Origin of the sequence: Planococcus ruber (assembly GCF_022819085.1) — a bacterium.
In the GTDB taxonomy this organism is placed as follows: domain Bacteria; phylum Bacillota; class Bacilli; order Bacillales_A; family Planococcaceae; genus Planococcus; species Planococcus ruber.
The window spans coordinates 717,322-772,390 of sequence record NZ_JALHAG010000001.1 but is presented as its reverse complement, the minus strand read 5'-3'; the positions used below and the strand labels follow the sequence as shown (position 1 = coordinate 772,390).

General features: G+C 45.4%; 64 protein-coding genes. 15 read left to right on the top strand and 49 right to left on the bottom strand.

What is annotated here, in order from left to right:
* Positions 1-58: 58 nt before the first annotated feature.
* The 10 genes from MTR82_RS03920 to MTR82_RS03875 form a co-directional block, all read right to left on the bottom strand.
* Positions 59-409 (bottom strand): hypothetical protein, encoded by a 351-nt coding sequence (locus MTR82_RS03920; protein WP_246807832.1) that lies wholly within the window; start codon positions 407-409, stop codon positions 59-61.
* Between the two features lie 134 nt (positions 410-543).
* Positions 544-1,143, bottom strand: a complete 600-nt coding sequence (locus MTR82_RS03915; protein ID WP_246807831.1) for a DUF2812 domain-containing protein — start codon at positions 1,141-1,143, stop codon at positions 544-546.
* Positions 1,130-1,453: a PadR family transcriptional regulator gene (locus MTR82_RS03910; protein ID WP_052649958.1), complete on the bottom strand. Its 324-nt coding sequence runs from the start codon at positions 1,451-1,453 to the stop codon at positions 1,130-1,132. Before MTR82_RS03910 ends, MTR82_RS03915 begins: the two co-directional genes overlap by 14 nt.
* Positions 1,454-1,570: 117 nt before the next feature.
* On the bottom strand, positions 1,571-2,173 hold the full coding sequence (locus MTR82_RS03905; protein ID WP_246807830.1) for a flavin reductase family protein: 603 nt from the start codon (positions 2,171-2,173) through the stop codon (positions 1,571-1,573).
* 33 nt (positions 2,174-2,206) lie between these two features.
* Complete coding sequence (locus tag MTR82_RS03900) at positions 2,207-3,451, bottom strand: MFS transporter (RefSeq protein WP_246807829.1); 1,245 nt, start codon at positions 3,449-3,451, stop codon at positions 2,207-2,209.
* Between the two features lie 46 nt (positions 3,452-3,497).
* Positions 3,498-5,000: a sodium:solute symporter family protein gene (locus MTR82_RS03895; protein WP_246807828.1), complete on the bottom strand. Its 1,503-nt coding sequence runs from the start codon at positions 4,998-5,000 to the stop codon at positions 3,498-3,500.
* Positions 4,993-5,253, bottom strand: coding sequence for a hypothetical protein (locus MTR82_RS03890; RefSeq protein ID WP_246807827.1), 261 nt, complete (start codon positions 5,251-5,253; stop codon positions 4,993-4,995). The genes MTR82_RS03895 and MTR82_RS03890 overlap by 8 nt, the downstream gene beginning before the upstream one ends.
* Before the next feature lie 58 nt (positions 5,254-5,311).
* Positions 5,312-5,914, bottom strand: coding sequence for a 3-isopropylmalate dehydratase small subunit (gene leuD / locus MTR82_RS03885; protein WP_246807826.1), 603 nt, complete (start codon positions 5,912-5,914; stop codon positions 5,312-5,314).
* A 3-nt stretch (positions 5,915-5,917) separates the two neighbouring features.
* Positions 5,918-7,336: a 3-isopropylmalate dehydratase large subunit gene (gene leuC / locus MTR82_RS03880; protein WP_246807825.1), complete on the bottom strand. Its 1,419-nt coding sequence runs from the start codon at positions 7,334-7,336 to the stop codon at positions 5,918-5,920.
* A 19-nt stretch (positions 7,337-7,355) separates the two neighbouring features.
* Positions 7,356-8,621, bottom strand: coding sequence for a CaiB/BaiF CoA transferase family protein (locus MTR82_RS03875; protein ID WP_246807824.1), 1,266 nt, complete (start codon positions 8,619-8,621; stop codon positions 7,356-7,358).
* Positions 8,622-8,920: 299 nt separating this feature from the next.
* Between MTR82_RS03875 and MTR82_RS03870 the strand changes: the two genes are divergently transcribed.
* Both MTR82_RS03870 and MTR82_RS03865 read left to right on the top strand, forming a co-directional pair.
* On the top strand, positions 8,921-9,598 hold the full coding sequence (locus MTR82_RS03870) for a GntR family transcriptional regulator (RefSeq protein ID WP_052649945.1): 678 nt from the start codon (positions 8,921-8,923) through the stop codon (positions 9,596-9,598).
* The gene (locus MTR82_RS03865; RefSeq protein ID WP_246807823.1) at positions 9,591-10,466 is read left to right on the top strand and encodes a hydroxymethylglutaryl-CoA lyase; all 876 of its coding nucleotides are present in this window, start codon (positions 9,591-9,593) and stop codon (positions 10,464-10,466) included. The genes MTR82_RS03870 and MTR82_RS03865 overlap by 8 nt, the downstream gene beginning before the upstream one ends.
* A gap of 73 nt (positions 10,467-10,539) precedes the next feature.
* Here the strand turns inward: MTR82_RS03865 and MTR82_RS03860 are convergent, their stop codons facing one another.
* From MTR82_RS03860 to MTR82_RS03850, 3 genes are all read right to left on the bottom strand, one after another.
* Positions 10,540-11,514, bottom strand: a complete 975-nt coding sequence (locus tag MTR82_RS03860; RefSeq protein WP_246807821.1) for a 2-hydroxyacid dehydrogenase — start codon at positions 11,512-11,514, stop codon at positions 10,540-10,542.
* Positions 11,515-11,548: 34 nt separating this feature from the next.
* Positions 11,549-11,851 carry a TIGR04104 family putative zinc finger protein gene (locus MTR82_RS03855; protein WP_246807820.1) on the bottom strand — a complete coding sequence of 101 codons (303 nt, stop codon included), beginning with the start codon at positions 11,849-11,851 and terminating at the stop codon, positions 11,549-11,551.
* Between the two features lie 66 nt (positions 11,852-11,917).
* Positions 11,918-12,946, bottom strand: a complete 1,029-nt coding sequence (locus MTR82_RS03850; RefSeq protein ID WP_246807818.1) for an aldose epimerase family protein — start codon at positions 12,944-12,946, stop codon at positions 11,918-11,920.
* Between the two features lie 141 nt (positions 12,947-13,087).
* Here MTR82_RS03850 and MTR82_RS03845 point away from each other — a divergent pair, with 141 nt between their 5' ends.
* Complete coding sequence (locus MTR82_RS03845) at positions 13,088-13,483, top strand: SRPBCC domain-containing protein (RefSeq protein ID WP_246807816.1); 396 nt, start codon at positions 13,088-13,090, stop codon at positions 13,481-13,483.
* 175 nt (positions 13,484-13,658) lie between these two features.
* Positions 13,659-13,844: a hypothetical protein gene (locus MTR82_RS03840; protein WP_052649934.1), complete on the top strand. Its 186-nt coding sequence runs from the start codon at positions 13,659-13,661 to the stop codon at positions 13,842-13,844.
* A 66-nt stretch (positions 13,845-13,910) separates the two neighbouring features.
* Here MTR82_RS03840 and MTR82_RS03835 read toward each other — a convergent pair whose 3' ends face one another.
* On the bottom strand, positions 13,911-14,687 hold the full coding sequence (locus MTR82_RS03835) for a membrane lipoprotein lipid attachment site-containing protein (RefSeq protein WP_246807814.1): 777 nt from the start codon (positions 14,685-14,687) through the stop codon (positions 13,911-13,913).
* Positions 14,688-14,766: 79 nt separating this feature from the next.
* On the bottom strand, positions 14,767-15,750 hold the full coding sequence (locus MTR82_RS03830; protein WP_246807813.1) for a M23 family metallopeptidase: 984 nt from the start codon (positions 15,748-15,750) through the stop codon (positions 14,767-14,769).
* 182 nt (positions 15,751-15,932) lie between these two features.
* On the opposite strand from MTR82_RS03830, the gene MTR82_RS03825 reads away from it, so the two are divergent.
* Positions 15,933-16,223, top strand: coding sequence for a hypothetical protein (locus MTR82_RS03825; protein ID WP_246807812.1), 291 nt, complete (start codon positions 15,933-15,935; stop codon positions 16,221-16,223).
* Positions 16,224-16,337: 114 nt separating this feature from the next.
* Here MTR82_RS03825 and MTR82_RS03820 read toward each other — a convergent pair whose 3' ends face one another.
* The 8 genes from MTR82_RS03820 to MTR82_RS17065 all read right to left on the bottom strand — a co-directional run bounded on the left by MTR82_RS03820 (position 16,338) and on the right by MTR82_RS17065 (position 21,566).
* Complete coding sequence (locus MTR82_RS03820) at positions 16,338-16,799, bottom strand: GNAT family N-acetyltransferase (RefSeq protein WP_246807811.1); 462 nt, start codon at positions 16,797-16,799, stop codon at positions 16,338-16,340.
* Between the two features lie 213 nt (positions 16,800-17,012).
* Entirely contained in the window at positions 17,013-17,165 is a 153-nt protein-coding gene (locus MTR82_RS03815; RefSeq protein ID WP_246807809.1) for an RNA polymerase sigma factor, read from the bottom strand.
* A gap of 315 nt (positions 17,166-17,480) precedes the next feature.
* On the bottom strand, positions 17,481-17,888 hold the full coding sequence (locus MTR82_RS03810; RefSeq protein WP_341801983.1) for a cytidine deaminase: 408 nt from the start codon (positions 17,886-17,888) through the stop codon (positions 17,481-17,483).
* A gap of 351 nt (positions 17,889-18,239) precedes the next feature.
* Entirely contained in the window at positions 18,240-18,407 is a 168-nt protein-coding gene (locus MTR82_RS17175) for a helix-turn-helix domain-containing protein (protein WP_425023667.1), read from the bottom strand.
* Positions 18,408-18,750: 343 nt separating this feature from the next.
* A complete protein-coding gene (locus MTR82_RS03805; protein ID WP_246807806.1) occupies positions 18,751-20,769 on the bottom strand; it encodes an alpha/beta fold hydrolase in 2,019 nt (672 codons plus the stop codon).
* A 297-nt stretch (positions 20,770-21,066) separates the two neighbouring features.
* Complete coding sequence (locus MTR82_RS17075) at positions 21,067-21,246, bottom strand: glycerol-3-phosphate responsive antiterminator (protein WP_267882922.1); 180 nt, start codon at positions 21,244-21,246, stop codon at positions 21,067-21,069.
* Between the two features lie 40 nt (positions 21,247-21,286).
* Complete coding sequence (locus MTR82_RS17070) at positions 21,287-21,358, bottom strand: hypothetical protein (RefSeq protein WP_279577009.1); 72 nt, start codon at positions 21,356-21,358, stop codon at positions 21,287-21,289.
* Between the two features lie 25 nt (positions 21,359-21,383).
* Positions 21,384-21,566, bottom strand: coding sequence for a glycerol-3-phosphate responsive antiterminator (locus tag MTR82_RS17065; RefSeq protein ID WP_279576964.1), 183 nt, complete (start codon positions 21,564-21,566; stop codon positions 21,384-21,386).
* Positions 21,567-21,829: 263 nt separating this feature from the next.
* Between MTR82_RS17065 and MTR82_RS17060 the strand changes: the two genes are divergently transcribed.
* Positions 21,830-22,027 (top strand): MepB family protein, encoded by a 198-nt coding sequence (locus MTR82_RS17060; protein WP_251476569.1) that lies wholly within the window; start codon positions 21,830-21,832, stop codon positions 22,025-22,027.
* Here the strand turns inward: MTR82_RS17060 and MTR82_RS03795 are convergent.
* The 5 genes from MTR82_RS03795 to MTR82_RS03775 form a co-directional block, all read right to left on the bottom strand.
* A complete protein-coding gene (locus MTR82_RS03795) occupies positions 21,979-22,764 on the bottom strand; it encodes a nucleotidyltransferase domain-containing protein (RefSeq protein ID WP_246807805.1) in 786 nt (261 codons plus the stop codon). The two genes, MTR82_RS17060 and MTR82_RS03795, sit on opposite strands and share 49 nt — an antisense overlap.
* Positions 22,765-23,474: 710 nt before the next feature.
* The gene (locus MTR82_RS03790; RefSeq protein ID WP_246807804.1) at positions 23,475-23,846 is read right to left on the bottom strand and encodes a hypothetical protein; all 372 of its coding nucleotides are present in this window, start codon (positions 23,844-23,846) and stop codon (positions 23,475-23,477) included.
* Between the two features lie 34 nt (positions 23,847-23,880).
* The gene (locus MTR82_RS03785) at positions 23,881-24,348 is read right to left on the bottom strand and encodes a hypothetical protein (protein WP_246807803.1); all 468 of its coding nucleotides are present in this window, start codon (positions 24,346-24,348) and stop codon (positions 23,881-23,883) included.
* Between the two features lie 13 nt (positions 24,349-24,361).
* Positions 24,362-24,706, bottom strand: coding sequence for a hypothetical protein (locus MTR82_RS03780; protein ID WP_246807802.1), 345 nt, complete (start codon positions 24,704-24,706; stop codon positions 24,362-24,364).
* Positions 24,707-24,835: 129 nt separating this feature from the next.
* Positions 24,836-25,231 (bottom strand): hypothetical protein, encoded by a 396-nt coding sequence (locus MTR82_RS03775; protein WP_246807801.1) that lies wholly within the window; start codon positions 25,229-25,231, stop codon positions 24,836-24,838.
* A 122-nt stretch (positions 25,232-25,353) separates the two neighbouring features.
* Between MTR82_RS03775 and MTR82_RS03770 the strand changes: the two genes are divergently transcribed.
* On the top strand, positions 25,354-25,650 hold the full coding sequence (locus MTR82_RS03770) for a hypothetical protein (protein WP_246807800.1): 297 nt from the start codon (positions 25,354-25,356) through the stop codon (positions 25,648-25,650).
* 53 nt (positions 25,651-25,703) lie between these two features.
* On the opposite strand, the gene MTR82_RS03765 is transcribed toward MTR82_RS03770, so the two are convergent.
* Positions 25,704-26,222 (bottom strand): hypothetical protein, encoded by a 519-nt coding sequence (locus MTR82_RS03765; RefSeq protein ID WP_246807799.1) that lies wholly within the window; start codon positions 26,220-26,222, stop codon positions 25,704-25,706.
* Between the two features lie 60 nt (positions 26,223-26,282).
* A complete protein-coding gene (locus MTR82_RS03760) occupies positions 26,283-26,582 on the bottom strand; it encodes a hypothetical protein (RefSeq protein WP_246807798.1) in 300 nt (99 codons plus the stop codon).
* A 386-nt stretch (positions 26,583-26,968) separates the two neighbouring features.
* Between MTR82_RS03760 and MTR82_RS03755 the strand changes: the two genes are divergently transcribed.
* Both MTR82_RS03755 and MTR82_RS03750 read left to right on the top strand, forming a co-directional pair.
* Entirely contained in the window at positions 26,969-27,358 is a 390-nt protein-coding gene (locus MTR82_RS03755) for an RDD family protein (RefSeq protein WP_246807797.1), read from the top strand.
* Position 27,359: 1 nt separating this feature from the next.
* Positions 27,360-27,542 carry a hypothetical protein gene (locus MTR82_RS03750; protein ID WP_246807796.1) on the top strand — a complete coding sequence of 61 codons (183 nt, stop codon included), beginning with the start codon at positions 27,360-27,362 and terminating at the stop codon, positions 27,540-27,542.
* 263 nt (positions 27,543-27,805) lie between these two features.
* Here MTR82_RS03750 and MTR82_RS03745 read toward each other — a convergent pair whose 3' ends face one another.
* On the bottom strand, positions 27,806-28,288 hold the full coding sequence (locus MTR82_RS03745; protein WP_246807795.1) for a WapI family immunity protein: 483 nt from the start codon (positions 28,286-28,288) through the stop codon (positions 27,806-27,808).
* Positions 28,289-28,493: 205 nt separating this feature from the next.
* Here MTR82_RS03745 and MTR82_RS03740 point away from each other — a divergent pair, with 205 nt between their 5' ends.
* Positions 28,494-28,970 carry a hypothetical protein gene (locus tag MTR82_RS03740; protein ID WP_246807794.1) on the top strand — a complete coding sequence of 159 codons (477 nt, stop codon included), beginning with the start codon at positions 28,494-28,496 and terminating at the stop codon, positions 28,968-28,970.
* Positions 28,971-29,056: 86 nt separating this feature from the next.
* Here the strand turns inward: MTR82_RS03740 and MTR82_RS03735 are convergent, their stop codons facing one another.
* The 5 genes from MTR82_RS03735 to MTR82_RS03715 all read right to left on the bottom strand — a co-directional run bounded on the left by MTR82_RS03735 (position 29,057) and on the right by MTR82_RS03715 (position 32,843).
* Complete coding sequence (locus tag MTR82_RS03735) at positions 29,057-29,425, bottom strand: hypothetical protein (RefSeq protein WP_246807793.1); 369 nt, start codon at positions 29,423-29,425, stop codon at positions 29,057-29,059.
* Between the two features lie 9 nt (positions 29,426-29,434).
* Entirely contained in the window at positions 29,435-29,932 is a 498-nt protein-coding gene (locus tag MTR82_RS03730) for a hypothetical protein (protein WP_246807792.1), read from the bottom strand.
* Between the two features lie 29 nt (positions 29,933-29,961).
* Positions 29,962-31,026 carry a DmpA family aminopeptidase gene (locus tag MTR82_RS03725; RefSeq protein WP_246807789.1) on the bottom strand — a complete coding sequence of 355 codons (1,065 nt, stop codon included), beginning with the start codon at positions 31,024-31,026 and terminating at the stop codon, positions 29,962-29,964.
* A 186-nt stretch (positions 31,027-31,212) separates the two neighbouring features.
* Positions 31,213-32,052 (bottom strand): alpha/beta fold hydrolase, encoded by an 840-nt coding sequence (locus MTR82_RS03720; RefSeq protein ID WP_246807788.1) that lies wholly within the window; start codon positions 32,050-32,052, stop codon positions 31,213-31,215.
* 248 nt (positions 32,053-32,300) lie between these two features.
* Positions 32,301-32,843 carry a dihydrofolate reductase family protein gene (locus tag MTR82_RS03715; protein WP_246807786.1) on the bottom strand — a complete coding sequence of 181 codons (543 nt, stop codon included), beginning with the start codon at positions 32,841-32,843 and terminating at the stop codon, positions 32,301-32,303.
* A 217-nt stretch (positions 32,844-33,060) separates the two neighbouring features.
* Between MTR82_RS03715 and MTR82_RS03710 the strand changes: the two genes are divergently transcribed.
* Entirely contained in the window at positions 33,061-34,272 is a 1,212-nt protein-coding gene (locus MTR82_RS03710) for an RtcB family protein (protein ID WP_246807784.1), read from the top strand.
* A gap of 159 nt (positions 34,273-34,431) precedes the next feature.
* Here the strand turns inward: MTR82_RS03710 and MTR82_RS03705 are convergent, their stop codons facing one another.
* The 7 genes from MTR82_RS03705 to MTR82_RS03675 form a co-directional block, all read right to left on the bottom strand.
* Complete coding sequence (locus MTR82_RS03705; protein WP_246807782.1) at positions 34,432-35,049, bottom strand: hypothetical protein; 618 nt, start codon at positions 35,047-35,049, stop codon at positions 34,432-34,434.
* Between the two features lie 98 nt (positions 35,050-35,147).
* Complete coding sequence (locus tag MTR82_RS03700) at positions 35,148-36,116, bottom strand: alpha/beta hydrolase (protein WP_246807780.1); 969 nt, start codon at positions 36,114-36,116, stop codon at positions 35,148-35,150.
* A 116-nt stretch (positions 36,117-36,232) separates the two neighbouring features.
* Positions 36,233-37,471 carry a sensor histidine kinase gene (locus tag MTR82_RS03695; RefSeq protein WP_246807779.1) on the bottom strand — a complete coding sequence of 413 codons (1,239 nt, stop codon included), beginning with the start codon at positions 37,469-37,471 and terminating at the stop codon, positions 36,233-36,235.
* Positions 37,468-38,157 (bottom strand): response regulator transcription factor, encoded by a 690-nt coding sequence (locus MTR82_RS03690; RefSeq protein WP_246807778.1) that lies wholly within the window; start codon positions 38,155-38,157, stop codon positions 37,468-37,470. Before MTR82_RS03690 ends, MTR82_RS03695 begins: the two co-directional genes overlap by 4 nt.
* 223 nt (positions 38,158-38,380) lie before the next feature.
* On the bottom strand, positions 38,381-40,969 hold the full coding sequence (locus tag MTR82_RS03685; protein WP_246807777.1) for a polynucleotide kinase-phosphatase: 2,589 nt from the start codon (positions 40,967-40,969) through the stop codon (positions 38,381-38,383).
* On the bottom strand, positions 40,966-42,318 hold the full coding sequence (locus MTR82_RS03680) for a 3' terminal RNA ribose 2'-O-methyltransferase Hen1 (protein WP_235197573.1): 1,353 nt from the start codon (positions 42,316-42,318) through the stop codon (positions 40,966-40,968). Before MTR82_RS03680 ends, MTR82_RS03685 begins: the two co-directional genes overlap by 4 nt.
* 206 nt (positions 42,319-42,524) lie before the next feature.
* Positions 42,525-44,459, bottom strand: a complete 1,935-nt coding sequence (locus tag MTR82_RS03675) for a fructose-1,6-bisphosphatase (RefSeq protein ID WP_246807776.1) — start codon at positions 44,457-44,459, stop codon at positions 42,525-42,527.
* Between the two features lie 381 nt (positions 44,460-44,840).
* On the opposite strand from MTR82_RS03675, the gene MTR82_RS03670 reads away from it, so the two are divergent.
* The 3 genes from MTR82_RS03670 (at position 44,841) to MTR82_RS03660 (ending at position 48,329) form a co-directional block, all read left to right on the top strand.
* Entirely contained in the window at positions 44,841-47,261 is a 2,421-nt protein-coding gene (locus MTR82_RS03670; RefSeq protein WP_246807775.1) for a PAS domain S-box protein, read from the top strand.
* A gap of 346 nt (positions 47,262-47,607) precedes the next feature.
* On the top strand, positions 47,608-47,841 hold the full coding sequence (locus tag MTR82_RS03665) for a hypothetical protein (RefSeq protein ID WP_246807774.1): 234 nt from the start codon (positions 47,608-47,610) through the stop codon (positions 47,839-47,841).
* Positions 47,842-48,020: 179 nt separating this feature from the next.
* Positions 48,021-48,329: a hypothetical protein gene (locus MTR82_RS03660; protein ID WP_246807773.1), complete on the top strand. Its 309-nt coding sequence runs from the start codon at positions 48,021-48,023 to the stop codon at positions 48,327-48,329.
* 65 nt (positions 48,330-48,394) lie between these two features.
* Here MTR82_RS03660 and MTR82_RS03655 read toward each other — a convergent pair whose 3' ends face one another.
* From MTR82_RS03655 to MTR82_RS03640, 4 genes are all read right to left on the bottom strand, one after another.
* Positions 48,395-50,815 carry a heavy metal translocating P-type ATPase gene (locus tag MTR82_RS03655; protein ID WP_246807772.1) on the bottom strand — a complete coding sequence of 807 codons (2,421 nt, stop codon included), beginning with the start codon at positions 50,813-50,815 and terminating at the stop codon, positions 48,395-48,397.
* A gap of 71 nt (positions 50,816-50,886) precedes the next feature.
* Entirely contained in the window at positions 50,887-51,090 is a 204-nt protein-coding gene (gene copZ / locus MTR82_RS03650) for a copper chaperone CopZ (protein ID WP_246807771.1), read from the bottom strand.
* 74 nt (positions 51,091-51,164) lie between these two features.
* On the bottom strand, positions 51,165-51,452 hold the full coding sequence (locus MTR82_RS03645; protein WP_052649850.1) for a metal-sensitive transcriptional regulator: 288 nt from the start codon (positions 51,450-51,452) through the stop codon (positions 51,165-51,167).
* Positions 51,453-51,536: 84 nt separating this feature from the next.
* Positions 51,537-52,088, bottom strand: a complete 552-nt coding sequence (locus MTR82_RS03640) for a YdhK family protein (RefSeq protein WP_246807769.1) — start codon at positions 52,086-52,088, stop codon at positions 51,537-51,539.
* A gap of 211 nt (positions 52,089-52,299) precedes the next feature.
* On the opposite strand from MTR82_RS03640, the gene MTR82_RS03635 reads away from it, so the two are divergent.
* Complete coding sequence (locus tag MTR82_RS03635) at positions 52,300-52,992, top strand: CPBP family intramembrane glutamic endopeptidase (RefSeq protein ID WP_246807768.1); 693 nt, start codon at positions 52,300-52,302, stop codon at positions 52,990-52,992.
* A 44-nt stretch (positions 52,993-53,036) separates the two neighbouring features.
* Here MTR82_RS03635 and MTR82_RS03630 read toward each other — a convergent pair whose 3' ends face one another.
* Together MTR82_RS03630 and MTR82_RS03625 are read right to left on the bottom strand one after the other, a co-directional pair.
* A complete protein-coding gene (locus MTR82_RS03630) occupies positions 53,037-53,774 on the bottom strand; it encodes a MerR family transcriptional regulator (RefSeq protein WP_246807766.1) in 738 nt (245 codons plus the stop codon).
* Positions 53,775-53,813: 39 nt separating this feature from the next.
* Entirely contained in the window at positions 53,814-55,040 is a 1,227-nt protein-coding gene (locus MTR82_RS03625) for an MFS transporter (RefSeq protein ID WP_246807764.1), read from the bottom strand.
* Positions 55,041-55,069: the final 29 nt, after the last annotated feature.

The following is a 55,069-nucleotide window of genomic DNA, read 5'->3' as shown; positions in this document are numbered from 1 at the left end:
ATCACAGTTAGACAATTCAAATAACTACCCGGCCGAGAATATTTTCAGCAACGCCGGATCATTCTTTCTCGCGCGTTTCTGTTTTCAAATCTTGATACAGCGAACCCAGCAGATTGAGTGCAAACACCGGAATTAAGAAATCTCTATCGCTTGCGAAACTTGGGCTCAAATAATGGTCGAATACAATTGTCCCGGTCAATACCAAAAGGAAGAGCGCGCTTAGGATCATGAAAACAGACTTGCTTATCGATATGTAATTTTTTCGCAGCTGGACAATCAGGTATACGGCCGCGAAAGCCACTAACAGCAAGCGTGTCGCTACTAAAAATTCGTATCCCCAGTAAAATGTAAGGAGCAAAAACCCTAGAAGCAAGATATCCAATATAATCGAAACTGCGTTTTGTATCATGGGAATCTCCTTTTCCTGCCTTTTCTTTCATTATAGAGCATTTTACAGAATTCTCCTTTTTTATTTTATTGATTCCACATCAATAAAAAAAGAGGAAAGCCAAGCTTTCCTCCTCGCATCCAAATCGATTGAATTTACGTCGTCTTATCCAATTCTTTCGCTTTTTTGTGGTATTTCGAATATACCAGGATAAACGCGATCCCCCAGCCCAGCAGCAGCCAGGGCATCCCGAATCTCATCAAGGCAAAAGGCGTTTCGAAAAGAAAAGCGGACAGAAATTCGCTTCCTTCCTTCTCCCATAGCCCCGGAGTCAAATAGGCGCCTTTTAAACTCTTCGAATAGGAGCCGTTGTTCAAAACCGAAAAGGCGATGACCAAGAGAACGAAGCCAATCGAACCGTAATACTCGAGCAGCCGGCGCAGATACGCTTTTTGCGATGCGTGGTCTGAAAACAGTTCGTCTCTTCCATCAGCCGGCTTCAGCCAGTAGTGCAGCCAATTGCCGCCAAGGTGCTGCCAGCCGTAGTCTTCATACAACTCGATGTAGCGTTTTTTGGCATCGCTTGTCCGAAACGTCGGGTAGTCAATGCGGATGACTTGTTCTGCAGAAGCCGTTTTTTCGAAATCGTAGATTCCCCAGGCGCTGACGTGCTTGCACAACCATCCTTTTTTCACCATGCCGTTCAACCAATCTTCTTCTTTTTGGATATCCATGAATAATTTAAACTTTTTCATGATGCGGTCTCCCTTCATAAAGAGAAAGAATATGCTGCAGCCGTGCTTGTTCAATCGCCAAAATCTCCATGCCTTCATCCGTAATCCGGTAGACTTTTCGCCTCGAGTCTTCCCCAGGCAAAAGTTCGATCAATTGGTATTTCAACAGATTTTCAATTGCCCCGTACAACGTGCCAGCCGCAATTCGGACCTGCCCATTGCTCATCTCTTCCACTTCTTGCATAATGGCATATCCGTGAAGGGGTTCTCTGACGGCCAATAAAATATAATGCATCGTTTCCGTTAACGGAAGCAGTTTATGCCTTTTCATTTTCCCATCTCCTATACAGTTCAACTATATAGTTCCATTATATACAGTCTAACTATATAGGTCAACTGTATATAAAAAAGACCCTCGAAAAGAGGGCCTCCTGCAAGCGAAAATCTTTTATTTTTCCCTTGGCAAACTGAAAAATCCATACATTTCGCTGTATTGATGCGCGATGCGGCCGAGCGGCTTCAATTTGTCGAGGTCGACTTTGTAATTGCCGAGGTAGTATTCGTCCTTGATGTGATAGTGGACGACTTTTCCGAGGATGAGATGGTCGCTGCCGAGTTCGATGATGCGGTCGAGTTCCAGCTCGAACGAAATCGGTGCTTCCCCGACGCGCGGAACGGAAACCGACGTGCTCGCAACCGGCGTCACGCCAGCCGCTGCAAACTCATCCACATCCTTCGGAAAGTTTTTGGCGCTTTCGTGCATTTCATTGGCGAGGTCCATATTGACGATGTTGATGACGTATTGCTTTTGCTGCCGGATATTCTCAAGCGTATCTTTGACCGTGCCCAGGCGTTCGCCGACTCCCGGCCCGATGGAGATGCACAGCATCGGCGGGTTTCTTGAGGCCACGGTAAAAAAGCTGAACGGTGCGAGGTTCAGCTCCCCTTCTGCATCCATACTGGAAACCCAGGCAATCGGCCGCGGAACGACCGAACCTGACATCAGTTTATAGGCTTGCTGCGTATCAATTTTTCGTAAGTCGATATCCATTTGAATTCCTCCCAGACCAATCTTTCGTTGCAATCAATTATCTAGCCGCATTTCTTTTTTAACAATGGACATGGCGGTTATTAATAACGCTACCACTACTGCCAGCATTCCTGCAAGAAACAGCCAGCCGAATGTAAAAGTCCCTGTTTTATCAACGATATAGCCAAATAGTGGCGGTCCGACGATGACCCCCCATGAGCCGAGTGTCAGACTGAAGCCGCTCGCAATTCCCGCGCGCTCGATCGGCACCAGTTCTGTCGCCGCGTTCATCCAGATGCCATTAAAGCCGGAAATGCAGAAACCAAACAGAATTGTAATCGGCACCATCACCCAAAACGGGGTGCCGACCGGAAGCTGGCTGATCGCGATGGACATGAGAATTGATATAGCGGCGATAATGACCAAGACGATGATTCGCTTCCCTTTAAAAAGATTATCACTGATCATTCCCCAAGCAACCCGGCCAAACGACCCGCTGACTTCTGAAATGACCAGCAGCATTCCCGCAAGGACCAGCGAAATTCCGAGATGTTCATAAGCGAACAAGACAATATACGTGTTTAAAATGAGCTGGCTGCCGCTTAATCCCATTGCTGCAATGCTGACGAGCAGAAGCGGCTTCTCTTTGAACATTTGAAGGATTGAAGCAAATAGCCTTGCCGGCTTCTCACTAGTTACCCCATTTTTTTCAGGAGGATCGTGATAGAAACGGTAGGCAAGCAGTCCAGTGAAGATCAATAATCCACAGGCCATGAGTAAAACTGGCCGCCAGCCCCAAGCAACCGCTGCTGGCAGCATCAGTAGCGCTGCAAGTGCCGAGCCAAGGGTGACGCCCATCTGTTTAATCCCCATCGCTGTTCCCCGCTTTTCTGAAAACCAGTGAAGAATGCCTTTATTCGATGTCGGATGCATCGTTCCATAGCCCATTCCGCCGAGCACCACCATGAACAGTACAATCGCATACAGTGAAGTAACTGTCATCAGGATAAAAGATAAGCCGAGGCACAGGGACAAAAGAAAGAGCAGCTTTTTTGAACCGATCCGGTCGACGATAAAGCCGGCCGGAATCGATACGAAAGACTGCCCTAAAAATAATGCTGCCGGAAGCATGCCAATCTGCGCTTTTGTTAAACTCAGGTCTTCTCCGATCAGCACTCCGAGCGGCGCAAGGCTTCTGCCGACGAAAGCCACCATGATTTGGGCAATCAGCAGCCAGGTCAGCATGCGCCACGGGTTGATATTCACTATTGAGTTATTTTGTAAAATGGTTTTATCCATGTAAGTTCATCTCTTTTACTGACATAAAGCAAGCGGCTGCCCTGTTTTATGCCAAGTCGATTTTCTTCAGTTCTTCTTTTTCCTCTTCTGTCGCTTCAACTGTTACTAGATACGATCCAACGACTGCAATCAAAAAGTTCGCTGCCAGGCCGATGACGCCGCCATGGACGCCAAATACCGTTTTGTGTCCGGTCCAAGTCAGGACGCCCGCAATCACTGCCCCTGCAAGCATTCCCCAGAATACCGGCTGCGCAGCCATGCGTTTCCAGTAAAGCCCTAAGACAAATGCCGGGAATACTTGAACGAGCAATTCGAATTTCAGGACAAAAATTTCATACAGGGTCGCCGGCGGATACCAGGCAATCCATAAAAGCACACCGACAGCCAGGACGCCGGTCACTTTTCCGACCATCACTTTTTTGCGCTCCGGGGCGTTCGGATTGATGAAGCGGCTGTAGATATCATTGGAAACAATCGATGAAAAGCTCAGCAGCACAGAATCGGCTGTTGATACAATAGCGGCAACAATCGCCCCGAAGAAGATGATCATCACCCAATAGAAGAAGCCGTTGATGCCGGCAATTTCATTGGCCATCAGCCCGACTAATTGTTCCGACCCAGCTTCGTTCAAATTCGGAATCAGTGCAATCCCTAAAATCCCGATGACAAATACCAATCCTGTCGTAATCGGCGGCATCCAAGCCATGCGTGAGAATGAACGCTTCAATGTACGCTCACTTTCTGCCGCGAAGATCCGCTGGACCGCATGCGGATAAATGGCAGCGCCAAATCCGACCAGGAGAATCATACTTAGCCAGTTGACGGAAGTCATCATTTCCGGCACCCCGAGCTTCGCCGGTTCCGTATTCGCTATAAATTCCGTGGCGGAAGTGAAGTTCCCTCCGACAAGGTAGAGCGCGCCCCCGAGGAACACCACAATCCCGACCATCAGCACCAAACCTTGCATGACATCTGTGAAAGCAACCGCTTTCATGCCGCCGAGCCATTCATAGATCAGCATGACAAGGACGAAAGCAATAACAGCCACTTGATAAGGAATCGTGCCTCCAGTTAAACTTGAAGCCGCTTGGCCAATGGCCACCAGCTGTTCAAGCAAGTAGTTGCCAAGCCCCCATAGCATCAGCAGAACTGCCAGAATCGTTACCGCTTTCGATTTGAAACGGTAAGTGATCCAGTCAGCCGGTGTGATGAAGTTGAGTTTTTTCGATACGACATAAAGCCGCGGTGCAAACAATAAATAAACACCGATAATAATCGTCATAAACGTAATGGACTGCAGCCAGGCAAAACCGGTGCGATAAGCCGTTGGCGCATAGCCGATAATTGTATTTCCGCTATATTGCGTTGCGTACAAAGTGAAGAACAATGCAACGAATCCAAGATTTTTCCCAGCCAGGTAATAGTTGCTCATGTTGTCATGAAGCGTCTTATCGCCTCGGCCGGAGAAATACCCGATGACCAGCATAATGACGGCATAGGCAGATAAAATCAGAACTCCATCTATGCCCGCAAAGGTTAAATCAGTCATTCAGCTCCCCCCTTTTCTCTGCCTCTTCGGCGTCTTCCACAATATTCCACTGCTTCAGTGTCGCCCAGCTCAAGTAGCCGCATAAAAGCAGTGAAAATCCAATAATGATCCATGCCCAGTACGGAATCCCCAAAATCAGGGGTTCATATGATCCAGCCGGCATATACCAAGGGACATTGCCCAGCACGATCAAGACCAATACAATCCAGATCCATTTTTTGCGGATCGGCTCTTTGATTGATTTATTGTCCATATAAAAGCTCCTTTTTGTAAATGCTGTTATTTTTGCTGCTCAGTAGACCGGCCGCTTGTCACCTTGAATAATAAATTTTATGAGTGCGTTCAAAATCAGCGATTTGGGTTTCAAATTGGATAGTCGCTGAGATTTCGTCCAAACCTTTCAGTAGCATTTCACGCCTGTATTCATCCACTTCGAATTCTCTCTCATAGCCTTGGCTGTCCATGATCCGCTGCTGCTCCAGATTTATGGTCAGCTTATAGCCTGGATTTTCAGCTGTCTTGCTGAAAAGCCCTTCTACCTCTTCTGCTGGCAGCTGCAGCGGAAGAATCCCATTCTTAAAGCAATTGTTATAGAAGATATCTGCAAATGACGGCGCAATGATCACACGAAAACCAAAATCCTCGATCGCCCACGGAGCATGTTCACGGGAAGAACCGCAGCCGAAATTTTCACGCGTCAAGAGAACACTCGCGTTACGGTAGGGTTCCTGGTTCAATAGAAACTCCGGATTTTCCTGTTCTTCACTCGTGTAGCGCCAGTCATAAAACAGGAACTCTCCATAGCCGCTCCTTTCAATGCGCTTCAGGAATTGCTTCGGAATGATGGCATCGGTGTCAATATTGGCACGGTCAAGCGGAGCCACTATGCCTTGATGGGTTTTAAAAGCTTCCATAGGTTACACACCCTCCCCGATTTTGATCGGCCATTGCCGGACGTCCACAAAACGGCCCTCGATCGCCGCAGCTGCCGCCATCGATGGACTGACCAAATGCGACTTTGAATCTCTTCCCTGGCGCCCTTCAAAATTGCGGTTCGATGTCGACGCGACGCGGTCGCCGGGCTTTGCGATATCCGGGTTCATTCCGAGGCACATGCTGCACCCTGCTTCGCGCCATTCAAATCCAGCATCGGTAAAGATTTTCGCAAGCCCTTCCGATTCCGCCTGCTGCTTCACAAACTGGGAACCCGGAACCACCAGCGCTCGAACCTCCTCTGCCACTTGGTAGCCGTTCACGACTTTCGCCGCTTCTCTGAGATCCTGGATTCGGCCGTTCGTACAGGAGCCGATAAAGACCGTATTGATTTCGATGTCTTTGATCGCCGTTCCTGGAGCCAGGTCCATATAAGCAAGGGCGCTTTCCACCATTCGGCGTTTTTCTTCCGGCACATCCTCCGGCCCTGGAACCGCGGCATTCACGCTTGCTACTAGCCCTGGATTGGTTCCCCAAGTGACTTGCGGCTCAATCACCGAACAATTAAAGTCGACGATCCGGTCAAACTGGGCATCTTTATCGCTCTTAAGTTCTCTCCAGTCTTCCAGTGCCTCCTGCCATTCTTCGCCTTTAGGCGCGTATTCTTTCCCTTCCAAATACTTGAAAGTCGTTTCGTCCGGTGCTATCAGCCCGGCTCTGGCCCCAATTTCAATGGACATATTGCAGACCGTCATCCGTTCTTCCATCGTTAAGTTGCGAATCGCTTCTCCCCGATATTCCAGCACATAGCCCGTAGCAAAATCATGTCCGTACTGCCCAATCAATGCGAGGATCAAATCTTTCGCTGTCACCCCGATCGGCAGTTCTCCGTTAAAATTGACGGCCATTGTCTTCGATTTGTATTGCTTCAATGTCTGGGTCGCAAGCACATGCTCGACTTCGCTCGTACCGATGCCAAAAGCAAGCGTTCCGAAAGCCCCGTGGGTCGCCGTATGGCTGTCTCCGCAGACTATGGTCTGGCCTGGCTGCGTCAAGCCCAGCTCCGGTGCGATGATATGGACAATCCCTTGTTTTGTGCTAAAGAGATCGAAAAGTTCGATGCCGAAATCCTGGCAGTTTTTCCGCAAGGCTTCCACTTGTTTTGCGGCAATTTTATCTTCAAATGGAAGGCTGCGGTCTGTCGTTGGAATTGCATGGTCCATTGTTGCCAGCGTCCGGTCGGGCCGGCGCACTTGGCGGTTTGCGAGACGCAAGCCATCAAAGGCCTGCGGCGATGTCACTTCATGAATCAGGTGAAGATCGATGTAAATGATGTCCGGCTGATCTTCCTGCTCCACCACGATATGGCGGTCCCAAATTTTCTCGTAAAGCGTTTTGCCCATAACGGCTCCCTTCTTTCACTTAAATGATTTGGTTATCCTTTAATTCTTTCAATTTATCTTCATCGAAATTCAGGAGTTTTCCGTAAACGGCTGCATTGTCTTTGCCAATGGTTTCTGCCCCGACATGCTGGACTTTCCCCGGCGTCCGGCTGAGCTTCGGAACGACGCCCGGCATTGGGAATTCACCGAGAACCGGGTGCTCTGTTTTGATGATCATGTCCCGTGCTGCATAATGCGGATCTTCGACGATGTCTTTAGCCGAATAAATGCGGCCAGATGGCACACCTTTTTCACTAAGCAGTTCAAGCACCTCTGCTGTATCCTGCGTCTTCGTCCAATCTTCGATCAATTGATCCAATTCCGTCATGTGTTCGCTTCGCGCGTGATGCGTGCGGTAGCGCGGGTCTTCGAATAGCTCCGGACGCCCCATCGCTTCACATAGACGTTTGAAGACGCCGTCTGCATTGGCCCCGATGACGATATACGTTCCTTCTTTCGTCAAATAAATATTCGAAGGGGCAACGCCTGGCAAGATATTGCCCATGCGTTCACGCACATAGCCGGCTAAAAGATAATCCGGCACCGTACTTTCCATGACCGAGAAAACCGATTCGTAAATGGCTGTGTCAACCATTTGCCCTTTTCCGGAAAAATGGCGCTCATTCAAAGCGGTCAGCGTTCCGATCGTCGCAAACAGCGCAGCAAGTGTATCACCGATTGATACACCGATTCGCGAAGGGGCACGGTCTGGGAAGCCCGTCACGTGGCGTATGCCGCCCATCGCTTCCCCGACGCTCCCGAATCCTGCCCGTTTGCGGTATGGACCCGTTTGGCCATAGCCGGAAGTTCTGGTCATAATAATTTTCGGATTGATTTCGGATAGTGTTTCATAGGAGAGATTCCACTTTTCCATCGTTCCTGGCCGGAAATTTTCGATGATGATATCTGCTTCCTTGACCAATTCCTTAAAAATCTCCTGCCCTTCTTCTGTCCGGAGATTCAACGTCACAGATTTCTTGTTGCGGGATTGGATCGGCCACCATAGCCCTTCCCCATCTTTTTGCTGGCCCCATTGCCTCATTGGGTCCGCTTTGTCCGGTGCTTCAATCTTAATAATTTCAGCACCGAAATCGCCGAGCATCCGGCCAGTGAAAGGTCCGGCCAGCAGCGTCCCTAGCTCAAGGACGCGAATCCCTTCTAATGGTGTTCTTTCCTGCTGTTCATCCAAAGTGGCGGTTCCCAGATTCGCATTTTCATACACGGCTTCTTCGTTTTCAATTTTCATTTATTGCACCTCCAGGTTTATTTCAATAAGTGGAAACGCTTTCTCAATTATTTAGAAAGCAGAACATTTTTTAATTGCCTGTACCTTCTATAAATCGAAGACCCTTGAAATTTAATTTTTCAAACAATTAGCAATTGATAAAAAAATATCACACTGTATACAATGAGTCAACACGTTTTCTGATATTTATTAAGAATTCCTCTAATTCCATTGAATTTATAACCAATTTTTAAAATTTAAAATAATTCATTTGATTTAAAATATCCTATTGTATACAATAAGTTCGAGGTGAAGGAATTATGAATCCATATAACGCCATCAAAAATGCCATTATTATTGGCGAATATGAGCCTGGAACACGCTTGACGGAAGAAGCTTTAGCCGAATCGCTTCAAGTAAGCCGCACCCCGATCCGTGATGCCATCAAACAATTGGAGTCCGACGGCCTGATTATTCCCTATAAACGAAGAGGCTATATCGTCAAGGAATTTTCCATTAAGGATATTCGTCAAATCTATAATCTCCGCGCATTGCTCGAAAGCCACGGGGCCAGCGAAGCTGCACTGAACCGCACCGATGAGGAACTTGAACGGATGCGCGAAAAAAATACAGCTTATGAACAAGCCATCACCAAACTTGAGCGATCCGATATTGAAACCATTAAGAATATCCAGCAAGCGAATCAGGATTTCCATGAAGAAATCTTCAAAGCTGCCAAAAATGAACACTTGAGAGCCCATATTGCCAAGCTTGTCGTGGTGCCTATTATTTTCCGTTCATTTTATTGGTATAACGAACGGCAATTACTGCGTTCATTGGAAGTCCATAAAACGATTCTAAAAGCCATTGAAAACCAGGAGCCGGAACGGGCAAAAATCGCGATGCAGGAACATATTTACCAGGGACGCGATGACGTTCTCATCCAATTGAACAAACCGCAAATCCATCTATGGAAAGGGGAAGCAATAAATGATTGAAATCTGTGAAGTCGGGCCCCGTGATGGCCTGCAAAATGAAAAAAAGCCGATCAGCACCGACCAGAAAGTGGAAATGATTACGCGCCTCATTGATGCGGGCATCAAGAAAATCGAAGCGGTATCTTTTGTAAATCCGAAAGTCGTCCCGCAAATGGCCGATGCGGAGGAAGTGATGAAACGGGTTCCTCGTGTAGATGGCGTGAAGTATGCAGGCTTGATCCTCAATTATTCCGGTATGGAACGGGCAATGAAAACCGATGTAGACATCTTTCATATCGTCACCACTACGAGCGACGCGTTCAATTTGAAGAACGCCCGGAAAACCGTCGATCAAAATGTCGCCGAGCATATTACAGTGATCCAGGAAGCAGTCGCTGCGAAAAAGCCTGTCACCGGTGTTCTCGGAACAGCATTTGGCTGCCCCTATTCAGGAGAAGTGCCAGTCGACCGTGTACTCGAAATTTCTGAAGCCTTCGTGAAAGCTGGCGCTTCCGAAATTGTTCTGGCGGATACGACAGGGCTTGCCAATCCCGTTCAGGTCGCAGAAGTCGTCAATCGCTTCCAACGCCATTACGGAGACGACATCAAACTCGGCCTCCATTTCCATAACACCCGCGGGCTCGGGCTCGCAAATGTCCTAGCAGGCTACCAGGCTGGAATCCGCCGCTTCGATTCGTCCATCGCAGGGCTTGGCGGCTGTCCATTCGCCCCAAAAGCGGTCGGCAACGTCTGTACGGAAGACATGGTCAATATGTTTGCTGGCATGGGCGTCGACACCGGCACCGACCTTCAAAAGCTGATTGAAACTGCACTTTGGATGGAAGAACAGATGGAGAAGCGGTTGGATGGCATGGTGATGAAAGTCTAGCCATTATTTACATGCATTAAAAAAGCCAGCTGCAAGAGGATTTGACCCCTGCAGCTGGCTTTTCACTTTAATTTTAAGTCTTCAACTCTTTCATCACATTCTCCGGAACTTTCCCAGTTACACCCGCTACTAAATTCTCGGCCGCCTTCATGACCATCGCTTCGCGGGTTTTCGCAGTCGCTGAGCCGATGTGCGGAAGCGCAGTCACTTGCTTCATCTTCAAAAGCGGATTATCGGAATCGACCGGCTCCTTTTCAAAGACGTCGAGCGCCGCTCCCGCAATCTCACCGGACTTCAACGCTTCGATCAAAGCAGACTCATCGACCACTGCCCCTCTTGCCGCATTGATCAAGTAAGCGGAAGATTTCATGCGCCGGAATTGGTCCCGGCTTAGCATGTGGCGGGTCGAATCGGTGAGCGGAACGATCAAGACAACAAAATCGGATTTCGAAAGCAGTTCGTCCAGCTCACTGTATCGCATGCCGTATTTTTCGTCAAGGTCAGGCTTCGGCGTTGTCGCGTGGTAAAGGACGTTCATCTCAAAGCCGAAGACTGCTCGCCGTGCGATCTTTTCGCCAATGCGCCCCATCCCGACAATACCCAGCGTTGCATGGTGCACATCCGTGCCGAAAAGCTCCTCCGCTTTTGTGTCTTTATTCCACTGCCCTTGTTTTACGTAGTTATTCAACTCCGGCACTCTTCTCGCGGCAGACAAGATCAGCGCGAGAACCAAATCGGCTACGGTTTCATCCAAAACAAATGGCGTATGGGTGCCGATGACGGCAAATTCCTTCATGGCATCCAGATCAAATGAGTCGTAGCCGACCGCCGTGTTGCTGATAACTTTCAAATTCGGCAGCTGCGAAAGAAAGTCCCGCGTCACAGCGGCGTTCTGCACAAGCAAGCCGTCCACCTTATTTGCTTCCTCGAGCAGAATATGGTTCGGAATCTTCTCAGGATTCTTCCAGATTTTATAGTCGCAATGCTTCGCTATGTAAGCTTCCACTTCCGGCGAAACCGGTCTGGCAATAAAAACTTTCGGCTTCATTCGGCTTCCTCCCCTCTAAATTCCAGTGCAAGACTCACCATAACGGTTCGTCTTTGCTGGTCAACTCCATCTTAAATGGGTAAAACACCAGCGTTGCCGCAAATAGAACAGCTGCCAGCATGATATACACCGGAATGCTTAAATCAAACAGCAAATTGCTGAAAATCAGGATCAGTAAAGGCGGGATGCTGTATGCGCTCGATTGCTTCCGGCTCTTGGACGTCACATACTGGATTTCGCCGCAATGAGGACATTCCATTCCTTTATTGAGTTTGATGTATTTCTGGAAGGCGTTCTTCCAACTCCATTGCTGTCCGCAATTTTGGCATGTCGGCACGGTCTTCCCCTCCTCTGTTCTGAAATTCTTCTTCGTTTTATATACGGTTCACCCAAAAAGAAGTTCCTAGTTTTTAAAACGGAATGTCGTGTTTGCCTCAAACGCCTCGCCCGCATCCAGCAAAATCGCTTCCGGATTCCCCGGTGCAATTTGCGTTTCCAGGCAGATGCCGAGATGCCGTTCGGACTTGCGTTCTTTCAGCTGGATGCCGCCGTCCAGATTATTGCCCGAAAAGAAAATCACTGCCGGCCGGTCGGTTTTCACTTCCATCACCCTCCCGCTTTCGGGATCTTCGAGTTTCATTTTCGACAGGCCTGCCCCGTTCAATAAAAACGGATGGTCGTAGCCGTCGCCCACCATTTCGATTTGCGGATGCGTTGACGAAATGCCGTCAGCTATCGTTCGGCCCGTCCGAAAATCAAATACTGAATCCTCTACATTAAGCGCATTACCTGTAGGAATAAGGGAAGAATCCAGTTCAACAAATTGCTCACTCTCCATCGTCAGCACATGATCTAAAGCATTCCGCTTCAATCCGCCGCTTAAATTAAAATACGAATGGTTCGTTAAATTGACCGCTGTCTTTTTGTCAGACACAGCCCGGTAGCGGATCGCCAATTCGCTGTTTTCGTTCACGGCATAGATCACTTCGGCTTCAAGCCGTCCCGGAAAGCCCTGCTCGCCGTCTCCACTGGTATAGGTAAAAATAATACGCACTTCACTGTCGTCGACTTCTGCCCGGCCTTCCCAAACCTTCCGGTGAAATCCTTCAGGGCCTCCGTGAAGCGTATTGCCTCCGTCATTTTCCGGCAGTTTAAAGGATTCGCCGTCGATTAGAAGCTCCGCATGCTGGATGCGTCCCGCTACCCGCCCCACGATAACGCCAAGAAAAGCCGGGTCATTTATGTATTCTTCCAGCGTTTCATAGCCCAATACCACATTTTCTATGGTGCCGAACTGATCCGGTACCCGGATTTCCTGAATTGCGCAGCCCCATTCAAGGAAAGTCGCTTCCATGCCCTTTGAATTGCTGACAGTAAATGACTTCACCGTTTTTCCGCCGACCATGCCAATTGCTTTCTCTTCCACTTTCATTTTCCATTCCCCCTGGATGTCTATTTCTTTCATTCTTTCATTTTCTTCCTTGGGTTACAACTGCCGGCAGGATTCTTTTGCCTGAAAGTTGAAAATAATAGGGAGATTCGATACGATGTAAAGAAATGGGAGGTCCTTCCGATGAATGTTGATCAACGTTCTGTCTTTATCGATGCCGATTTGGATACCGTCTGGAAAGCCTTGACGATTGATGGAAGCTTTTCCACTTGGTACGCACCCGGTTCTGAATGGACAATTCCACGCTTAGAAGCCGGGGAAAAAGCCGTTTTCACATTAATACCGAATGAACACAACCAATTGGAGGAAGGCGAACACGTCGAAATGATCTTCACGATTGAAGAAGTCATTCCGAACAGCCGCTTCTCCTATTCTTCTGACGTGGACGGGCTGAAATTCGTCTTTGATCTTTCGCCCGAAGAAGATGGGACGCGCGTCCACATCAATATGGACGGATTCGAACTGAGCCTCGCGAACCTTAAAGCGTTTGCGGAAGGCCGGGAATTGCCGAACCGTTAATAAACAGAGTTGTCTCAAAAGCAGTTTGGGACAACTCTGTTTGTTTTGTTGGCTAAATGGGCTCGGTTGAAATTTCATTCCATTAACTGACTATTGAAACTTTTTTCCAATTCATCCGTATACTAACTATTAACTGAACTGAACAAACGTTAAATACATGAAGGAGGAGATGAATATGCATTGGATGATGTGGTTATTTTGGGGATCTCTAGCGGCAATCTTCTTAGTGGCTTTTCTCGTGGATAAAGTGACACGCGGGAAATACACTCCGTATAAATCGGAGAATACACTAAACCAGAATTCGGCAGAGGCTGAGGCCCGACGGCATGCTGGACGAGGCGACAATCAAGGCCCGTTTTAACCGAAAAATGAGCTTGGAAACTTTCCCCCAAGCTCATTTTTGATGTTCATTTTTATTCAATTGGCTTTACTTTTCGATATAAGAACCCATTTCTTCCGGCAGGAATTCTCGGTCCCACGGATACCATAGCCATTGCTTGCCTTCTTTATAAATATGGAACTTTCTTGCGAGGTCTTCGCCATTATGCAAAACAGCTGCATAAATTTCAGGATCCGGCGGATTGGTGATCAGCTCGGGATCTTGCGGTGCATGCTCCCCTGTCAGCATTTTCAAAAACCCCTGCACATTTTCCTCATCTTCCAGCGTATTGAGCAGCTTAGGTGAGCTGGCATTCTCATCGAAGAACGGATCGTAAATTTCAATTTTTTTTATTCCCTCCAGTTTGAGGTCTTTGAAATGCTGCGGATACTTCTCGCTTTTCGCGTTATCCAAGTACAGTCTGTACCCGCTAATTTCCGAAGGGTCTTTCACGGCCAAAAAATCCGGCAGTCCATCTATATGATAAAGTTCGGTGCCCGGCTCCCAGAAAGCTGCATCTCCATTTTTCACTTTATATGAAGTGGAATTGATATTGTCACTGACGTTGAATGCCACTTCCCCCGCTTTTCCGCTGATTTTTTCCGGATCTTCAAGGACAGCAGAGTCTGACGCTAGGTAATGGTTTCCTTCCCATTGGATAAAATCGACCCAATCAACGGTCAGTGCCGGGCCTTCTTCCTGAATCTGCGGCTTGGCATTTACAGCATCCTCTTGCATCTCTTCCAGGGAAGCAGCCGGGGACTCTTCCGCACCGCATGCTGCAAGAAATAGCACCATTAAAATCAGGAGTATTGTCTTTTTCATCGACCATTCCCACTTTCAGCTTTTCAGAGTAGACGTGCAGTTAGCCATTCAGTTACAGGTACGCATAAGCCAAAATCACTTATTTGAAAAGCTGCCTGAGCAGCCTTGGTATGAATAAGAAGAAATCAGACAACGAAAACGCAACTTCCGCTTTATCAAATGCATCCAGTTTCTGCGGTTTCTTTTCCATGACAGCCGCATGAACAGTATCTCCTTGGATCGGCTCCAGGCCGTCTTTAAACCGGATGTTCAACGAAATGCCCTGATCCATTTCCGGTGAATCCATCACTTGAAAGTGGATATGCGCTTCCGATGAATTTCCGGAATTGCCGCATCTCCCTAAAAATTGACCGCATTCCACCTTGTCGCCTTCCCTCACCCCGATTGACCCTCTTTTAAAATGCGCCAGCAAACTGTATTCATTTGGTTCATGTTCCAGCACAATATAATTGCCTGCAGGATTCGACTCATTCATCTCGCCAAGCGGATTGTCCGCAATTCCGTCCACTTTCCTGATGACTTTCCCTTCGGCAGGGGCCACTACTTTTTTGCCGAAAGCGTAATAGTCTTCATTGCGCAATCCCTGGTTGCGGTAGGTCTGGCCATTCTTCAGGACGACTAAATCATATGCGTAGCGCTGCTGTTCGTACGTGTAATGGTAATTAATGAACTCGTTTTTCCCGCCCCAAAACACAAACCAGTCCTCTGCAATCGGCATGATGAATTCAGTCTTGGTGAATTGGTTATCGCTTTTCGGATACGTTATGTAAGGCTTTATGTACATTCCTTGAATTTCGTTGCCCTCGAAAGCGACATTGATCGCCTTTTCCTCCCGGTCGTCCAGCCAGATATATTGCTTAAATCCAGGCATGCTGGTTGCATCCGCCAAGCGATAGCTTTTCACACCTTTGTTAAAGGACTTTGCCAAGTCGATAAAATCCCGAAGGGCAATCGTTTCCCGGAACTCTTTGATGCACTGGCGGTAAATCACGGTAAAATCTTCTGCCAAAAAACGTTCTCCAAATTCCTCCGGTTTGAATCCATTCTTTCTGCCCCTGCCCATAAACACACCCGCTCCTTTCACCGAATAACCGAACCTACCTATCTGTTCTCTTATATACGGTTGAAGATGCAAAAAGTTTCCATCAATTGTAAAAAATATCGAAAATACTTTTAACTTAAACGCAACTTCTTTTCGACAATGGAGTCTCATGAGTAATCCCTTTTCCAGGAAGGAGCACTCCATTGAATTTCTTATTGATCGTCTTTTCTTTCATGAGTTCCATGTTTGTGTCCGGGTTGATGGCCAGCAAGCAGCAGGCCAAAATAAGGATTTTTATTTCAGCTCTCTTAGCTAATACCGCCATTATCGGCATAACTGTTTCAATCATTTGGAACTTGGATCATGAAATGCAGTTGTTCGGTGTCAGTGTCGAAGAAGCTTTTATGCCGTTGCTGGCAATTCCTGCGCTGACATGGTTGAATATGATCTTACTGCCAATGGTGCCGGTAAAAATTTCATCTGAAAATCGCTGAGATAATAAAACCCGCCAGCATTCCGAAAGCGAAGATGATGAATAGTTTTGTTTTTTTGCTCATGCCGTGCTCCTTTCCATTCTACGTTCTGATAGCTCGATGCAATATAGAACTTCATACGACGCTCTTCTTTTTTATTTCCCAGGAAATCATTTCATCCGTTCTCTTTGTTTGCTGCATGCCCGCTTTTTCCAGCACACGGATGGAACCGACATTATCCGGCTCGGTTTCAGCCAGCACTTTTTCCACTTTTCCAGTGTTAAACGCCCATTCAATCAGGCCGTTCACTGTTTCGGTCGCGTAGCCTTTATTCCAATACCGTTCAAGCAGGCCGTAGCCGATTTCGATTTCACGGTTTGCATTCGGCTTGCCTTTGAAGCCGGCATCGCCGACGACCTGTCCGCTCGCTTTCTCGATGACCAGCCAATGCCCCCATGCCAAAAGCTCTGGATCTTCCCGCAATGATTTCAAATACACCATAATTTCAGGTCCATTTTCGTAATATTGCTCTTCCAGCATCTGAAGGTGTTCCGGTTTACACGGAATAATCTTGAGCCGCTGCGTTTCGATTTTCATCACATCGTCTCCTCTATATTTGAAATCGCTCTCGTTTGCGCTTCCTTCCTATTGTTCATTTTAATGTGAATTTTTCGCCATTAACAGAACCTATAGACACAGGAAGAACCGGTAGAGAAGCAAATGTATATTAAATACATTTAAATAATAGTAAAGCTAAGGAAGAGCAAACAGAAAATCAGGGGAGAGGCTCTATTCGTGTTGTACTGCGTATCAATCTTCCCGGGTTCCCGCCAATTCTGCGATGGAATGGATATCAGCTTCCAGAACCACCGCAAGCTTTTCCATCAAATTCTGCTGGTACTTGTTTTTGCGGTAATACTTTTTCAATAGGTTGTTGGCGATGCCGAAGATCCAGATCGACAACGTAGACTCGCCATTAAACGACACAATACTTTTGCACGCCTCATAAACGTATCGTGGCAAAGGTCCTGAGAGGCTGCCCGGTTGCCTGTTTTGGCGTAAAAGAATGCGTAGATTTTCGGTTGGCTTTCTTCATACACCTCTTCAAGCTGTTTCTTGGCTGCCTTCACTTTTCCTGTTCATTGTATTCATACCTTGACGCTTCATTTCGTTACAAACTTTTTGAAATACTTCTTTTCTTAGCCCAAAAAGAAAGGAGCTGTCCCAAAATGCTTTCGGGACAACTCCTTTTCTTGCCTGTATTTGATGGATCAAATCTTACATTTCCAAATCTAAGAAAGCATATGGCAATAACTCTTTTAACTTTAATTCCAATATTTCTTTCTTCTCATTCGTTAAATAAACCGGCATTTCAGGCGAGAAGAACTCCGCCATAACCTGTCTGCAGATGCTGCAAGGCGGAAGGTAGTCTTCCGTGTTCCCCGCTACTGCAATCGCTTCGAAATCACCTTTTTTGTATCCTTGGGCTACAGCTGTGAAGATGGCCGTCCGTTCCGCACAGTTTGTAGCGCCTAGTGAAACATTTTCTACGTTTACCCCGTTGACCACTGTGCCGTCTTTCATCAACAAAGCAGCGCCTACCGGGAATTTCGAGTAGGGAATATATGCTCTTTCTTTCATGCTGCGTGCGCTTTCCATCAATTGTTCTTTATTCATGGTCTCCATCCTTTTCACTAGAAGAATGAACTTTTCACAGTTCCCTTGATGCCAGCATTTAGCTGGCAGGACTATTGATTTTACAGTCTATTGGGAAAATAGTCAATTGCGTATTCAGGCACTCTAAGTGCTATTTTGCACCTAGTTCAAGTCTTACTTGGCATAAAAGCTATCTTTCCTTTTTTAAGGAAGATAGCTTTTATGTTTATTTAATACCGATAACTAAATTGTCGTGATCAGCTTCAACCACTTCTAATGTAGTCCAACTAAGTTGATCGATTTCTCGGATTCTTACAATGTTCTTCTGAAGAGCCAGTTAAAGGAAGTGGTACATTCTGCATAAGCAGCAACCTTTCCGATTTACTGTTTTTCCAAACAACGATAAATGGCGGCTCGGGAAACATTCCATTTTTCAGCCATATCTTTGATTGGTGTTTTTTTGCTTGAGATTTTCAAACAAGCAGAAATTTTCCAAGAGGATTTCAAATCATTCGAAATCCCGAAACGCGTCAAGCATGATTGGGACATTCTCCTCCAGGTGGAATGCCTTGATATGTGGAGTCAGCTAATCAATCCCCCTTAGTTGATGCTTACACTTTACAGCGCCATCCTACATTGATGGTGCTTTTCCTTTTGGAAATATCAATATCAGTTTCTCACAGAGCGTTATAAAGTACACAAAAGAAAAGGCCTTATTTGTCTATTTTTTTATTCATAAACACGGTTTAAATAAAATAATCCTCTATTATTAACAAAAAAAGGGCTTGTAACATGACTGAACCGCACCCCAAATGGTAGACACTTAAAAAAGTGACCCATTTGGGGTGCGGTTCATTTATCCCTTCCCCCTTCCCCTTCATTCTTTAAATCACTAGAGTATTGTATAAAGAACTGTATTTGCTAAAGTAATCATCGTTAATAGAATTGTATTCAGAAATGCCCCAACATAGACATTTCCAGTTTTTCTGAAAAAGTAACGATTGTAAACTGCTGCTACCAAAAGGATCGGCACAAGACCGATTACAATAATCGATGATAATGACTCTGCAGGATAGCCGCCCGTCCCTGTAATGAACAACAAGCCATAATGATAGATCAAATATAGGATCAATCCACCGATAAAGTGGAGAATGGATATGCCATAACCTTTCCATCCATCATAAAAACTGCTGGCTGTATTGACATTGACTGATATTCCGATGATGAAATAGTAGATGAAGAATAATGGCGCATAGCGTAAAAGAGCCCATACATGCTGTTCTTCAAATGTTTTTACTGCTACGGTCCATAGACGGAAATCGACTTGGAAAATTGCATCCACTAAATAGAGGACAGCATATCCGATAATGACAGCAAGTATAGCGGTAACAAAAGTTGAGATGATCGTTTTGATGTTAGCACGTAATCCATAATTCGCGAAACGTGCTCCTTCTGCTTTTTTCGAAACAAAGTGATAACCAACCAAAATCATCAGCGTCACTATCGCAACATTGATAGCCCAGAAGAGAATTGGATTGACAGTAGCTCCGCCAAACCATTCGGTAGTCGCAAAAAATCGTTCCTGCTGACGGAGGAAAATATATTGTACGATGCTTAAGCCAAGAATTAGCCCCGAGCCCATTTTTACTGACTTGGCGGAATTTTTTACAAAGCTGAACAATAATATCAGCCCAGATAATCCAATGGCGGTCATGCTGATTTGACGCAGCAAGGTCATCCCTGTTTCATTAGCGCTGTATAATGCCGTAAAGAAAAGGGCCGGATAAAGCGCTCCCACAATAAGCAGTATATAACCAGCAAGTTTCGCACCATCTGATTTTGGTGCAGAAAGCGCCGCCGGACGCTCTGTGTAAACCCAATTGAAGAATGGAAGTTTCGTCAACAAGCTGATAACTGGAATGAAAAGGAGGAAGAAACCTATCAAAGCTATAAATGAAAACCATTCTTTCCACATCCATGTTTGTCCATCTTCACCGATTTCCACTAAATTACCGTAATCCGAAAAAGCTGTGTCATAGAAGTCGATTGCATATTCAGTAGACTGCTGTGAAAAATGATTCCATGGATGTGTTTCGTTAGGCTGGTAAATAATCCGTTGACCGCCATCCACTTCATAAAATTCACCCGCTTGCGCTGATTCCAATCCGCCTAAAAACCCAAGGCCTTCGGCTGTACTGACGTAGTCTTTCTTAACGACAGGCTGACCCGCCGCAGCCGCTTCTGCATTAAAGAAAAATTCATCGTAAACTCCAGCAATTTTCCCTGAAGGACGCGGCCCATAGGAAGCGTTGATTTGTTCGTCTGTATAGCCAAGTGTTTTCAACCACTGATAATCAGAACCCATCGTCAAGGAACTTTGAATTTTACGGATACCTGATTCCTGGAAATCAACCTCATCCAACATCACTGCGTGCGTTGAAGAGAAGCCACCCATGGAGTGCCCGGAAACAGCGATAATCCCATTTCCTTCGCCATCTTTCAATACATAATCCTGTTCATACATGTATTGGACCGCATCATACATAGCTTGCGGCCAGAAGGAGAAGAACGGAATCGGTTTCTCCATCGTTCCAGTAGAATGTCCATGATCATACATATCCAGCGCCAGGACTACATAACCCCGCTTAGATATTTCGATGGCTTGGGCATCCTGCATTTCACCAGAGTTCAAATACCCGTGCGTGGCGATGATTGTCGGCCTTGCCTCTTCGTCTGCCCCTTCTGGCTTATAAAGCAAACCCGACAGCTCTCCCCGCTCAGTGTCAAAATAAATACGGGACACATCTACATCCCCGCCGGCACTGTTAAAGCTAGCAGCAACTGCACTGCCGATACCAATAAGTAATAGTGCGACAATCAATAAAATTAATGGTCTTTTTACATTTTTCATGATGATCCCCCTTGTTTCACAAAGTTATTACTTGTAACTCAATGTAATTTTGATATCTGAACTCTCCCTCGACTCCTCCTATTCTCATACTCATCACACACAAAAAGACACATCAAATACCTTCGGGGCTTGCCCAAAGTACTCAATGTGTCTCTTAATCTCGTCACGAGCTGTTAACTTATACCTAGTATAATAGTTTATGAAAACGCTGTCAATTCAATCGCGTTAATTTTTCTAATTATTATAAATTCGTTTCTTATTCCTAACGGTCTTTTCATAATTTTACATTAGATGCAATTACAGCATAAGCCCCGGATTTGATAGCCATATGCCCTTTTGTTCGGTCAAGCCTCCGGTTATTACTGGTATCCCAGTGGCATTTTGAATCTCTTTAATAATACTTGGAATTATGCCTGGAAGTATTTCAGTAAATTCCGGTTGGATTTCCCGATATATCCATATTATGGGCGAGTGCATGACAATCCAGAGCAAACCATCTGTGACTCCCTATAATGCTTCATTTTTTTGCAGATGCAATGACATTTGCCCGCGTGGAAATAACTCCGTCGACTTTTACATTATTAAGCAAGTACCCTAAACCAAACTCATCGATTTTAAGACCTTGTAATAAAATCGACAGGCATTAGCGCTTCTTTGCCATGCTTCTTAGCAAATGTAACTGTACTTTCCACTTGGGAGAGGCGCGTCTCTAAAAAGATAATTCTTTCATGATCAGTTTTTAATACCTTCACCAGATCCTTCAGATTCCGGATTGCCGGGACGCTTTGGCTGCACATATTTTTCCTCCGTTCTGTTCACTCACATTTACTTTTCTATATAAGTTGAACAAATGTTTATTGGACTCGCACAACTTAAAACACTATAAGGAGCAAGAAATGAAAAACAGTAAAAATTGGTATAAGACTTTATCAGCTTCTATGATCGCAGTCGAGAAGGTGGTGCGCCCCAAAATCAGATTAGAACTCTAACTTTCGGGGTGCACTACCGGTCTCCTTTTTTCTATTTCATATTCTTAGATCTTCTTCGTCCCAGGGGAAAAATGGCGATAAGAATTTATCCAATCCGGGATAGTCCAAGCAGTAAACAAGCGATTCAAAGCCAAAAATGGCAATCATCCTACTTTCTGGATGCGTCTAACCCCAATGACTTGAATACAGAAAAAATAAACGATTTCTATTCTTGCAATCCTTATTCTTTTCCTTCGATCGAGTGTTCGCTAAACCAAGTAATGAAGTAATCCAAACAATTTAGGACATCATCTCTGTTGAGGGGCTTCTGGAGAAGAAGCCCTTCTTCAATTCCCTTGAAATATGCTTCATCCCGGAAATAATGCTGGAGAATTTGGAGATTTTCACGGATATCGGTGGACCAGCTTTCATCTCTCACCGCTACATAGCAATAAGCCCCCCTCACAATCCGCTTTAAAATGGACTGCAGCGTATACGCATCGGTCTCTTTTTCCAAAATCGCCTTTCGATAGCCGGCCAGTGTCTCCATAAGATCTTGGTTCATGGCCTGACAGATTCGAATATCGGGTTTCATTTGGGGCCATTTCACGGATAGATCCTCTCCATAAATGCAGCTGCAGACGTGCTTCAACCAAAATCCCCAATAAAATTGGTTCTCTTGTTTTAGGACTTCGGCTACGACTCCCATATCATAATCTACTTTTGGTACAAGCGGATTCAAGTGAACAAGCGCCGCTGTCTCACGATCTAAAAGGGCCTTTTCTTGCGGGAGCAGCGGGGATGTCAATAGGACTGATAAATCAATATCTGAAGTTCCTTGAACCGCCTCTCCTCTTCCTACACTGCCGTAGATATAGACGCTATGTACCTTAGCTCCTGCGCATCTTTTTAACATCTCAAGAATCTGATTCAGCAGTTCCCGATATACTGGATGGATTTTCTGTGTTGATGTTTGATTTAAGATATATCCAGCCGGATCAACGCCTATTCGTGTTGGAAATTGCATACTACCTCTTCCTTCCTATCCATAAAAATTGAAACTATTCTTTCCCCATGTCTGGCCCAACCTATTAAAGAATACTAAGTAGATGGGAAAATCCGATTAGCTTTCTCAAAAATACTCAATCCATACCAATACATATTTGTGAGCGTACGGTACTTTAGTGGCGGCTTGATACTTCAAACGAATTTCTATTTGTTTTGCAGTCAGGTACCTGTCCTGTCCCAAAAACCAATAGCCCCTTTTGGACAGCTTATAATAATACTTCCGGTTGTAATGATCTACTTCAATTTTGGTTCTTTTTACAAGGTCTGCTTCCCACCACTCCGAGAACCTTTTACTAATTGAACTTGCGGTGCGCTGGTGTGAATAAAAGACTTCAAAAAACAAATGCATATTTCTTCCTGAAAGAATCGTTACTGCTGTAATCCCCGAAAAGAGGCTTCATCAAAATTGCGGAAGAATCATTTTATCACCGGCAGTGACAAAGCGTACTAATTTGATAGCACCTAAAATGTATTCTGAAAATAATTAGCAATAATAGCTTGTTTCAGATTTAGCATTTTTTCGATAATTGCTATAAATCAAGTAGAAAGAAACCCAACAATCTTTTTTCGAAGAGGTTGTTGGGCTTCTTCATTAACACATACAAAATAGCACTTAAATTTAACGCAAGTTAACTCTAAAAGTGACGCTGAGTATTCAATATAAAATTTTCATTTCAAATACGCCCCGCTTTTCTCATCAAACCCTCTGCCCACTACCGCTTCCTTATTCATGTCTACATAGAGGACCAGATTTCCCGCAGATTGCGTTTCCGTATGGCGGAAAGTAACTTTGTAAAGAAGTTTTTTCGTGTAGCCGGAATCGATAACCTTTTTGATGGCCTCATCCACCACCGTGATTTCCACTTCGGAATCTTTTGGTGTTAACTGGATTAGTGATTCTTCTTCATCTGTTAAATCGTTATAGGCAACAAGCAGAATCGGCTGCTCAGGCGGTTCTAAGCCGGAATCATACCACTTCCACACACCGGCAATCAGGGCAGCTGCAATAAGTATGTGGATTAGCGGGTTGTCTTTCATCATGCTATGCCTCCCTCTATCTTTCAATTTCCTTTCATCAAGTCTTATATGGACTCTTTCTCTCAAATATTTCTTCAATTTCACGCCGGGCTCTCTCTGAATCTGATACATTTTCTAAAATCCCAAGTACTTCTTCAGTTTCTTTGTCCGTGATTCCATTAATAGCGAGATTGTCGTACAAATATAAAAGGCACGAAATAAGTTCCTCTTCTTGTTCAGGGCCATCAATATTTAAATGAAGTACGTCCCAAAACCACAGTTCCGCTTCTTCCAACGTCATCTTTCTTTCTAGGTAGTTATTAAGTATTCGCATGATTGCTTTTCTTGTCACGCTCAACTCGTTGTCTTCCGGATCTTCAAAAAGATGGCTGAATAAGCTGGAAATGATGCCTTCTTCGTGATAAGTATTCAATTTATAATAATTGCCGGCTTTTTTAATGACTTCTGCTCTTGGTATTTCGCCTCTGACATATTGATGCGCCGCTTTCAGGATCTCCTCTTTCATTCCATTCCCTCCTTTATTCGAATACGATAAGGCTCTCTACATCGTAATTAAAGATGGCATACAGAGGGGCAACTCGCGTATCGATGATTAACTTTCGCGTTTTAGCTTCGACTAATTTCGTTTTAGGAGAGGGATCTACTGCAATAAAAACGAAGTCATTGATTTCTGCTATCATGACGATAAAATTTATCAAAGCTTCATGCTGAATGAACGCTGTTTTTTTCAAGCTCCATGCAATATAGGAAGTTTTCTTGTCAATCTTCTCTTTCGTATAGGAAGGAACATCCGAATGGCACCCAATCCTTCCAGTAAAGAATTCGAGGTCTCCGTGCCTATAGAAACATATTGTCCTTCGCAATCTTCCAAAAAACTTAAGAGCTCTTCCCGATTTTGAAAATCGCAATAGTAGGATTGACTGTAATGCACCAAACGAATGGATGCTGCTCTATCTACGGGATAACCCGGGGTTATTTTTAACGGATTTTTTTCATACATCGGCTATTTCGTTCCTTTCTGCAATCCCTTCTACATCCTCATTTAATGGACCTATCCGGTTTCTTTTCGAATACATTTTCCCCTTCGGCAAATCCTTCCGGACACCAATTTCCTTCATCGATTTCCTCTTTTTCAAATTCTTCACGAAGAAAGGCAATCGCTTCTTCCCATCGATTAAAAATTTTAAAAGGGTATGGGGGCTGTCCTTCATCATTCCAAACTGCCCATCGTTGATCCGAAAGTTCAGTTGCTGACCACCAGCCATCAACTCCACAAGAAAAAATCGCGAATGTGGCCTCTTCCGCTTCTTTCCAATCCGCATAGCCAAGCTTTTTGGCAAATCGGTCATAATCTTTCCAAAAAAATCGCGAAGTTGTTTTCTAATCATCAAATCCCCCCTCCTTCCCGATTAGACCTCCAAATTCCGAAAAAAGTTTTATTCTAACTTTTTAACCAAAAAAGGGAATTTTTGATATAATGGATTTCGATCAACTGAAGCGGAGGCTACCTATGGAATTTACCAACTCAATCGACCCATTTCTCTTTCAACTTGTCCTTCTTCCCATTGTCGTGATTGGCATCGGCATCGCCGTGTCTCTTATCACCGGAAAGATTTTTATTGGCCCATTGGTGACACTGCTATTGAATCTGGCCTATGAAACCTGGTATTTCAGCAGCTATGGCTTTAGTGGAGGCATCTACTATTCACCTTGGAATCTGATACTGCCTGCAGTCTCGCTGGTTTTTTGCTGGATTGTGGTGTCTGTCAGAAAACAAATTATAAACGTAAGACAGGCGGATGTATAACAGCCGCCTTTTTTTATGCTAAAAAAGCCACCCTGCGGCAGTTTCTCATTTGATTAATCGGCTTCCAGCAATTTGGCCTGCAGGCCGTCCTGGTCTTCAAACTGAATTGAGCCAATCTTCCCTTCCTCCGGCACCATGGAATTTCCTGTGAAAGTGAACTCTCCAGTTTCTGCACTTTTTGTATAAGTCACCTTGAACGTGAAATCATACAAAGTCGGTTCCTGTTTATTCTGCGTAATCTCGATATCGGAAGGCACCAACTGATACTTCCCTGTATAGGCACTGTACATAAATGCTGGAGCGGTATTAATGAAATTCACATAGCCATTATCTGTGAAATGTTCAGCGTAGACTTTTTCCATGTATCCTGTAAATTCCTGATACACCGGCTCTTCCATCAAGGCATCAAAGCCAGCCTGATCCTCCAGTTTGCTTTGCGCAGCCATGGCCGGCACTTCTGTTTCTTTTTCGACCGCTTTCGGCGAGCACCCTGCTATGGAGAAAACCGCCCAACTTAATAATAAGAACGGCATTGTCGCTTTTTTAGCCAATTCCTTTGTAAACATCTCCACCCTGTATCCTCATCTCTCTTTTTTAATCGCTCTTTTACTTAAGTGAAACTGTGACAAGCTCTACAACCAGACCGAACGAATATATGTTAAAACTTTACGATAAAATAGAATAAATGGAGCTGCAGCAGCGGCAATACTTGCTGCAAAAAAGCCAATGGCATAAAAAAGAATATCGCTCGAAGGAATGCGGTCATTGATTTCAAAGAACAGAAAATAGACGCCGATGCCGGCGCCGTCAATTTGCTGCCTGCTGTCGAGCAAAGTAAAGCCATTTTTGATCAATAGAGAAGTCAGTATGAAAAAGAACAAAAACCCGCCGGCTTTCAAAAAATGGTTATTTACCGCACTTGTCTTCCGCATGACAATTCCTCTCAGTCATTGAATAATTCAACTGTTTCAAAACTCTGGTCATCTTTTTATCTGCTTTGATTCTTTTGCAGCTCCCTCGAAAATTCCTTTATTTGGATTTTTTACCTTATGTTACCCTGTCCTTACTTTATTTCTTGATTTAAAGGTGGTTATGATGAAAAATATCCGTTCTTATTATATTTAGTTTACTTTATAGGAGCTGCATTCCTCACTTTATTCTTTTTCCTTTTCCCAAAAGGCTCTTCCAAAAATGAGGCTGAAGAAAAATGAAACTTTCCCGGGAACCGACCAGTATAGTAATTTAGGCCAAGCAATTCCAAACGCCATTCAAGGTCTGAGATCGCTTGAAAACCATTTATTTGGGAAGGATGAACAAAATGGATAGGTTAACGAAAAAGAGAGTGAAAGGCATTCTGATTGATACGGCCGTTTCTACAGCAGTCTCTATCGCTATAGAACAGGCTATGAAAAAGAAAGTGAAAAATAGTTTTTTCTATGCAGTAGCGGCACCTTCGCTTGTGCTGTATGGCTTGGAATATGCCCAACTGCGGAGAAGCGGTCAGACGATTGGGCACAAAGCGGCAGGCATTCAAATTCAAAATGAAAACGGCGGAGAACTTACTCCGGAACAGATCATCAAACGCATGCTTTATCGCGATACTGCCAGTTCCATCGTGTATTTAAAAGACCCGAAAACATACAATGCTTCTGGCGGTGCTATATTCCCGCATGATGTGTATGCCGGAACCGTCGTAAAAGAAGTTTAAAATGAATATAACAATGGGGCTATCTCAAGAAGCGGTGAAACTGGCTTTAGGAGACAGCCTTTTTTTCATGCTGAAAATATTAGTAATGGGAAGTAAGCGGAAATTTAAAATGGCCATCCAACAACGGCTGTTTCGCCAATACCAAGGCCGAAAATCTAAATTGATCGGTTTGCAAGGCAGTTAAAGCCTTCTTTCAGCTCTTCCCTTTGCTGATAGCCTGTGGCTAAAGTGTAGTTCTCCATTTTCTTTCTCTCCTTTTCCCCTTGATCGCTCGTCATCCAATTATACACTTTTCTGACAATTAAATCGTTTCTGTTAGAAGTGTAAATATGGAAAGCAGCCCTTATCTCATTTACTCGGCGGCTTCTCATAAAAAACACCTTGCGATTTGCAAGGTGTCACATAGTTTACCAGGCGGATTCTTCAGCTAATCCAGAGGCGCAAAGTTTACTGACGCATGTTCCAGAACATGTTTCTTAGCAAGCCAGTCTCCTTTTCCGACTTTTCCAAAACCGGAAATTCCTCCAGCAATTCCTTCAGTTCCTGGATCAAAGCCGGCAAATAGCTTTGGTCGGCGCCTAGCGTAAATTGCAAAACGGTGTCGCCTCCCGACGGATAGGAAGTTTCGATTTCCCAAACAATCCCGCCCAGTGAATTCATTTCCCCTGTAATTTCCACTATTTTTTCTAGAGGTTCAAATGCAGCGGTTCCTTTTAGCTCGCTGTTCATGGCTTCGAGCTCCTTTAGAAATGAGGCAAATTCACCTGTTCGTAAATCGGCTTCAAAATTTGCTTTATAGCCTGGAATGTCTACAGATACCGTCGATGCGACCCAATCGCCGCTCCACGTTCCGCCCTCTTCAGGAAAGTTTCTTTCCAGAACGGCAATCTCGACTTTTCCGTCTTCACTCCAAATCGTCATTTTTCTCATTGTGATTCTGCACCATTCCTTAAAAGATTCAATTTGCTTTTGAAACGCCACTCCGTTTCCTTACCTTTTATCCGTATTAATGTAAATAACTTGATAAATTTCGGATATATCCCTCAAAAACTTCTTTATTTTCTTTCTTTCATCACGCATACTAGGAAAGAAATGATGAATTTCTTTCAAAATGAATATTTAAAGGGGAAAATTAATGAATTCGACCATCCATTTACTTGCACCAAGCACATTGGCGCTGGATCATTATTATAAAGTTTATCCAACCAAATCTTCTCTTGTTTTCGCAAAAGTCGGCGGCCAGTTTTATGATAAAGCGAGCGACGATAATCTGCCGCTCGTTGTGGGCCTTGCCTTTATGGCTTTTCGAAAGCTCATTTTAACCAAACGCATCGAGAAACGGGAAGCTGCCGTCGATCGCCAAATGAGCGAGAATCCGCAAAGCCTGCTTGCGAAAAAAAACAATTTCGAATTCCATTCTACAGCCATCCGTAAAGCAGAAATGAAAACCAAGTCCACTTTCCATACGGCCGGTACGGCTACCGGAACCCTTCGCTTCTATTTGAACGACGGCAGCGAAAAAAAGTTCACGATCCCTTCTTTTGTCCCGACTGAAAAGGTTGTCAAATTTTTTGAAGAGCAGCAGATTCAGCTTGATCTGATCACCAAATAAAAAAGAAATCGGCTTTAAGCTGATTTCTTTTTTATTTTTGCTTTGGACGCTTCAACAAAAAACGCGGCGGCGGTCCAAAACCTTGTTCAGCTTCGAAATAAGCCAACTCCCCGGGAATGCAGGAAAATAATGGATGGCATGCCAAAACCGACAGCCTGTTCTATGGCTTCGAGAAGCGGCATCTCTTTTCCATCATTTTTTTCATTATAGGAGAGGGAATAGACGGCCTTTTCGGCTCCTTCAGCTTTTAGCAGCCTATAAATGGCTTCCGGATCTGAATTAGGAGGCGCTACTTCAATCATATATTTCCCCTTTAACATCCTCCTGTATTGATGGCAAAGACGATTTAAAGCCTGGTCCCGCTTCTTCGGAGAAAATAATTCATGCAGCACTCTTTCCTGCACATCTTTTTCGAAAAATGCTTTGACGATTTCTTCTTCCCGCTCTTTTCTCACCTGCTCACCTCATTTATTTTTCTCCAAATCCTTCGTTTCGTATGGTTCACTTACGACCACTTTTCCATTTTCCGGGTTCACCAGCAAATAAATTTGTTCGTTGGCTGGCGATTGCCCCGTGAAAAAGTAGGCACTATCCGCTTCAAAAGGATTCCAGGAATTAGCCAGAAGAGTAGGAACAGTCGTCGCCTCTACTTGCCCCAGTTGATAGCGCCCTGACACTTTATGCTGAGCCTCTTGTTGCGTGAGTGCTGGAAGCGCCAAGTAAATGGCCAGCCCCAGTACAAGCAGGAAACCGGAATACGCCACATATCGTTTTTGGGGTAGCAGATACTTAAAAATGAGAACGTGTAAGACAATCAGCGTAACCGGCAAACTTAGATTCATAACGTTACTGTAGAGTTGGTCGTTTAGAAGGATTAACACTATGAGAAGCACTCCTGATAAGAGTGCGCCTCCTTTATAGCTTCCTAACCCTTTCTTTGCTTCGTCCTTTTTCCTATCCATCTTTTCACTCCTGCTTTGCGGACTTCTTTTTAAATAAGAGATATGCCGAATTCTTCAATTAAATCTTTAAACGCGGGGCGAGAGTTTCCATCGCGTCCAACGACCGCTTCTGCAGTCACAAGTGAGTTCAAGACGGCTTCTTCCACCGCTTCGCCTACTGCCCGAAAAGCGATGTCCATTTCTTCTTCGTGGATTTGTTTAATTTCCAAAAGCTGCGCAGGTTTATCATGCGGGATTTTCGCCGCTGTGGAAAAGCCGAGGACGATTTCCCCGCTGCCATTCGTAATGATGGAGCCTGTTCTCGATAAGCCCGCTACTGAACGTTTAAGGATCCGGTTCAATTGCCGCTCGGATACCGGAAGATCCGTTGCCACAATAATCATGACCGAGCCTTTGTCTTCTTCTTTATGGGAATCCGACATCGCTTGTTTCAATTCTTTGCCGACTGCTTTGCCTTTGACCAACAAATCGCTTAAGATGCCGAAATTGGACAGCACTAAAACACCGATTGTATATGCTCCACTCTCCATGTCCATGATGCGGGAAGCCGAACCGATGCCGCCTTTGAGCGAATAGCAAAGCATTCCTCTTCCTGCTCCAACCGCGCCTTCTTCAAATTCGATGCTTGCATTTTCCAGTGCTTCGCGCACATGTTCCGGTTTTACGTGCTTCGCCCGGATGTCATTTAAGAACATGTCGTTGCATTCCCCGATGACCGGATTGACCGTGCCCGTTGTCCGGCCAATTTCCGGATTTTGCTCCATCATGTAATCGATCAGTGTATCCGCTGCCGTCCCGATGCCCAGTGTATTCGTCAACAAAATCGGCGTTTCCAAAGTTCCAAGTTCCGCCATCTGGATTGTCCCCATCGTTTTCCCGAACCCGTTGATAACATGGCTTGAAGCAACTAATTTTTCTTTAAAGAGATTTCCTGGATGCGGCAATATCGCGGTCACCCCTGTCTGCATATTGCCGCCGCTGAGTGTCACATGTCCTACAGACACGCCTTCGACATCGGTGATTGCATTACGCGCTCCGGTCTTCAGCCGGCCAACTTCCACACCGTAATCACGTATTCTTTTTTGATTAAACATCGCTTCTCCCCCTGCACATTTATTTCATTTTTCTTATAGAAGCCTTCCATAGTACCCGATAAAATTCCTGCTATGTTACACAAAACAATGGGCTTTCATCAATTCTACCATTTCCACCTTGTTGAATAGACAAAATAAAAGCAGGCCTATTCCGAAGAACAGGCCCACTCGTAGCCAACTAATGATTTAGTTATTATTCAAAAAGTCAAGAAGCGCTCGATTGAATTCTTCCGCATGTGTGGCGTTGAACCCGTGCGGCGCGCCTTCCACAACTACAAGCTGGCTATTTGCGATGCGTTCATGCGCTTTTTGTCCGCTTACTTCGAGCGGCACGATGGCATCGGAATCCCCGTGAAGAATTAAGGTCGGTACATCAAATTTCTCGAGATCTTGCCGGAAGTCGGTTTTGCTGAACGCAGCGATGCAGTCCAGTGTACCTTTCGGTGAAGCAAAAGCGGCGATGTCGCGGTTGTAGATCCGGAATTCTTCGCTGACTAAATCGCTTTTTTCTCCTGCAGTAAAGAAGTTCTTTGAAAAGTCATTAAGGAAAGCGAGCCGGTCGGCCTTGACTCCGTCCTCCAAGCCTTTAATCGCTTCATCGTCAAAGCCGCCGTCCGGGTTTTCATCTGTTTTATAAAGATACGGCGGCACTGCCCCTGCCAATACGGCGCCTGAAATGCGTCCCGTTCCATATGTGCCAATATAGCGCGCCACTTCCCCGCCGCCCATCGAAAATCCAACCAAGGTTGCATCTTCGAGGTCCAAATGCTCCAAAACTTCATTCAAGTCGGCTGCAAATGTATCATAGTCATAGCCGCTCCAAGGCTGCGAAGATTGCCCGAACCCGCGCCGATCGTATGTAATAACCCGGTAGCCTGCTTCCACTAATGCCGGCACTTGCTTCTCCCACGATCTACCGCTAAGCGGCCAGCCATGAATCAGGACGACTGGTTTTCCTGAACCTACATCTTCCACATGAAGTTCAATTGGCGCACCGTTTTCTGTTCCTACTGTCACCTTGCTCATTTGCCATTCCTCCAATTCATGAAATACTTTCAGCGTGTATCTCCTATCCCCTGTTTTGAAGTCGTCTAATCCTTTTTATCTGCCCCTCGAAAATTTTATTAATGGATGCCTTTTTCAGGGTGTTGCGTCAAAGGCGTAGAAATTCAGAAGAAATATTTATAGAATATGAAAAGTTTCTTTCAATTGAAACCAGTAGAATAGAGAGCGAATATTCACTACTGGCTTTCAACTCTTGCGTTAGAGGGGTCTCACCGAAGCACTTTATACCAAATCTCCACTTGCTCGCGGGTTTCGATGGCCCGGATTTTTTCTAATTGGATTTCCAGTTCTTCCAGCTCCTCGAATAGACGGAGCCCTTTCCCAAGAAGAATCGGGGCAATCGCCATCTGCAGCTCTTCCACGAGCCCGGCTCTTAATGCTTGCCGGAAAACATCCGCTCCGAGAATCAGCACGTCTTTTTCTCCCGCCGCTTCTTTTGCCTGCTGGACTGCGCTTTCAATGCCTTCAGTGATAAACTTGATGGTCAACCGGTCATTTTCTTTCGGATGTACGGCCGGAGGATGATGGGTCACCACAAATAGCGGCACTTGAAACTCGTAATCCACTGCATAGGAATCGGCGTCTGCCAAGTCAAACGTGCGGCGGCCGAGTATGACGGCACCCGTCCGTGCCATCATGTTATTGATCTCCTCGTTCGGCTCAAAACTTGCATACAGCTTGCCCATCTCCCCGTCTCGGTCGTTCACAAACCCATCGAGCGACATGATCATTCCAAAACAGACTTTTGCCATCTTCTTCCCTCCTTTTCTCTTTTAAATTTCCTGCCATCCACATAGCAGCCGTGATTTTTGTCTTGCTGTTACATTCATTGTGAATCAGGAATTATCCTCCTAGTTCCTCTTGTCAAATAAATTCCGCGAGAATTTTCTTTCTTTTCTTTTTTATTCCGTTACAATAGAGATTTTATAAAGCAGATTATGATGAATCACTTAAATGGAGTTGAGGGCGATGAAAGTTATTAAAGGCAAGTACAGCGATGCAAAAGTTTTCACAAATAATATTGATGAAGTCACGGTTGCTCAAATAGAAGGATTTTTAAACGAAGAACTTACGCATGAAGCAAATGTACGCATTATGCCAGATTGCCATGCAGGAAAAGGCGCGGTTATCGGCACTACCATGAAAGTGACTGACCGTGTCGTTCCTAATTTGGTGGGCGTGGACATTGGGTGTGGAATGCTGTGTGTGGAAGTTAAAAAGACCGATGTGGATTTTGCGAAACTGGATGCAGCGGTGCAGACGCTTGTCCCTTCCGGCCAATCGATTCGCCAAACCGCTCATGAATATATCCGCCACATCGACCTTGATCAAGTACTGGCGAATTTTTCAAAAGAAACAGCCGCTCTTTCGCTCGGTACGCTTGGCGGAGGCAATCATTTCATTGAAATGAACCAAACAGAAGATGGCCGGCTGTTTATGGTCATCCATAGCGGCAGCCGTCATTTAGGTGTACGCGTTGCGAATTACCACCAGAAAAAAGCCATTGAAAGCCTGACAAGCGATAAAGAAGGATTAAATGAAATGATTGCCCAGCTAAAAGCTGAAGGGCGCGAGCGGGAAATTCAAGCCGCGATGAAATCTTATAAATCAGCGAAGCCGGCCATTCCGAATGATCTTGCTTATCTACAGGGTTCCCTGATGGAAGATTACTTCAACGATTTAAAAATTGCGCAGAATTACGCAAAATGGAACCGGGCAGCGATGATGCAGGTGTTGTTGGAAGCGATGAATTTTGAAGAAGCTGGGCGCATCGACACCGTCCATAATTACATTGACCTGGACCATATGATTTTGCGAAAAGGCGCCATTTCCGCAAGAAAAGATGAGCTTGTGCTGATTCCCATAAATATGCGCGACGGCTCCCTACTGGCAAAAGGCAAAGGCAACGACGACTGGAACCAATCCGGCCCGCACGGTGCAGGACGCATCCTATCCCGCACTAAAGCGAAAGCCCTTCTGAACTTAGACGATTTCACGGATACGATGAAAGATGTCTATACGACGAGTGTGAACCAGGACACTATCGATGAGTCGCCATTTGCTTATAAACCGATGGATGAAATTATCCAAAACACGAAAGAAACCATTGAAATCCAGTCCATTCTAAAACCGCTCTATAATTTTAAGGCTGCGGAATTCCAAGGCTGGCGACGAAAATGAAAAAAGAACGGCTGAAAGGAGGGATCCTTTTAGCCGTTCTTTTTTATTTTCTATGAGGTCCTTTATTTCAGTAAACCTATAATGATACAGATTCATTGAAACTCCCAGTACAGATGTCTCCTTCAAATCTCCAAAACAAAAAGCCGCCAAAGGCAGCTTTTATTTTTTATTGAGTTTATTCAATTCGTCTTCAAGCCCGTTCAAGTCCGTAAATTCGATGACGCTGATCTTTCCGGGCTGCAGCAAACTCGCTTTTCCTCGGTAATTGAAGACGGAAGATTGTTTGTGCGGATTTGTGTAAGTCACTTCGAAAGTGAAATTATACGATTTGGTTCTTTTCATATTCTGTTTGATTTTGATATTGGACACTTTCAAATTGAAATCGCCTGGATACATGCTTGCCATGAACGCATCTCCTGTATAAGTGAACACGTCATAGCCTTTTTCAGTGAAATAAGGTGCATAGGTTTTTTCCGTATAAGCCAATAAATTCAAGTTGGTTGGTGATTTCAGATATTCCTGGTACTGCTCTTCCGTCAACTCTTTCGAGAGTTCTTTCATCGCTGCATTCCAAAGTTCGCGGTACTTTTTGTCCGGTCCGTTGAATTCTTTTTCGATGACCGTTTGAATGGCTGTCCGGTTATCGAGCTTCACTTCCGCCGCTTGCACGTTTTCTGTAAACCCTTTCGGCAAGCCTCCCAACATCAATAGGCATGCCGCCACCAGCAGCATCACGTTTCTTGCTTTTTTCAAAAACCCCTTTTTCTTTCTCTCCATCTTTCTTCCTCCTCATTCACTCTTTTCTTTCAAAAGAGCTGTTACCCGAATAGACGGATGACTTGGAAAAAAGAATCGTTTTTTTAAAACTTTTTATTTTATTTCAAGAAACGGTCGAGGAATGCGAAAACGGCATCCAGGTTGTCGTCAGATTGGAACGGTTCGCCGCCATGGACGGCATCTTCAAACAGGCTGAACTCCACTTTGTCTTCCCCTAAGGTCTTCGTCAGTTCTTCTGCAAAATCAATGGATTGCTGGACGGGCACGTTCGGATCGGCTGAACCGTGCTGAATCAGGAAAGCCGGATCGTTTTCCGTAATGTACGTTTCAGGATTTGCTTTTTCAGCCGCTTCCGCTTTATCGGCAAGGCTGCCGCCTAAAAATTTGCTTTCAGGTGAATCGGCGGCGCTGCGATCGCCGATTTTCGGTGCAATTCCCGAACCTTCAAACTGTTCATCAATTTTAAGGAAGTCGATCTGCCCGTACCAATCAACCACTGCCTGCACATCTGAAGAATAGCTGGCATTTGCCATGTTCTTGCTTTCCAATGCATTATCGTCCCCGCTAGTTCCTGCGAGCGCTGCTAAATGACCGCCGGCACTGCTGCCCCATGCGGCGATTTTATCAGGATCCAAATTGTATTCTTCAGCATTCGCTTTTAAATAACGGATGGCTGCTTTTACGTCGCTGATGGCTGCGGGAAACAAGGACTCGCCTGACAGGCGGTAATTGACTGCTGCCACCGCATACCCGCGATTCACACCTTCTAACATGGGTTCAATGCCTTTTCCGGTTTTATCCCCTTGCATAAAGCCGCCGCCGTGAATGGCTACGATCACCGGGAACGGACCTTCCCCTTCATTTGGCAAATAAAGATCGAGCTTCTGCGTTCCCCATGGGCCGCCGTAGGCTAAATCTAAATGTTTATTTTCAATGTAAGAGGCATCAAGAGATTCGGTTGAGGTTTCAGCGGCATCCGCAGCAACGTCGTCCACCAGATCCGGCGAACATCCGGCAAGAAGCGCTGCGAGAGAAAGGGACAATAAGGCTGTGGCTGATATTTTCACGAATAAAACACTCCTTTTGTTTTGTCAGTTCTTCTATGAACCGAGCATAACAAAACAATGTGGCACAAAAATGGCAGAAAAACGATACAAAACGCACGTTTTTCTGCCGATTGCTTTTATGCTCTTTTTAACGTGATCGTAAAAGTGGTGCCGGAACCGGGCTTGCTGTCCACTTTGATTTTTTCGCCCAGCTGTTCCATGATTTCTTGTGCGATGGCAAGGCCAAGGCCGCTGCCGACACTTGTATGGGACAAATCTTCTTTATTGAAGCGCCCAAAAATTTGCGGAAGGATCTCTTTTGAGATGCCAGGCCCGTTATCCGATACGATAATCTCCGCTTTTCTCCCGGTTGTTTTCGCATCGATGGTCACTTGGCCATGGGCCGGCGTGAATTTGAACGCATTGTCCAATAGAATCATCAGCACCTGGACAATCCGATCTTTATTGGAATATACAGCGGGCAGGTTTTGGGCTGCTTCGGTAATGCGGAACCGCAGTTCCATATCGTCTGCCAATATTTCAAAAGGTTCGGCAGCTTCCTGGAGCACTTCGTTGGCATCTACCACCGATTTTGTGAAAGCCGCCCGCTTATGCTGGAGCCTCGAAAGTTCCAGTAAATCCGCGATGAGCTTTTCGAGGCGCGCGCTTTCCCTCAAAATGATGCTGTAGTACTGATCCACTTTCTGCGGGTCCGTCACGACATGATCGGCTAACGTTTCCGTCAGCGCTTTGATGGAAGCAAGCGGCGTTTTCAGCTCGTGGCTGATGTTCGCTACATAGTCTTTGCGCATTTGCTCCAATTCATTTTTCTGCCGGATGAACGTCCAAAGGAAGGCCAGGATGATGATTGTCCCTACTGCCAAGGTCACGAAGAAAACCAAATAGAACCCGTTAAGGGCCGCCTGGTAGGCACGGGCTTCCTTCAACAGATAAATGCCTCCGGTTACTTCACCGCCTTCGGCAAGCGGCTGCCCAATGATGATCGCTTGTGAAGAAAAGCCCGGTACTTCCCGAATCTCCGCTTCCGTTTTTCCGCTGATGACTTTTGGCAAATGTGAAATGAGTTTGTCGTTCACTTGTTCGTCTTCAGCTGCCGGCGGAACCGATCCATCCTTGTAAACATCGATTTCCTTGCCGTAAACGTCATAGGCTTTGATAAGAAAATCATCGGTCCTGCTGATTTTTTCGCCTTTTACTACTTCTTCCCCGACCAGGGAAAGCGACGGCTGAAGTTCTTCAAATTTGGATTCGATGAAATAATGCTTGATCGCGAAAGCACCAAGCAATTGGCCCGCGATGAAAATGGCTAAGATGACAAAGGCAATCCACAGGTTACTGGAAAACAATCGCTTCATAGATTCGCCTCGAATTTATAGCCGACGCCGTAAATCGATTTAATGGAAAAGTTTGGGGAAGCGGCCGCAACTTTTTGGCGGATGCGCTTGATCATCGTATCGACGGTGCGGGTATCGCCCAAGTAATCATAGCCCCATACTTTATACAGCAGCTCTTCCCGGTTCACGACCGTCCCGGCATTTCGGAGCAGAAACGCCAATAACTCTGTTTCTTTGGCGGTCAATTCTACAAGCTTCCCATTCACGCGCACCTCGTAGCCTTCCACATCGATTGAAAGATTGCCGCCCGTTAAACGCTGCGAACTTTCTTTTTTCGGCTGCACCCGCTTTAGGATGGTTTTGATGCGCACCACCACTTCCCGAGGCGAAAAAGGTTTGGTGATGTAATCATCAGCCCCGATTTCCAGCCCAATAATCCGGTCGATTTCCTCACTTCGCGCACTCAGCATCAGAATCGGAATGTCGCTCGTCTTACGGATTTCCTTGCATACCTCCGTACCGAAAATTCCCGGCATCATAATGTCCAGCACCACTAAGTCAAACGGATTTTCCGCTAAGAGCTGAAGTGCCTGTTCCCCGTCATATGCAGAAACACTGTCCATTCCTTCGGCCTGCAGATAAGCATTGAGGCTCTCATGGACAGCAATATTATCATCACAAATCAACACCATTATGCGTGGATCCATCACCATACATCCTCCATTCGTCAAAATTGCTTTCACTGAATTTTATCCAAAGCCTTTATCTTCTATGTTTCCATACAATCAACTATAAATCAATCTTGTCACTTTTTTGCTTTTTTTAGAGTGTATGAAAAAAAGGAACCTCGAGATGAAGTTCCTTTCGACTTATAGATAATAAATTGATTTGATGAACTTGAAACGTTTTCTACTTCTTTAAGCCATTTTGTTATAATCTCGGGTCTACAGGATCAGATTCTAAAGCAAGTGCCCCTAATACACATTCGTGGACCCGTTCAATCGTTTCCCCGTTTACATAGCGACTGATTCCCTCTATCCCCAAAGTAAATTCTTTTAAGGCTAGTTTCTGCTTTTTGCCAGTGTTTCGGTTTTTCAATCTTATTAAATTAGCCGGTTCTAAATAATCCATGCCGTAAATGATTTTCAAATAGCGGCTGCCCCTTACCTTAATAGCCGGCTGCAACAGCTTCCCTTTCTGCCTGGTTATATAGAACTCCGGTTTGATAATAATGCCTTCATGGCCGTCTTCCGTTATTTCTTTCCACCAGTCAATCACTTCCGCTTCACTGGCTTCATCGGAAATCATTTTGTATTCCGTCTCCACAAACAAATTAGAATGGCTGGCCAAATGCCGGTTCATTTCCATATGCCAAGTATGCGGCTTGTCGAAGAATGTCCGGTTACTGTGGGCAAGGATATGGAAAGGCGCAATTTGAATGGCCTCTACTGAATCGACATCCCAGCAATATTTTTGAAAAACGTCATTGAAATCTTGCGCATTTCCAAGTTTTTGTTCGTACTCCTCCAACCAATGCTGCAGTTCTGTGTTGCTTTTCGCAGCTGCAGCCAGCTTGTCTCTCAAAAACGTCCGGTCTAATAAGGCGTTCTCTGCTACATGCGCGTACTGGCTGCTGATTAATTCTTTGGCTTTTAAATTCCACGGCATGATTTCGGCATCCAATAGAACAAACTCAGTTTCTTTCTCTTCAAAATAGTTCATCCGCTTTAAATCCTCGTTAATCTGTCTCAACAATTGCGCTTCCGTTTCGCGGTCGAAAAAGCGCTTTCCGGTTCTCGTATGGATTGTCCCTAAAGAACGGATACCGGTATGCTTTTCGGAAGCTTCCTCGTCTTTGAATAAAAACAGAATAGCGCGGCTGCCCATATGTTTCTTTTCTGCAATCATGGTATGGATTCCATTTGCTCTGAAATACTCGATTGCTTCTTTTGGATGCTCCAAATAGTTTTCCATCGCAGAAGGATTTGGTGTTGGACTCATTGTTGGCGGAATGTAAACCAATTGCTCGATCGGAACCGTAAAATGCGAAACTGTATCAATTGCCGGTTTCACCAGTTCTGGCGGAATCCGCACTTCCCCCAACTCTTCCGTCAAAACTGAATAACCTTTCAGGAATTTGGCAATATCGGGAGGATTCAATCGATTCTTTTCCCATTCTATAAGCGGATTATCAGGATGTCCGGAGTAATCCCGCTTTGCCTCGACTGCTGCAAATTCCCTTTCTGGGTATCGATATGCCGTTAATTGACCACCGAAAACAACTCCTTGGTCGATATTGATCGTCTGATTGACCAAAAGCGGCTTCGGTTTCGGGTCATGCCCCCAGACAACCAATACACTTTTGTGATGGCCGATTGTCCAGTCTTTCCGGACTGGCCGCCTATTTTCTCGGGATCCGTCGGAATCTCCATAACGGCAGAAGTCACTGATGGTTTGGGATTGTTTGCCGATAAATTCATCTTTTATGCCTGCATGTGTGACGATTACCACCGGTACGCCGTTTTTCTGAAAGACGTAATGGGAGGGAGCATTTAAAAGAAAGTCTTTTAATTGCTGTTTTATTTCCTGAAGCTTTTCAATTCCCACTTTTTGTTCGTATACACGGAATTCTTCTTCCACTTTTTCATCCCCATGGCTCAATACGACCTGACGCCCATCCAGCCACCGGGCAATCTTCCAGCCATGATTGCTGTCAACCATCAGCGCAAGTCCTTTTTGGACATGCTGATAAAAGAACATCATTGTCTTAAGCGACTCAGGCCCTCGACTCATTACATCACCGACGGAAACGAACCGGCGGCCTTCGGGGTGTATGTAAAACCCTTCTGAATTTTCTTCATACCCAAGTTTGGTTAACAGCTCTATTAGCTCCTCGTAGCATCCGTGAATATCGCCAATCACATCGATGCCTTTATCGATATCCAGTTCAATCGGGTTTGTTCTCCGGAAGAATTCAACTTCTTCTTCCTTCAGTGTATGAACGGCTGTAAAGCCTTCTTTTTTAATAAAACGCTTTTCATTTCTGAAGATCTGGTACTGCTGCTTAATCCGACGCTTTCCTCGCGGGTTGTCGCGTACTTCATCGCGGGCAGTTAGAATGCGTTCATTTACATCAAAGACGATTGCTTGAATGGGCACATGATTTTCTTTCGCTAGTTCAATGTATCTTTTACGGTCCTCAGAACGAAGGTGCGTTGCATCGACAAAAACCAGTTTATTTAAGCGGCATCTCGCTTTAATCACGTTGTCCATCAAGGTAAATGCCTCTTTTGACAGCTCCTGATATTCATCCATCAAACCATTCGCTTCATCTTGCGGCCGGTTTTTCCAGTCAATGAATTCCAGATCGCCAACCCTCATACGGAAGTCATCAGAACTGACCACTTCAGATGGCAGAACAGCCTTTTCCTCAATTTGTCTTTTTAGGAACGTAGATTTTCCACTGTTGGACGGACCAATCAGCAAAACGATTCCTGCATGCGGCAAGCCAATTCTCATCCTGCATTCACCTTCCTTCTAAATAGGCACATTTGCGTCGGCGCTCCCTGCTCCGGGTGTTCTTCGCCAATTCCTGTAAATTCAAGTTCATAGATTCCTTTCGTATTGCGTTCAGCACACCAGCTGCGAAATTCCGCCCGTGTCCATTCAAACCGATGGTCATCATGGCGGAAATGCTCGGCCATATCATAGATTTCATTGTATTCACGGTTAGGAGTCGTGACAATCAAGGATTTCGGGCTGTATAAATGAAGAAGTGTATCAAATACTTTCGGAAGCCGCATTTCATCAATATGCTCAATCACTTCGCATAGAATCATCAAATCTTTATCTTTTAAACGTTCATCGTAATAGAACAAAGAACCCCATAAGGTTTCCGGCTCAACGAAAGCTTCTTGGCCTTTCGCTTTTTCAAAACGTTTTTTCGCTTTGATAATTTCAACTTCAGAGGGCTCAACTGCAAGAACTTCTCTGACCCCGCTGACAAACCCTAATTTGACAGCCAGTTTCCCTTCGCCTGAACCAAAGTCCACGACCGTTTTGGGATGCAGCGTTTCTGCAGTTTCTGCAATTTTTTCATACCGCAATTCATTTAACCGTGATTTTTTCACAGGTTCCGCTTTCGGAGCTTCTGCAGTGGTATTTTCAACGAGACTGTATACTTCCTTAAAGCGCAGGGCTCGGCGGTATATCACTTCTCTCAGGGGGTGCTTTTCCAGCCATCCTTCGCCGTACCTCTCCAGCTTTTCAATCTCCTTCTCGTCAATGAAATAATGTTTGTAGTCGTCGATTACTGGAATCAGGACAAATAAATGACGCAAGGAATTTTGTAAAGTTTGGATTCCCGCCAAAGAAATCATGCGTACTTGGCTGCTTTCTTTTAAACGAAAGGAATAGTGAAGCTCCGGTTGGGTAATTTCCACTCCATAGCCCAGCGGTTCGAACAATTCTCTTAGTTGGCGGTCTGAAAGCGTTGAATTTACTGGCCCGAGTTCGAGCGTAAAGGCGAAGGGATGCTCCACCCATTCCATCTGTTCTTCTTTAGGCTGGCCATTTAAAGCAGTCCCCAACGCAGAACGGATTAAGGATAAAAAGATGCTGCTCGCTGCAAATTCCCGGTCGTTTATATAATGGGTGATGTCATACGAATTTGTTTTATTTTGAATCAGTCCAATCGGGTCCGGCGTGACAAAAATTGTTGCCTCCAGTTCATCTTCTGTGAACTTGCTATAGAAAAAGCGCACTAAGTGGCCTTTTTGATTTCTTTCATATAGATTGTTTGGATTTTTAGACAACAGATGAGAAATCGACTTCACATTTTCACCCGTTGCACGAATCGTCAATTGCATAATAAATCCCCCATCTCTCACTTCATATAAGATAAAACCAATATATCATATTAGCTGGAAATGATTTTATCGATGTCCATTTAATTCCACTAATTTTTTTACTTTTTAAACATGCTCTCATTATTTCAATTATATAAAACGAAAAAAGCCAGAAAAAAACCAATTTGAGGTTTCCTCCTGACTTCATTCGTTGGCTGCACTGTAAATCAGTCCATATACCGATGTTCTCTTAAACTGTTCAAGCTTTCAATTTGCTGGAGCAATCCTTCACCGATATTCGTTTCGCGGACCACTTTCCGTTCAAGTTCTTCATCCACGAGACGCTTTACTGATAAGACATCTGTCTCTTTCGATAACACTTCTTCTTTCGAGTTGAACAATTGATGGGCGACGAGCTGCATGCCGTAAGAATTATACAGCAGCGTGTAGCCGGCAATCCCTGTTGTTGACTGGTAGGCTTTTGAGAATCCCCCGTCGATGACAAGCATCTTGCCGTTCGCTTTGACCGGATCTTCTCCGTCCCGCTCTTTGACCGGGGTATGCCCATTGATGATGCGGCCCTGGTCTGGATTCAAATCAAATTCCTCAAGCATGCGGCGGCATACATTTTCGTCTTCGCGCAGGTAATAGTACGGGTTTTTCCGTTCTTTATGCGTTTCTTTTTCCTTGATGAAATAGCGTTCGAACGTTGTCATTTCGCGTTTTCCAAAAAGCGAGGAGTTTTCGCCTGTCCACAGATACCAAATCATGTCCGTCGCAAAGTCATCCGTTTCTTCCGGATGGGCAAATGCATGGCGCATATAGCGTTCAAATACGTCCAATAGCTCGCGTCCGGCATAGGTCTTGCCTTCGATTTCCATCGCTTTCATGCTGCCATCTTCATCCAATGGAATACATCCGTGAATCAGCAAATTGCCGTTGTATTTCAAATACAGGCTGCCTTTTTTCATGAGGAATTTCATATGGCGCGCCAATTTCTCCGACTGCTGGATTGAAAACAGCAATTTGTCGATCACCTGCTGCTCTTCTTCCAATAATTCATCCGGTTTTTCCGGATTGATGGTCGCAAAACATGTATTTTCAAGGGGATAAGTTTTTCCATGGATCGTCGCTTCGTTTTTCTCATAATCCACTTTTTCTAATAGAAGACGGTCTTCCATGTGAAAGCACGGGCGGCGCTTGATGATCGGCGCTTCCAATTTAAACTGGATGATTGAAATCGCTTGATGGATTTTGGTAATCTGCAGCTGTTCCTGTTCGGTCAAGTTCTCACCGGAGATGCGCTTCGGACGGAATACCGGATTGTCCTCGTAATACTTCTCCGCCAGATTCAAAAGCGGCCGTAAATTGATGCCGTAGACATCTTCGATAATATCGAGGTTGTTGTAGCGCGCGCAGATGCGGATGATGTTCGCCAAGCAGACTTTCGATCCGGCAAAAGCACCGATCCATAATGCATCATGATTCCCCCACTGGATATCGACGGAATGGTAGTCGATGAGCGTATCCATAATCTTATGCGGATCCGGGCCCCGGTCATAAATGTCGCCTACGACATGAAGATGATCCACTACCAGCCGCTGTGTCGTGTAGGCAAGGCCGATAATCAATTTATCGGCTTGGCCTAGGGAGATGATGCGTTCTAAAATTTTGTCATAATAATCTTTTTTATTTTTAAATTCATCGGTTTTATATAATAATTCTTCAATAATATAAACAAATTGCTTCGGCAAGGCTTTACGGATTTTGGAACGGGTATACTTCGAGGAGGCATAGGAAATAAGTTTCAGCATCCGTTCGATGACTTCAATGTACCAGTCCTGCAATTCCTGTTTGCTGCTGAAGCCGCTCTTGATCAATTGCAGCTTCTCTTCCGGATAATAGACCAAAGTCGCAAACTCATTCAGCTCTTTTTCCTGCATTTCGTTTTTGAAAAGGTCGCGGATTTTCACTTTCACGTTGCCGGAACCATTGCGCAATACGTGCTGGAATGCCTGGTATTCGCCGTGCAAGTCGCTGACGAAATGTTCCGTTCCTTTTGGCAAATCAAGTATAGCTTCAAGATTGATGATTTCGGTGACGACTTTTTCTTCCGTGTCGTATTTTTGCGCCAGCAAATCCAAATACTTTAAATTTAACATCAGGACTCCCCCTTCAATTTTCGTTCTGGTAAAGCTTAGCCGATCAGCAGAAATTCTTTCTGTACCTCTATTTTAGCAGATATGGAACTATCTTTAGTATAAGTGATTGGTTAAATGGAAAGTATTGTTTTTATTGTGTGTACAATTAAAAATATTTTGGTTCGCTGTTTGGGTACTATCTTCTTTTTCGGCTATCCAGTAGAATAGTCACAATGGGAATTATATCCTTTTTATTTCAAATAATTAGAAAAGAATCGGTGCAGTTTTTGGGCCGGTCATGTAAAATAAAGAAAGTTTAGAGATTACACATTTTTGGCTATAAACATCCATGTTAGAGCGAGCGAACCAGGAAGTTCTTTAATGAAGGGAGGGTTAATGCATATGAAGGATTTATCAATGAAATTGGGGCAGGACATTTTGGCTTCCACCGCACTTTTTGACGTCGTTAAAGACCCGGTATTCTTAATGGAAGAAGACAATGGTTCTTTTCGCTACCTCTATGTCAATCCCTCCGCTTTAGCCATTATGCCAACTCAGGACCTCATTGGAAAACGTCTTGAAGACGTTTTGGATGCAGAGCTATGCCAAATGATCATCAGCCATCACTATGAAGCCATTGCTGCCCGTGAATCTGTGGAGTTTCTCGAAAAAGTGGATACAAAAAAAGGCGTATTTTTCGGTGAAACCGTGCTGAATCCCATCTTTTCTGAAGATGGCCAGTGCCGCCACATCATCTCCATCATTCGGAACGTTACAGAACGCGAGTATAAAAAACAGGACCTTCAAGCGACTCAAAAGCAGATTGAAATCGAACGGAAAAGGCTCGATTCCATCGTTGAAAATAATGCGAATGCCGTCTTCGAATTTGATGAGCAGAAAAAGTTCCTGCGCATCAATAAGAAAGTCACCGAAGTGACTGGACTGACAGAAGAAGAGCTGATCGGCCAATCCGTTGTTTCCATGGTGGTGGAATCCTGCCTGGAAGATACGCTCCGCCACTTTGATGCCGCTCTTCAAGGGCATGCCTTTGACTTCGAAACAGCCATTTACAACAAAGGCGGGGACATCGTTAATTTTTACGTGAATACAATCCCGATTGTAGTCGACGAGGAAGTGATCGGGGTTTACATCATCGCCAAAGATGTGACGGAACAGAAAAAAGTGGTGGGCTTGCTGCAGGAAAGTGAGCAGCGCTACAAATCTTTGTACGCCAATCATCCGCACGGCATTTTTACTTTTGACCGCCACGGTTTGATCGAAAGCATAAATGCCGGCGCTGAAACGATTACCGGCTATTCGATTGATGAGTTGAAAGCCGGCTGCTTTGAAACCGCTCTCCTGCCTAAAGAAATGGATAAAGTCAAACGGTTTTTCTATAAAACCGTCAAGACAAAGAAACCGCAGCGCTATGAACTGAGTTTCTTCCATAAAAACGGCCAGATTATTGACCTGCAGGCTATGAATATTCCAATCATCGTAGACGAAAAGCTGGTGGGAATCCATGGAATTGCAACAGATATCACAGAAGTCAAAAATGCCTATAATGCATTGAATGAAACAAAAGAAAATCTTGAAGTCTTCTGGAATAATTCAGCGGACCCCATTTTCTTTATTGATACGAAAGGCGATATCGTGAGAGTCAATCCGGCATTTGAAAAAATTTTCGGCTTTACCGAGGAAGAAATGCTGAGCGGAAAAGGCACCATCATTCCCCCGAATATGCTCGAAGACCAGCTGGCCATTGTCGAAAGGATTTCTCAAGGGGAAACGGTGAATTCCCACGATACCATCCGCATCACAAAATCGGGTAAGTCATTGAATATCATTTCTTCGTATTCGCCTGTCCGGAATACAGAAAAAGAAATTGTGGGTGCGACAATCATTTATAAAAATGTGACCGAACTGAAAAAAGCAGAGATTGAGCTTCAAAAAAGCCAGGAAAAATACAAACTGATCACGGAAAGCACGTTCGATATCATCACGCTGGTCGACCTTTCAGGGCAGATCGAATATGTATCGCCTGCCTACGAGCGGGTATCCGGCTTTGATAACGATTCGTTTATCGGCAAATCCTTTACAACAAATGTACATCCGGAAGACCAGTCACTGCTGCTCAGCACGGTGAACTCCGTCATTAAAGGCGGCAAACCGGCAACGATCGAAGTCCGGTTCCTCAATCGGGAAGGCCATTACATCTGGATGGAAGTTTCGCCTACCCCTGTCATTGAAGACGGCAAAGTGAAGAAATTCTTCACGATTGCCCGTGACATTACAGAGCGCCGGAAACTTCAGGATAAAATTGCGAAAATGGCGTTTTACGACCATTTGACCGCGATCCCGAATCGGAGAACATTCGACGACCGGTTGGAAAAAGCGCTTCTGGAAGCCAAGCAATCCGGCAAAAAAGCGGCCATTATGTTGCTGGATGGGCGCAAGTTCAAAGAAATCAATGACCGGTATGGACACGATGCCGGAGACGCCGTCATTATCGAAATGGCCATGCGCCTGCAAAATGCGATGGGTCCCGGCCAGACAGCTGCACGGCTCGGTGGAGATGAAATGGGCGTCATCCTTCCGGCGATCGGTTCAGAGAAGACCGCTGAAGAAATGGCCCAACGGATTCTTCAATCCATTGAAGCTCCACTTAGCTATAATGGCGTTGATATTCAAATTGGCGCGGGGATTGGCATCGCCATCTACCCAGACAACGCTGTGACTGAAAAACAGCTGATCAAGCGCGCTGACATGGCTTTGTATGAAGCAAAGAAATCAGATCGCAACGAGTACCGTTTCTATCAGTAAAGGCACTCTCCTCCCTAAATAAAGAAGCCCGTGAAAAATAGGATTTTCACGGGCTTTTCGCCGGCTGTCAATAGCAGGGGAAATTTCTTTTTCTATCAGCTTTTGGTAATGCAATATCACTTGAATTTTCACTGGTCTTGAAAATAAGCAGGCTGGGCAAGGCATTCAACCTTCTTTCTAAGAGCTAGAATTAAAATTAGCGATAAATACAATTGTGTCATTGCTGTATCATTTTCGATTTTCACCGGCCAAAAGAAAAAAAGGTGTTATACTTAGCGCGATAGCAATGACTTTGGATTCTTCAGACTTTTCTTAGTCACTTTCCAATGTGAAAGGAGAATGGCTAATGAAAAAAGAAAGCATCCGCTCTCTTTTGCAAACGATTTGCGAATATAATAATGTGCGCATCACCCAAACGTTTACAAAAGAAAACGTCGACCAGATTCTTGTAAAATGCGTACCGAATACGCAAGTACTGGAACTGACTTACTTGCATACTGGAACCGTTGAGCAATATCAATCGGTGACCGAAGCAGCAGAAGTGATCCATCAAGCGCTTTACTCTCATGTAACTGCTTAATCAATCGTTTAGACGATCTCATAGAACCGAAAAACCCGTGTCGAAAGCCAGCATGGGTTTTTATTTGGATAAAACCAAACGAATTGGCTTCTGAAAAACAATTGGCCTTCATGATTACTATTCAAACGAAAAGGGAAAACGATAAAAGAAGGCAGATACATAGAGAGGATTTGAATACGATGCCTACACGAGATGAAAATCATGAAATGAAACTGAGCCAGGCAATTGATGCCCTTGAACCGGATCAGGCGCAAGATGTACGCACTAAAATCATTGATACAAGCCTGTATTCGGTTTTTCTGTTGTCATCGAGCGATTCGATGAATGAGGCCTGCCAAGTGCTCCTGGTTGAACATGTTCCGGCAAAAGAACCGAAAGCTTTTGTCCTGCCTTTGGAGATCAAAACCTCCGCTACAAAAACCGAAATCCTGAAAAAAGCTGCTGCCGCAGTGGAACTGCATTTTACAGAACCCCACCATGCGGTCTAGCCTGCTTTTAGCATATGCAAAAGCCGAAAGCATTTTAGGTGCTTTCGGCTTTTTTCGCAAAGAATTTAGTTTTTGCCCAATCTCACCCGCTGCAGGCGCAGTGAGTTCAAGACGACGGATACGGAGCTGAAAGCCATGGCGGCGCCCGCTACCCAAGGAGCCAGCAAGCCGATCGCAGCAATCGGAATTCCGACCGTATTGTAGGCAAATGCCCAAAATAGGTTCTGTTTAATATTGCGCATCGTCTTCCGGCTCATCAGAACCGCTTCAGCAATGCTGTTCAAATCGCCGCGGATCAAGGTGATATCGGCTGCTTCCATTGCTACGTCCGTGCCGGTGCCGATGGCCATCCCGATATCGGCTGTCGCAAGTGCCGGCGCATCATTGATGCCATCGCCGACCATTGCCACTTTCTTGCCTTGGAGCTGCAGTTTTTTCACTTCATCTGCTTTCCCTTCCGGCAGCACTTCTGCAATCACCGCATCCACACCGACTTGTTTGCCGATTGCCTGCGCCGTCCGTTCGTTGTCGCCAGTCATCATGATGACGTGGATGCCCATTTCCTGAAGGCGCTTGATGGCCCCTTCGGATGTGTCTTTAATGGTGTCGGCTACCGCAACCACCCCTGCATACTCGCCGTTAATGGCTGCAAGCATGGCAGTCTTTCCGCCGCCTTCTAAACTTTCCATTTGCGGCATTACCGCTGATACGTCTATGCCGTATTGCTCCATCAATTTCCGGGTGCCGACGAGAACGCCTTGGCCCGAAACCGTTGCTTGGATCCCGTAGCCTGGCACCGCTTCAAAATATTGCACATGGCCAAGTTCAATGCCTTTTTCCTGGATTCCTTGAACAATGGCTTGTGCCAGCGGATGCTCGGATTGTTTTTCTGCTGCCCCAATGAGTGAAAGGAATTTTTCTTCTTTCTGCCCATCAGCAAGCAAAACATCCGTCAATTCCGGTTTCCCGTGCGTGACTGTGCCGGTTTTATCGACGACGACCGTATCAATGCTTTGTGTCTGTTCCAAATGTTCGCCGCCTTTGAAAAGGATGCCCATTTCCGCTGACCGGCCAGATCCTGCCATAATTGAAGTCGGCGTTGCAAGGCCGAGTGCACATGGACAAGCGATTACGAGCACCGCAATCAACACTTCAAGCGCCGGCGTAAAATTGCCAGGCTCTACCCAGACAAACCAGACAAGGAAAGTCAGAACCGCAATGCCGACGACGATCGGCACGAAGATGCCGGAAATTTTATCCGCCAACCGCTGGATCGGCGCTTTCGTTCCTTGTGCATCTTCCACCACTTTAATGATCTGCGCGAGCGCTGTCTCGCGTCCGACTTTCGTCGCTTTCATTTTAATGGATCCGTTGCTGTTGATCGTGGAACCGTATAAAGCGTCGCCTGCCGCTTTATCGACCGGCAGGCTTTCCCCTGTCAGCATGGATTCATCCACTGCAGTCGACCCTTCCAGCACTTCTCCGTCCACCGGAATTTTCTCGCCCGGCTTGACGAAAATCGTATCGCCGATGATGACTTCCTCCAACAAAACTTCCCGCTCTTCTCCGTCCCGCAGAACAATCGCCGTTTTTGCCTGAAGCCCCATCAGTTTCTTGATGGCTTCAGACGAGCGGCCTTTCGCTTTTGCTTCGAAGAGTTTCCCAAGGATAATCAATGTAATCAAAACCGCACTGGTCTCAAAATACAATTGCGGACCATGATGCGTTCCGGACATGGCAATTGCCTGATACACTGAATAGAAATAGGCAGCTGACGTCCCGAGCACGACCAATACGTCCATATTGGCACTGCCGTTGCGCAAAGCTTTGTAGGCTCCCACGTAAAACTGTTTCCCGATAATAAACTGCACCGGCGTCGCCAGCAGCATTTGCACCCACGGGTCCATGAGAATTTCCGGAACATAAAGAAACGAGGTAAATGAAAAATGTCCGACCATTGTCCATAACAGCGGCAACGATAAAAGCGCCGAAATGATAAATTTCCGCTTCTGGTCCTGGATGGCTTTCTCGCGGTAGTCAATTTGTTCTTCGTCTTCCTGTTTTTGATGTGCGCCGTATCCTAATTTCTCTACTTTTTTGATGATGTCGCCAATTGCCAGCTCCGACGGATTGAATTCGATCGTCGCTCTTTCAAGCGCTAAGTTGACGTTGGCTGACGCCACGCCATCGAGTCGGCTGATGCCTTTTTCGATGCGGGCCGCACACGCCGCACACGTCATGCCGGTAATGTCAAATTCCGCTTTTTGTTTCACAACGCCATAGCCGAGCGCATCAATTTTCTTTTCGAAATCCGCTTCACTGAGCTTGGATGGATCGTATTGGATGGACGATTTTTCAAGCGCCAAATTGACATTGACTTTTTCAACGCCATCCATTCGGCTAATGCCTTTTTCGATGCGGGTGGCGCAAGCCGCACACGTCATGCCAGTGATTTGAAAATTCGCTTGCTTTAATTCTGCAGCCATTGCTATTCCTCCTCCCTTATACTGCCTGGGGGTATATTTTATTTAAAAACAAAGAGTGCTGAAAAGCACTCTTATACGACGTCATATCCTTGGTCTTCGATTGTTTCCTGGATTTTATCCAATGAAGTTTGGCTGTTGTCGAATGCCACGGCCACTTCGCCTTTTTCAAGATCCGCTTTGACAGATGAGACGCCTTGCAGCTCTCCTACACTTGATTCCACTGCATTGACGCAATGTGCACAAGACATGCCTTCAACTTTTAATGTTTCATTCATTTGAGATTCCTCCTAGTGGTTGATTTCCTTTAACTTATCATACCCCTAAAGGGTATACAATAATTTTGCTTTGATTATTTCGTCATCGTCTTCATAACATCCATCAATTCATTGATCGCTTCTTCGCCTTTGTTTTCTTTGATGGCTTTCGAGACGCAATGGTGCGTATGGTCTTCGAGCAGCGCAAGCGACACTTTGTTCATCGCAGACTGAATGGCGCTTACTTGGTGAAGAATGTCTACGCAGTAGCGGTCGTTTTCTACCATTTGATGGACGCCCCGTACTTGCCCTTCGATCCGCTTCAGCCGGTTCAAGAGCTGCTGCTTGTTTGGCTGGACTGTCGATTTGATTGTTTCTTCCATATCATGGACCTCCCGATTCTTAATACCCTATACCCGTATTATATCCCGAACTCATAAAAATGTCCAAAGAGCGGATTGCGGTTCTTATTCGGCTGACAGTTCCTTTTCGACGACCCATTTGTGGTTTTTGACGGTTTCATCGCCTGAAGCAGGAGTGAAATCCACCATGTAGACCGTAGTTTTTTCGACAGATTCAATTATCGCTTCCGCCCCTTGCATTCCCTCCATGTGGCTGGCTTCGACAATCACTGCATCACCTGGCTGAAATGCTTCTTCTCCGGCGTTTTCGATTTCTTTTTGAACGATCCATTTATGGTTTTCGACTCGATCTCCCCCGTTTTCAGGCGTATAGGAAATGGAATAGGCGATGGTGTCAAAAGCACCTGACACTGTCGCTTCCGTTCCTTGCATTCCCTCCATGTGATCGGCATTCATCAGCACGCTGCTGCCTTCATCATACTTAGGATTTTGCGCTTTTTTCAAGTCTTCAGGCAGCTCTCCCGTACTTGAATGCTCCATGTGCCCGTTCTCGCCGTGCTCCATCGATTCCTGATCGCTGCTTTCGCTGGAACAGGCAGCTAAGATAATAGCAAGAGCTCCTGCAAGACAAAACGTGAGGATTCGGTTCAATTTCATGATGCTCGTCTCCTTTGCTTTTTGATGCTGCCCATTTGGCTGGCGTTGCTGCTAAAGAACATTCGTTTCAAACACAATATACAATACCCCCCTATAGTATGTAAAGCATTTTAATCCATTCCATTGATATTTTTTATAAAACGCTTGCAGGTGACGTTGCGTCACCCAGTATGCTGAAAGCAAGAAACTGATTATGGAGGGAAAATAACAAATGAACATGAATCTAAACGCCGCCCGATGGAGCTGGAAAGAATTGCTGTATGTATTGCTGTTAACTTTAGTCGCTGTACCGGTCTTCATTGAATACGGGCTATTCCATTTCTTGCTTGGCTTTTTTGGAAATGAATTGTATGCCGGCACCGCAACTGGCCTTTCCATGTCACTCATTTTCTTGAGCGGATTGTATTGGATCGTCCTGAAGCCGAATCGCCAATCCTGGAAAGCGCTTGGTGTTCAATCTTTCGCCAGCAAACATTGGAAATTTATCCTTTGGTGGACGGCGGTTTTAATCGTACTAAGTATTTTGCTCGTCATCGTCATGTCTTTTTTCGGCATCGGAACAGCCAACAGCAAAACGGATAGCCTGCAAGCACAGATGACGCTCCTGAATTTCATGATTGCCTTTGTCTCAGCTGCCATCATCTCGCCAATCTATGAAGAAATATTCTACCGCGGATTTCTTTACCGCTTTTTCAGCAGCCGCTTCGGCGTATTGGCTGGACTATTAATCAGCGCAGCCATTTTCACCCTTGTCCACATTCCAACTTACAACACTTTGCCAGTGAACTTTGTTTCCGGCCTCATTTTCGCTTGGGCTTTCCAAAAAACCGGTTCGGTCATTCCCGGAATCCTTATACACGGTACTTTCAACGGGATTGCGATCATCTTGACTTCAATCGCCTAAACGCAAAACCCCTCAAAGCAAGAAGGATTCTCGCCTTGAAGGGTTCAGTGTTCTGCTGCCTTTTCCAAAAATTCAATGATGGCTGGATCAATGGGATACAATCCTAATTGTTCGGACGCTTCCGCTGATTTTCGGATTTCCCAGAAGTCAGCCGCTAACTGAAGATCGTTTCCGAAAGCTTCCGCTGACAGAATGTCCATATCTTCCACAATCAGCTGCGCTTCCAACGATTGGGGAGAAACACCATTGGTTAGACAAAGCTCAATCCGTTTGATGAGGTTGATCCATTTTTTCGTCGACATCTCCGGACTTTCAAGTTTTGGCAGCGATTCTTTCAAAAGGGATTGCTGCTCTTCAGAGAAATAACGATTCCAATCCTTGCCCCTGTCCGATTTCGCCACCAGTTCAATCAGGTCTTCCCAGTGGAGCTTCCCTTCCAAATCCAGCACATTCAGCAGTGTTTGGGTATGGTTCAGTGAAAGCTGCAAACGCTCCATTTCTTCTGCCAGCAACCCTTTATGGGCCGTTAAAACGGCGGATAGTGACTGTTCCGCTAAGATCTTGCGGCTGTCTTCAAGAGAAAGGTCAAGCGATTTGAGCAGCAGAATTTTTTCCAAATCCATAATTTCTGCATCTGAATAATACCGTTTGCCGCCCGCTTCTTTTTTTGCCGGCTCGACAAGCCCGATCTGGTCATAATAGCGGATAGTGCGGATCGATACGGCTAAGCGCTTTGCCAATTCGCCTGTTGATAAATAAACTGTGTCTTCTTCAGTTTCCAAGGTTCTTCCCTCCTATGAACTTCTTCTTAAACAGCAATATCACGTTACGGAAGAGTTCTCTTTCCTTTGCCATTCTTTTCTGTTTCTCATTAAGGCATTCAGCCTTTCTGCGCCTAAAAACATTGCCCCGATCAAGAGTGTCACGAACATCGGGAAAATGCCAAGAGTCGTATAAGCTGCGAGCGCCCCGAGCAATGGCGGGATAAACGTGCTGCCCGTATAAGCGAAAGCCATTTGATACCCCATAATCGACTGGGCATGTTCTTTGCCGAAACGGGCCGGCGTTTCATGCAGCATGCACGGAAAGATCGGCGCGAGTCCTAAACCGACCAGGATAAATCCGGCAAGCGAAATTCCAATCGGCAAAGGCAGTACGAGCAGAACCGCACCGGTTAGGGCGAGTAGTTGGCCCGTGCGGATTAACATCCGGTTATTGATTCGGAACGTCACAAATCCGGTGATGAATCGCCCGATCGTGATTCCGCCAAAGTAAAACGAAACCCAGCGTGCTGCTGTGTCGACTTCAAGCCCTTTCATCTCTACAAGGAAACTGCCGCCCCATAATCCCATCGTAGCTTCAGCACCGCAATAAAATAAAAAGACCGCCAAAGCGAATTTCACACCTTTGATCCGGAGCGGTTTCGTCTCTCTAAGCTGCTTGTTCTCTTCAGGCAAGAGGCTTTCTTTCGGCTGTTCCTGCAGAACCGGCTTGGATTTTTCATTTTTCTTCCACAAAGGAAGGGCAAAAAAGAGGACCACCACCAGAGCGAATTGAATGCAGGCAATGATCAAATACCCGTTTCGCCATGAACGTTCGCTTGCTAATGAAAAAGCGAGGATAACCGGTCCTAGCGTGGCGCCGACTCCCCAGAAACTATGAAGCCAGCTCATGTGGTGCGCTTTGTAGTTTTCCGCTACGTAATGGTTCAATCCGGCATCAATCGATCCGGCTCCTAAGCCAAGCGGAATGGCAAAAAGGAATAGCCAGAAAAGCGACGGCGAAAAAGAAAAGCCGAGCAGTGCGGCGGCTGTCATCAAGCAGCTGGCGAATGCCACTTTTCCAGTGCCGAAGCGTTTTAGCAGCTTGCCGCTCATTAAGCTTGAAAGAATGGTGCCTCCAGCAATGACCATAAACAAAAAGCCGGCAGTTTCAAGCGGTGCGCCCAATGCAGGCTGCATAGCAGGCCACGCCGCTCCAAGAAGCGAATCCGGCAAGCCCAGACTGATAAATGCTAAATAGATGATGATCAGAAATAATACAGCCACAGGCAGTCCCTCCATTTATAAATCGTTTA

What these genes read in the sequence shown, in the direction of transcription:
- MTR82_RS03920 (WP_246807832.1), bottom strand. Translation starts at nt 409, where the DNA reads ATGATACAAAACGCAGTTTCGATTATATTGGATATCTTGCTTCTAGGG.
- MTR82_RS03915 (WP_246807831.1), bottom strand. Translation starts at nt 1,143, where the DNA reads ATGAAAAAGTTTAAATTATTCATGGATATCCAAAAAGAAGAAGATTGG.
- MTR82_RS03910 (WP_052649958.1), bottom strand. Translation starts at nt 1,453, where the DNA reads ATGAAAAGGCATAAACTGCTTCCGTTAACGGAAACGATGCATTATATT.
- MTR82_RS03905 (WP_246807830.1), bottom strand. Translation starts at nt 2,173, where the DNA reads ATGGATATCGACTTACGAAAAATTGATACGCAGCAAGCCTATAAACTG.
- MTR82_RS03900 (WP_246807829.1), bottom strand. Translation starts at nt 3,451, where the DNA reads ATGGATAAAACCATTTTACAAAATAACTCAATAGTGAATATCAACCCG.
- MTR82_RS03895 (WP_246807828.1), bottom strand. Translation starts at nt 5,000, where the DNA reads ATGACTGATTTAACCTTTGCGGGCATAGATGGAGTTCTGATTTTATCT.
- MTR82_RS03890 (WP_246807827.1), bottom strand. Translation starts at nt 5,253, where the DNA reads ATGGACAATAAATCAATCAAAGAGCCGATCCGCAAAAAATGGATCTGG.
- leuD (WP_246807826.1), bottom strand. Translation starts at nt 5,914, where the DNA reads ATGGAAGCTTTTAAAACCCATCAAGGCATAGTGGCTCCGCTTGACCGT.
- leuC (WP_246807825.1), bottom strand. Translation starts at nt 7,336, where the DNA reads ATGGGCAAAACGCTTTACGAGAAAATTTGGGACCGCCATATCGTGGTG.
- MTR82_RS03875 (WP_246807824.1), bottom strand. Translation starts at nt 8,621, where the DNA reads ATGAAAATTGAAAACGAAGAAGCCGTGTATGAAAATGCGAATCTGGGA.
- MTR82_RS03870 (WP_052649945.1), top strand. Translation starts at nt 8,921, where the DNA reads ATGAATCCATATAACGCCATCAAAAATGCCATTATTATTGGCGAATAT.
- MTR82_RS03865 (WP_246807823.1), top strand. Translation starts at nt 9,591, where the DNA reads ATGATTGAAATCTGTGAAGTCGGGCCCCGTGATGGCCTGCAAAATGAA.
- MTR82_RS03860 (WP_246807821.1), bottom strand. Translation starts at nt 11,514, where the DNA reads ATGAAGCCGAAAGTTTTTATTGCCAGACCGGTTTCGCCGGAAGTGGAA.
- MTR82_RS03850 (WP_246807818.1), bottom strand. Translation starts at nt 12,946, where the DNA reads ATGAAAGTGGAAGAGAAAGCAATTGGCATGGTCGGCGGAAAAACGGTG.
- MTR82_RS03845 (WP_246807816.1), top strand. Translation starts at nt 13,088, where the DNA reads ATGAATGTTGATCAACGTTCTGTCTTTATCGATGCCGATTTGGATACC.
- MTR82_RS03840 (WP_052649934.1), top strand. Translation starts at nt 13,659, where the DNA reads ATGCATTGGATGATGTGGTTATTTTGGGGATCTCTAGCGGCAATCTTC.
- MTR82_RS03835 (WP_246807814.1), bottom strand. Translation starts at nt 14,687, where the DNA reads ATGAAAAAGACAATACTCCTGATTTTAATGGTGCTATTTCTTGCAGCA.
- MTR82_RS03830 (WP_246807813.1), bottom strand. Translation starts at nt 15,750, where the DNA reads ATGGGCAGGGGCAGAAAGAATGGATTCAAACCGGAGGAATTTGGAGAA.
- MTR82_RS03820 (WP_246807811.1), bottom strand. Translation starts at nt 16,799, where the DNA reads ATGAAAATCGAAACGCAGCGGCTCAAGATTATTCCGTGTAAACCGGAA.
- MTR82_RS03810 (WP_341801983.1), bottom strand. Translation starts at nt 17,888, where the DNA reads ATGGAGACCATGAATAAAGAACAATTGATGGAAAGCGCACGCAGCATG.
- MTR82_RS17175 (WP_425023667.1), bottom strand. Translation starts at nt 18,407, where the DNA reads ATGTCCCAATCATGCTTGACGCGTTTCGGGATTTCGAATGATTTGAAA.
- MTR82_RS03805 (WP_246807806.1), bottom strand. Translation starts at nt 20,769, where the DNA reads ATGAAAAATGTAAAAAGACCATTAATTTTATTGATTGTCGCACTATTA.
- MTR82_RS17075 (WP_267882922.1), bottom strand. Translation starts at nt 21,246, where the DNA reads ATGCACTCGCCCATAATATGGATATATCGGGAAATCCAACCGGAATTT.
- MTR82_RS17065 (WP_279576964.1), bottom strand. Translation starts at nt 21,566, where the DNA reads ATGTGCAGCCAAAGCGTCCCGGCAATCCGGAATCTGAAGGATCTGGTG.
- MTR82_RS17060 (WP_251476569.1), top strand. Translation starts at nt 21,830, where the DNA reads ATGGCGATAAGAATTTATCCAATCCGGGATAGTCCAAGCAGTAAACAA.
- MTR82_RS03795 (WP_246807805.1), bottom strand. Translation starts at nt 22,764, where the DNA reads ATGCAATTTCCAACACGAATAGGCGTTGATCCGGCTGGATATATCTTA.
- MTR82_RS03790 (WP_246807804.1), bottom strand. Translation starts at nt 23,846, where the DNA reads ATGATGAAAGACAACCCGCTAATCCACATACTTATTGCAGCTGCCCTG.
- MTR82_RS03785 (WP_246807803.1), bottom strand. Translation starts at nt 24,348, where the DNA reads ATGAAAGAGGAGATCCTGAAAGCGGCGCATCAATATGTCAGAGGCGAA.
- MTR82_RS03775 (WP_246807801.1), bottom strand. Translation starts at nt 25,231, where the DNA reads ATGATTAGAAAACAACTTCGCGATTTTTTTGGAAAGATTATGACCGAT.
- MTR82_RS03770 (WP_246807800.1), top strand. Translation starts at nt 25,354, where the DNA reads ATGGAATTTACCAACTCAATCGACCCATTTCTCTTTCAACTTGTCCTT.
- MTR82_RS03760 (WP_246807798.1), bottom strand. Translation starts at nt 26,582, where the DNA reads ATGCGGAAGACAAGTGCGGTAAATAACCATTTTTTGAAAGCCGGCGGG.
- MTR82_RS03755 (WP_246807797.1), top strand. Translation starts at nt 26,969, where the DNA reads ATGGATAGGTTAACGAAAAAGAGAGTGAAAGGCATTCTGATTGATACG.
- MTR82_RS03750 (WP_246807796.1), top strand. Translation starts at nt 27,360, where the DNA reads ATGAATATAACAATGGGGCTATCTCAAGAAGCGGTGAAACTGGCTTTA.
- MTR82_RS03745 (WP_246807795.1), bottom strand. Translation starts at nt 28,288, where the DNA reads ATGAGAAAAATGACGATTTGGAGTGAAGACGGAAAAGTCGAGATTGCC.
- MTR82_RS03740 (WP_246807794.1), top strand. Translation starts at nt 28,494, where the DNA reads ATGAATTCGACCATCCATTTACTTGCACCAAGCACATTGGCGCTGGAT.
- MTR82_RS03730 (WP_246807792.1), bottom strand. Translation starts at nt 29,932, where the DNA reads ATGGATAGGAAAAAGGACGAAGCAAAGAAAGGGTTAGGAAGCTATAAA.
- MTR82_RS03725 (WP_246807789.1), bottom strand. Translation starts at nt 31,026, where the DNA reads ATGTTTAATCAAAAAAGAATACGTGATTACGGTGTGGAAGTTGGCCGG.
- MTR82_RS03720 (WP_246807788.1), bottom strand. Translation starts at nt 32,052, where the DNA reads ATGAGCAAGGTGACAGTAGGAACAGAAAACGGTGCGCCAATTGAACTT.
- MTR82_RS03715 (WP_246807786.1), bottom strand. Translation starts at nt 32,843, where the DNA reads ATGGCAAAAGTCTGTTTTGGAATGATCATGTCGCTCGATGGGTTTGTG.
- MTR82_RS03710 (WP_246807784.1), top strand. Translation starts at nt 33,061, where the DNA reads ATGAAAGTTATTAAAGGCAAGTACAGCGATGCAAAAGTTTTCACAAAT.
- MTR82_RS03705 (WP_246807782.1), bottom strand. Translation starts at nt 35,049, where the DNA reads ATGGAGAGAAAGAAAAAGGGGTTTTTGAAAAAAGCAAGAAACGTGATG.
- MTR82_RS03695 (WP_246807779.1), bottom strand. Translation starts at nt 37,471, where the DNA reads ATGAAGCGATTGTTTTCCAGTAACCTGTGGATTGCCTTTGTCATCTTA.
- MTR82_RS03690 (WP_246807778.1), bottom strand. Translation starts at nt 38,157, where the DNA reads ATGGATCCACGCATAATGGTGTTGATTTGTGATGATAATATTGCTGTC.
- MTR82_RS03685 (WP_246807777.1), bottom strand. Translation starts at nt 40,969, where the DNA reads ATGAGAATTGGCTTGCCGCATGCAGGAATCGTTTTGCTGATTGGTCCG.
- MTR82_RS03680 (WP_235197573.1), bottom strand. Translation starts at nt 42,318, where the DNA reads ATGCAATTGACGATTCGTGCAACGGGTGAAAATGTGAAGTCGATTTCT.
- MTR82_RS03675 (WP_246807776.1), bottom strand. Translation starts at nt 44,459, where the DNA reads ATGTTAAATTTAAAGTATTTGGATTTGCTGGCGCAAAAATACGACACG.
- MTR82_RS03670 (WP_246807775.1), top strand. Translation starts at nt 44,841, where the DNA reads ATGAAGGATTTATCAATGAAATTGGGGCAGGACATTTTGGCTTCCACC.
- MTR82_RS03665 (WP_246807774.1), top strand. Translation starts at nt 47,608, where the DNA reads ATGAAAAAAGAAAGCATCCGCTCTCTTTTGCAAACGATTTGCGAATAT.
- MTR82_RS03660 (WP_246807773.1), top strand. Translation starts at nt 48,021, where the DNA reads ATGCCTACACGAGATGAAAATCATGAAATGAAACTGAGCCAGGCAATT.
- MTR82_RS03655 (WP_246807772.1), bottom strand. Translation starts at nt 50,815, where the DNA reads ATGGCTGCAGAATTAAAGCAAGCGAATTTTCAAATCACTGGCATGACG.
- copZ (WP_246807771.1), bottom strand. Translation starts at nt 51,090, where the DNA reads ATGAATGAAACATTAAAAGTTGAAGGCATGTCTTGTGCACATTGCGTC.
- MTR82_RS03645 (WP_052649850.1), bottom strand. Translation starts at nt 51,452, where the DNA reads ATGGAAGAAACAATCAAATCGACAGTCCAGCCAAACAAGCAGCAGCTC.
- MTR82_RS03640 (WP_246807769.1), bottom strand. Translation starts at nt 52,088, where the DNA reads ATGAAATTGAACCGAATCCTCACGTTTTGTCTTGCAGGAGCTCTTGCT.
- MTR82_RS03635 (WP_246807768.1), top strand. Translation starts at nt 52,300, where the DNA reads ATGAACATGAATCTAAACGCCGCCCGATGGAGCTGGAAAGAATTGCTG.